This window comes from Pseudonocardia halophobica, assembly GCF_050948485.1.
GTDB classification, from domain to species: Bacteria; Actinomycetota; Actinomycetes; order Mycobacteriales; family Pseudonocardiaceae; genus Pseudonocardia; species Pseudonocardia halophobica.
Genome location: NZ_CP192046.1, coordinates 4,367,063 through 4,424,733, shown reverse-complemented (window position 1 = coordinate 4,424,733; position 57,671 = coordinate 4,367,063). Strand labels below are relative to the sequence as shown.

Annotated in this window: 43 protein-coding genes (2 of these 43 running past the window's edge); 27 read left to right on the top strand and 16 right to left on the bottom strand. The window is 74.2% G+C overall.

Annotated elements, in window-relative coordinates:
- The 9 genes from ACQP04_RS20970 to ACQP04_RS20930 all read right to left on the bottom strand — a co-directional run.
- Positions 1–1,001, bottom strand: partial view of an MFS transporter gene (locus ACQP04_RS20970; protein ID WP_433502255.1) — the 5' portion only. It extends 502 nt beyond the left edge of the window; only the first 1,001 of its 1,503 coding nucleotides appear in the window; its start codon is at positions 999–1,001; the stop codon falls past the left edge of the window.
- A gap of 408 nt (positions 1,002–1,409) precedes the next feature.
- Positions 1,410–1,898, bottom strand: a complete 489-nt coding sequence (locus ACQP04_RS20965) for an NUDIX domain-containing protein (protein WP_433508409.1) — start codon at positions 1,896–1,898, stop codon at positions 1,410–1,412.
- 85 nt (positions 1,899–1,983) lie between these two features.
- Positions 1,984–2,322, bottom strand: coding sequence for a UBP-type zinc finger domain-containing protein (locus tag ACQP04_RS20960; RefSeq protein ID WP_433502254.1), 339 nt, complete (start codon positions 2,320–2,322; stop codon positions 1,984–1,986).
- Positions 2,323–2,335: 13 nt separating this feature from the next.
- Entirely contained in the window at positions 2,336–3,766 is a 1,431-nt protein-coding gene (locus ACQP04_RS20955) for an ATP-binding protein (RefSeq protein ID WP_433502253.1), read from the bottom strand.
- Entirely contained in the window at positions 3,766–5,451 is a 1,686-nt protein-coding gene (locus ACQP04_RS20950) for an FAD-dependent oxidoreductase (RefSeq protein ID WP_433502252.1), read from the bottom strand. Before ACQP04_RS20950 ends, ACQP04_RS20955 begins: the two co-directional genes overlap by 1 nt.
- A gap of 90 nt (positions 5,452–5,541) precedes the next feature.
- The gene (gene recD / locus ACQP04_RS20945) at positions 5,542–7,506 is read right to left on the bottom strand and encodes an exodeoxyribonuclease V subunit alpha (protein ID WP_433502251.1); all 1,965 of its coding nucleotides are present in this window, start codon (positions 7,504–7,506) and stop codon (positions 5,542–5,544) included.
- Positions 7,503–11,300 (bottom strand): UvrD-helicase domain-containing protein, encoded by a 3,798-nt coding sequence (locus ACQP04_RS20940; protein WP_433502250.1) that lies wholly within the window; start codon positions 11,298–11,300, stop codon positions 7,503–7,505. Before ACQP04_RS20940 ends, recD begins: the two co-directional genes overlap by 4 nt.
- Positions 11,297–14,641, bottom strand: a complete 3,345-nt coding sequence (gene recC, locus ACQP04_RS20935; RefSeq protein WP_433502249.1) for an exodeoxyribonuclease V subunit gamma — start codon at positions 14,639–14,641, stop codon at positions 11,297–11,299. Before recC ends, ACQP04_RS20940 begins: the two co-directional genes overlap by 4 nt.
- A 131-nt stretch (positions 14,642–14,772) precedes the next feature.
- Positions 14,773–15,228 (bottom strand): DUF6319 family protein, encoded by a 456-nt coding sequence (locus ACQP04_RS20930; protein WP_433502248.1) that lies wholly within the window; start codon positions 15,226–15,228, stop codon positions 14,773–14,775.
- A gap of 125 nt (positions 15,229–15,353) precedes the next feature.
- Here ACQP04_RS20930 and ACQP04_RS20925 point away from each other — a divergent pair, with 125 nt between their 5' ends.
- The 7 genes from ACQP04_RS20925 to ACQP04_RS20895 all read left to right on the top strand — a co-directional run bounded on the left by ACQP04_RS20925 (position 15,354) and on the right by ACQP04_RS20895 (position 25,597).
- Complete coding sequence (locus tag ACQP04_RS20925) at positions 15,354–15,896, top strand: MarR family winged helix-turn-helix transcriptional regulator (RefSeq protein WP_433502247.1); 543 nt, start codon at positions 15,354–15,356, stop codon at positions 15,894–15,896.
- Positions 15,893–17,179 (top strand): MFS transporter, encoded by a 1,287-nt coding sequence (locus ACQP04_RS20920; RefSeq protein WP_433502246.1) that lies wholly within the window; start codon positions 15,893–15,895, stop codon positions 17,177–17,179. Before ACQP04_RS20925 ends, ACQP04_RS20920 begins: the two co-directional genes overlap by 4 nt.
- A complete protein-coding gene (locus tag ACQP04_RS20915) occupies positions 17,176–17,631 on the top strand; it encodes a universal stress protein (RefSeq protein ID WP_433502245.1) in 456 nt (151 codons plus the stop codon). Before ACQP04_RS20920 ends, ACQP04_RS20915 begins: the two co-directional genes overlap by 4 nt.
- A 1,475-nt stretch (positions 17,632–19,106) precedes the next feature.
- A complete protein-coding gene (locus ACQP04_RS20910) occupies positions 19,107–19,334 on the top strand; it encodes a mersacidin/lichenicidin family type 2 lantibiotic (RefSeq protein ID WP_433502244.1) in 228 nt (75 codons plus the stop codon).
- A 250-nt stretch (positions 19,335–19,584) separates the two neighbouring features.
- The gene (locus tag ACQP04_RS20905; protein ID WP_433502243.1) at positions 19,585–22,818 is read left to right on the top strand and encodes a type 2 lanthipeptide synthetase LanM family protein; all 3,234 of its coding nucleotides are present in this window, start codon (positions 19,585–19,587) and stop codon (positions 22,816–22,818) included.
- 32 nt (positions 22,819–22,850) lie between these two features.
- Positions 22,851–23,411, top strand: a complete 561-nt coding sequence (locus tag ACQP04_RS20900) for a hypothetical protein (RefSeq protein ID WP_433502242.1) — start codon at positions 22,851–22,853, stop codon at positions 23,409–23,411.
- Positions 23,412–23,446: 35 nt separating this feature from the next.
- A complete protein-coding gene (locus ACQP04_RS20895; protein ID WP_433502241.1) occupies positions 23,447–25,597 on the top strand; it encodes a peptidase domain-containing ABC transporter in 2,151 nt (716 codons plus the stop codon).
- Positions 25,598–25,714: 117 nt separating this feature from the next.
- On the opposite strand, the gene ACQP04_RS20890 is transcribed toward ACQP04_RS20895, so the two are convergent.
- Positions 25,715–27,391: an alpha/beta fold hydrolase gene (locus tag ACQP04_RS20890; RefSeq protein ID WP_433502240.1), complete on the bottom strand. Its 1,677-nt coding sequence runs from the start codon at positions 27,389–27,391 to the stop codon at positions 25,715–25,717.
- Between the two features lie 262 nt (positions 27,392–27,653).
- Here ACQP04_RS20890 and ACQP04_RS20885 point away from each other — a divergent pair, with 262 nt between their 5' ends.
- Positions 27,654–29,396: a DEAD/DEAH box helicase gene (locus tag ACQP04_RS20885; protein WP_433502239.1), complete on the top strand. Its 1,743-nt coding sequence runs from the start codon at positions 27,654–27,656 to the stop codon at positions 29,394–29,396.
- 114 nt (positions 29,397–29,510) lie between these two features.
- On the opposite strand, the gene ACQP04_RS20880 is transcribed toward ACQP04_RS20885, so the two are convergent.
- A complete protein-coding gene (locus ACQP04_RS20880) occupies positions 29,511–29,699 on the bottom strand; it encodes a DUF7455 domain-containing protein (RefSeq protein ID WP_037050289.1) in 189 nt (62 codons plus the stop codon).
- A gap of 313 nt (positions 29,700–30,012) precedes the next feature.
- Between ACQP04_RS20880 and ACQP04_RS20875 the strand changes: the two genes are divergently transcribed.
- From ACQP04_RS20875 to ACQP04_RS20850, 6 genes are all read left to right on the top strand, one after another.
- Positions 30,013–30,906, top strand: coding sequence for an EamA family transporter (locus ACQP04_RS20875; RefSeq protein WP_433508408.1), 894 nt, complete (start codon positions 30,013–30,015; stop codon positions 30,904–30,906).
- Between the two features lie 494 nt (positions 30,907–31,400).
- Complete coding sequence (locus ACQP04_RS20870) at positions 31,401–32,546, top strand: sugar ABC transporter substrate-binding protein (RefSeq protein WP_433502238.1); 1,146 nt, start codon at positions 31,401–31,403, stop codon at positions 32,544–32,546.
- Between the two features lie 64 nt (positions 32,547–32,610).
- Positions 32,611–33,387, top strand: coding sequence for an ATP-binding cassette domain-containing protein (locus tag ACQP04_RS20865; protein ID WP_037050370.1), 777 nt, complete (start codon positions 32,611–32,613; stop codon positions 33,385–33,387).
- Positions 33,384–34,826, top strand: a complete 1,443-nt coding sequence (locus tag ACQP04_RS20860) for a sugar ABC transporter permease (protein WP_433502237.1) — start codon at positions 33,384–33,386, stop codon at positions 34,824–34,826. The genes ACQP04_RS20865 and ACQP04_RS20860 overlap by 4 nt, the downstream gene beginning before the upstream one ends.
- Entirely contained in the window at positions 34,823–35,992 is a 1,170-nt protein-coding gene (locus ACQP04_RS20855) for an ROK family protein (protein WP_433502236.1), read from the top strand. The genes ACQP04_RS20860 and ACQP04_RS20855 overlap by 4 nt, the downstream gene beginning before the upstream one ends.
- 298 nt (positions 35,993–36,290) lie before the next feature.
- Entirely contained in the window at positions 36,291–37,121 is an 831-nt protein-coding gene (locus ACQP04_RS20850) for a hypothetical protein (RefSeq protein WP_433502235.1), read from the top strand.
- On the opposite strand, the gene ACQP04_RS20845 is transcribed toward ACQP04_RS20850, so the two are convergent.
- Complete coding sequence (locus ACQP04_RS20845; RefSeq protein ID WP_433502234.1) at positions 37,087–37,341, bottom strand: hypothetical protein; 255 nt, start codon at positions 37,339–37,341, stop codon at positions 37,087–37,089. The genes ACQP04_RS20850 and ACQP04_RS20845 overlap by 35 nt on opposite strands.
- A gap of 505 nt (positions 37,342–37,846) precedes the next feature.
- A complete protein-coding gene (locus ACQP04_RS20840) occupies positions 37,847–40,504 on the bottom strand; it encodes an Hsp70 family protein (RefSeq protein ID WP_433502233.1) in 2,658 nt (885 codons plus the stop codon).
- Positions 40,505–40,711: 207 nt separating this feature from the next.
- Between ACQP04_RS20840 and ACQP04_RS20835 the strand changes: the two genes are divergently transcribed.
- The 10 genes from ACQP04_RS20835 (at position 40,712) to ACQP04_RS20790 (ending at position 52,352) form a co-directional block, all read left to right on the top strand.
- Positions 40,712–41,368: a sensor histidine kinase gene (locus ACQP04_RS20835; protein ID WP_433502232.1), complete on the top strand. Its 657-nt coding sequence runs from the start codon at positions 40,712–40,714 to the stop codon at positions 41,366–41,368.
- Entirely contained in the window at positions 41,359–42,024 is a 666-nt protein-coding gene (locus tag ACQP04_RS20830) for a response regulator transcription factor (protein WP_081924539.1), read from the top strand. The genes ACQP04_RS20835 and ACQP04_RS20830 overlap by 10 nt, the downstream gene beginning before the upstream one ends.
- 9 nt (positions 42,025–42,033) lie before the next feature.
- Complete coding sequence (locus ACQP04_RS20825; RefSeq protein ID WP_433502231.1) at positions 42,034–43,356, top strand: sensor histidine kinase; 1,323 nt, start codon at positions 42,034–42,036, stop codon at positions 43,354–43,356.
- Positions 43,353–46,751, top strand: a complete 3,399-nt coding sequence (locus tag ACQP04_RS20820; RefSeq protein ID WP_433502230.1) for an ATP-binding protein — start codon at positions 43,353–43,355, stop codon at positions 46,749–46,751. Before ACQP04_RS20825 ends, ACQP04_RS20820 begins: the two co-directional genes overlap by 4 nt.
- A gap of 10 nt (positions 46,752–46,761) precedes the next feature.
- Positions 46,762–47,793 carry an Ldh family oxidoreductase gene (locus ACQP04_RS20815; protein WP_433502229.1) on the top strand — a complete coding sequence of 344 codons (1,032 nt, stop codon included), beginning with the start codon at positions 46,762–46,764 and terminating at the stop codon, positions 47,791–47,793.
- 138 nt (positions 47,794–47,931) lie between these two features.
- Entirely contained in the window at positions 47,932–49,254 is a 1,323-nt protein-coding gene (locus tag ACQP04_RS20810; RefSeq protein WP_433502228.1) for a GAF domain-containing protein, read from the top strand.
- 201 nt (positions 49,255–49,455) lie between these two features.
- Positions 49,456–50,499, top strand: coding sequence for an ABC transporter substrate-binding protein (locus tag ACQP04_RS20805; RefSeq protein WP_433502227.1), 1,044 nt, complete (start codon positions 49,456–49,458; stop codon positions 50,497–50,499).
- Positions 50,496–51,356, top strand: a complete 861-nt coding sequence (locus ACQP04_RS20800) for an ABC transporter permease (protein ID WP_433502226.1) — start codon at positions 50,496–50,498, stop codon at positions 51,354–51,356. The genes ACQP04_RS20805 and ACQP04_RS20800 overlap by 4 nt, the downstream gene beginning before the upstream one ends.
- Positions 51,353–52,096 (top strand): ABC transporter ATP-binding protein, encoded by a 744-nt coding sequence (locus ACQP04_RS20795; protein ID WP_433502225.1) that lies wholly within the window; start codon positions 51,353–51,355, stop codon positions 52,094–52,096. Before ACQP04_RS20800 ends, ACQP04_RS20795 begins: the two co-directional genes overlap by 4 nt.
- 10 nt (positions 52,097–52,106) lie before the next feature.
- The gene (locus ACQP04_RS20790) at positions 52,107–52,352 is read left to right on the top strand and encodes a hypothetical protein (RefSeq protein WP_433502224.1); all 246 of its coding nucleotides are present in this window, start codon (positions 52,107–52,109) and stop codon (positions 52,350–52,352) included.
- A gap of 93 nt (positions 52,353–52,445) precedes the next feature.
- On the opposite strand, the gene ACQP04_RS20785 is transcribed toward ACQP04_RS20790, so the two are convergent.
- Together ACQP04_RS20785 and ACQP04_RS20780 are read right to left on the bottom strand one after the other, a co-directional pair.
- On the bottom strand, positions 52,446–53,330 hold the full coding sequence (locus tag ACQP04_RS20785; protein ID WP_433502223.1) for an IniB N-terminal domain-containing protein: 885 nt from the start codon (positions 53,328–53,330) through the stop codon (positions 52,446–52,448).
- Positions 53,331–53,700: 370 nt separating this feature from the next.
- Positions 53,701–54,357 carry a haloacid dehalogenase type II gene (locus ACQP04_RS20780; RefSeq protein ID WP_433502222.1) on the bottom strand — a complete coding sequence of 219 codons (657 nt, stop codon included), beginning with the start codon at positions 54,355–54,357 and terminating at the stop codon, positions 53,701–53,703.
- A gap of 93 nt (positions 54,358–54,450) precedes the next feature.
- Here ACQP04_RS20780 and cbiE point away from each other — a divergent pair, with 93 nt between their 5' ends.
- Genes cbiE through ACQP04_RS20765 form a run of 3 tightly spaced genes read left to right on the top strand, consistent with a single transcriptional unit; the run spans position 54,451 to position 57,224 of the window.
- Complete coding sequence (gene cbiE, locus ACQP04_RS20775) at positions 54,451–55,677, top strand: precorrin-6y C5,15-methyltransferase (decarboxylating) subunit CbiE (RefSeq protein WP_433502221.1); 1,227 nt, start codon at positions 54,451–54,453, stop codon at positions 55,675–55,677.
- Complete coding sequence (gene cobM, locus ACQP04_RS20770; protein WP_433502220.1) at positions 55,674–56,417, top strand: precorrin-4 C(11)-methyltransferase; 744 nt, start codon at positions 55,674–55,676, stop codon at positions 56,415–56,417. The genes cbiE and cobM overlap by 4 nt, the downstream gene beginning before the upstream one ends.
- Positions 56,418–56,462: 45 nt before the next feature.
- The gene (locus ACQP04_RS20765) at positions 56,463–57,224 is read left to right on the top strand and encodes a cobalt-precorrin-6A reductase (RefSeq protein ID WP_433502219.1); all 762 of its coding nucleotides are present in this window, start codon (positions 56,463–56,465) and stop codon (positions 57,222–57,224) included.
- On the opposite strand, the gene ACQP04_RS20760 is transcribed toward ACQP04_RS20765, so the two are convergent.
- A protein-coding gene (locus ACQP04_RS20760; RefSeq protein WP_433502218.1) for a precorrin-2 C(20)-methyltransferase crosses the window boundary here: on the bottom strand, positions 57,212–57,671 show its 3' portion. It continues 1,076 nt past the right edge of the window; only the last 460 of its 1,536 coding nucleotides appear in the window; its start codon lies beyond the right edge, outside the window; its stop codon occupies positions 57,212–57,214. The two genes, ACQP04_RS20765 and ACQP04_RS20760, sit on opposite strands and share 13 nt — an antisense overlap.

Here is a 57,671-nt window from a genome sequence, read left to right as displayed (position 1 = left end):
CCGCCGAGCAGCCCGCTGTAGCCGACGGTCGACGCGAGGGCCACGCCGCGCGAGCCCGAGTGCGCCCCGGCGCGGGCGATCGTGACCGGGAAGAGGTTGGCCAGACCCAGCCCGACCAGCACGAACCCGGCCAGCGCCAGCTCGGGCGACGAGGTCACCAGCGCGGCGGTCATCCCGGCCGCGGCGAGCAGCGCACCACCGCCGAGCAGCCGGGTCTCGCCGAGCCGGCGCAGCAGCACACCACCGGTCAGCCGGCCGCAGGCCATCGCCAGCGAGAAGCAGGAGTAGCCGGCGGCGGCCAGCGCCGGCGTGGCGCCGAGGGTCTCGCGCAGGTGCAGGGCACCCCAGTCGGTGATCGCGCCCTCGCCGAAGGCGGTACAGCCGGCGATCAGGCCGAGCAGCACGACGAGGGCCCGGCCGCGCCGCGGTGGGTGCGCCTCCGCCGGACGGTCCGTGTCCGGCGCGGCCTCACCGTCGCGCAGCCCCGCCAGCGTCGACCGGGTCGCGGCGACGAGCACGAGACCGACGACACCGACGGCCGCGAGGTGCGGCAGCACCGGGCCGAGCGTGGAGGCGACCCCACCGGCGGCGGCGCCGGCGAGCCCGCCGAGGCTGAACGCGGCGTGCAGCGCGGGCAGCAGGGCCCGCCCGGGCCGCCGCGCCTCGACGGCGACGCCCGCGCTGTTGATGGCGACGTTGACCATGCCCGTCAGCGCGCCGAACAGCAGCAGGACGCCGGAGAGCTGCGGGATCGACGTCGCGAGCCCCGGCAGCGGGACCACCAGGGCGGCGCCCGCCGTGCCGGCGAGCGCGACCCGGCCGGCTCCGAAGCGGCCGGCGAGCAGACCGGTGAGCTGCATGCTGGCCAGGGCGCCGAGCGACACGCAGAGCAGCGCGACGCCCAGCGTGGCGTGGGTGGCGCCGACCTGGGCGGTGACGTCCGGGATCCGGGCGGCCCAGCTGCCGAACACCGCGCCGTCGAACGCGAAGAGCGCGGTCACGGCGGTGCGCAGCCGGCGGAAGGAGGCCGGCGCGCGGCCGGCAGGATCCGGCCCGGCCGGAAGTGTCGTACGGGGGAACGGGCGGAGATCACGGAGGCGTACGGGTGCACGCCGGCGCGACCCGACGGGGGTGACGGGCATGAACGTGGGTCCTCGGGCGGGCCGCGCGCTCCGGCGGCGTCCGGGTTGCCGGCTCGGAGGGGCCCACCGTGACGGTCGCGGTGCTCGGGGAGGGCGCGCGCGACGGGCGGTCGGGGTTCGGACGCACGACCGCGTGCGTCGACGTTTCACCGTGCCAGAACCTGGGCCGCGAGCGCCAATCCTTCGCAGGTGAGACGGCTCACGATCGATTCAGATCGGGGTCCGGTCGAGGTGCGGGGCGGGGATCCGCCGGGGTTCGGACGGGGCTCAGGCCGCGGCGAGGAGGGTCTCGAGCCGGTCGAGGAAGGGGAGCTGGCCCTTCACGAGCTTCACTCGCGCGGTCGCCAGGTCGAACCAGGCGGCGCGGTCGATCTCCGGGAAGCGCAGCCGGCGACCCGAGTTGCGCGGCCACTCGATCTCGATCCACGAGCCGTCGTCCGGCCGTTCGGCCACGGCGGCGACCTCCGCGTCGGGCACGTCGCCGCCCAGGGCGAAGCCCAGGACCGTCTTGCGCCGCCCGGACTGGACGACGAAGCCCAGCTCGTGCAGCTCCCCGTCCGGCGGCGGGAACCCGAGCTCCTCGGCGAACTCGCGGCGCGCGGCGGCCACCGGCTCCTCGCCCGCGTCGAGCTCGCCCTTCGGGATGGACCAGGCGGCGGCGTCCTTGCGGGACCAGAACGGCCCGCCCATGTGCCCGAGGAGCACCTCGACGATTCCGGCGCGGTCGCGGTGGAGCAGGATCCCGGCACTCGTCAGCACGGCGCGATTCTCCGCCCTGCCGCCGGGCCGGCGCCCGCCGGCCTCGGTGGAGCTGCTCGGTGGAGCTGCTCGGTGGAGCTGCTCAGTGGATCTTCGAGCGCCAGTCGGCGGGCACCCGGCCGGCCGGACCCGGGACGGGCTGGGTCTCCGGGCGTGCCGACGGCGGGGCCAGCGCCGGGCCGGAGAGTGCGACCTCGCGGTCGTAGTCCCAGAACCAGTCCTCGCCCGGCTCGAAGCTCTGCACCACCGTGTGCCCGGTGGAGCGGAAGTGCGCGGTCGCGTGCTGCTCGGGGGAGGTGTCGCAGCAGCCGACGTGCCCGCACGTCGCGCAGCGGCGCAGGTGCACCCACCAGCCGCCGGCGGCCTCGCACTCCGCGCACCCGGTGCCCGAGGGCGGCACCGACGGGTCGATGGTCGTCACGATTCCTCCACTGTCACGATTCGTCGATCAGGGCGTCGAAGGGCAGCAGGACCTGGAAGCGGGTGTTCCCCGGCTCGGAGAGCACGCGCAGGTCGCCGTGGTGCCGGTTGACCACGATCCGCCAGGAGATGTCCAGGCCGAGCCCGGTGCCCTCGCCGACGGCCTTCGTGGTGAAGAAGGGCTCGAAGATCCGCGACCGGATCTCCGCCGGGACCCCGGGGCCGGTGTCGCCGATCTCGACGAGCAGCCGGTCGCCCTCCCGCGCGGTGCGCACGGTCAGGGTGCCGTGCCCGTCCATCGCCTGGACGGCGTTGTCGATCAGGTTCGTCCACACCTGGTTCAGCTCGGCCGCGTAGACGGAGATCTTCGGCAGGCTGCGGTCGAAGTCCTTGACCAGCTGCACGCCGTTCCCGAACTTGCCGTGCAGCATGACGATCGTGGACTTGAGCAGCTCGTGCACGTCCACGGTCTGGTAGGGCGCCCGGTCCATCTGCGAGTACTGCTTGGCCGCGCCGACCAGCGTCGAGACCCGGGTCGTCGAGTCCGCGATCTCGTTCATCAGCAGCTCGGTCTCGACGGTGTAGTTCAGCCAGCGGACCGCGCTCTCCAGTATCGGCGCGGGCACGCTCGCCTTGACCTGCTGCAGCCAGTCGACGTCGATCCCGGCGGCCACGAAGTTCGGCGCGATGTCCCAGCCGCCGTCGATGCCCTGGTCGGAGATCCACTCGCCGACCTCGTCCTCGGCGTCGCCGGTCTCGAGGGGGCCGAGCTCGGGGGCCTTGCCGACGCGGTCGGCGGCGTCCTCCTGCAGGCGCATGAGGGTCTCGAGGTCGGCCCGCTCGTAGGGGCCGGCCGCGATCAGCCCGAGCTTGTGCCGCATCCCGGCGACGCGCTCGCGCAGGGTGGACGTGGCGCGCACCGCCGCGGCGGCCGGGTTGTTCAGCTCGTGGGTCAGCCCGGCCGACAGCGAGCCGAGGGCGAGGAGCCGTTCGCGCTGGCTGACGGCCTGCTGGGTGTTCTGGATGCCGAAGAACAGGCCTTCGAGCAGGTGCAGCGCCATCGGGAACCACTCGCGCATCAGCGTGGAGAGCTTCTCGGCGTCGAGCACGTAGAACCGCGAGCGCACCGTGACCCGCAGCGAGTTGTTGTAGACCTGCGGCACCCGATCGCCGAGGTAGGCGTGCCAGGCGCCCGCGTACACCCCGGGTTGGGACGTCCGCTCGACCTCGACGTCCTCCTCCCCGGACCGCCGGGCGAGCACCACCGTGCCCTCGACCAGCACGTAGAAGCACGTGGCCGGATCGCCCTCGCGGTAGACCTGGCCCGGCTCGAACGTCTCGATCCGGCCCTGCCGGCACAGCGCGTCGAGCTGGTCCGGCTGCAGCTTCTCGAACAGGAAGAGCCGGCGCAGCTCGTCCGGGTCGCAGGCGATCGGTGCGCTCATCAGGGCCTCTCCAGGTAGCGGTGGACGAGCGACACGGCCATCGCCCCGTCGCCCACGGCCGACGCGACCCGTTTCACGGAGTCCGCCCGTGCGTCGCCGGCGACGAAGACCCCCGGCAGGCTCGTCTCCAGGTGCAACGGATCCCGGTCCTCGGCCCATCCCGCGGGCCGCCTGCCCTCGACGACGAGGTCGGGGCCCGCCAGGACGAACCCGCCGGCGTCGCGCTCGACCAGCTCGCCGAGCCAGTCCGTGCGCGGGGTCGCGCCGATGAACACGAACAGGTAGCCGGCGTCGACCGTCTCGGTCTCCCCGGTGTTGCGGTCCCGGAGGGTGAGCTTCTCGAGGTGCTCGCCACCGGTGGCCTCGACGACCTCGGTGCACGTCCGGACGGTGATCTCCGGGATGCCCTCGATCTGCTCGATGAGGTACTGCGACATCGACGCCTGCAGGCCCGGCCCGCGCACCAGCATCGTGACGCTGCGGGCGTGCCGCGAGAAGTAGACCGCGGCCTGACCCGCGGAGTTGGCGCCGCCGACGATGTAGACGTCGGCGCCCGCGCAGCCCGCCGCCTCGGTCAGCGCGGAGCCGTAGAACACGCCGCGGCCGGCCAGGTCGGCCAGCCCCGGGGCGTCGAGCTCGCGGTAGCTCACCCCGGTGGCGAGCACGACGGCGTGCGCGTGGATGGCACTGCCGTCGGCGAACCGGACCGTGCGTGCCGGCCCGTTGGCCTCCAGCGCGACGACCTCGCGCGCGGTCAGCACCTCCGCGCCGAGCCGGACGGCCTGGCGCCGGGCGCGGTCGGTGAGCTGGGCGCCCGAGACGCCGTCGGGGAAGCCCAGGTAGTTCTCGATCCGGGAGCTCTGCCCGGCCTGGCCGCCGGTCGCGGTGCGCTCGACCAGGACCGTCCGCAGGCCCTCCGACGCGCCGTACACGCTCGCGCCGAGCCCGGCCGGGCCGCCGCCGATCACGATGAGGTCGTAGAAGTCCGTGAGCGGGACGGTCGCCAGCCCGACGCGCTCGGCGAGCTGCATCTCGTCCGGTGCGACCAGGCACTCCCCGGCGGGGGAGATCACCACGGGAAGGTGCGAGTCGTCGACGCCCGCGGCCTGCAGCAGCCGCGCAGCCTCGGGCTGGTCGACGGGGTACCAGCGGTAGGGGACCTGGTTGCGGGCGAGGAAGTCCCGGACCTCGTGGGAGCGGGCGGACCAGCGGTGGCCGATCACGCGCGTCTCGCAGACCTCCTTGCGCGGAGCGGCGCGCCAGGCGTCGATCATGGCGTCGACGACGGGGTAGAGCTTCTCCTCCGGGGGGTCCCAGGGCTTGAGCAGGTAGTGGTCGAGGTCGACGACGTTGATCGCGGTGATGGCGGCGTCGGTGTCGGCGTAGGCGGTCAGCAGGACCCGCCGGGCCGCGGGGTACAGGTCCATGGCCCGCTCGAGGAACTCCAGCCCGTTCATCCCGGGCATGCGGAAGTCGGCGAGCAGGACGGCGACGTCGTTGCCGCGCAGCGCCATCTCCTTGAGCGCGTCCAGGGCCTGCTGCCCGGACTCGGCGCGCACGACGCGGAAGGTCTCGCCGTACCGGCGCCGCAGATCGCGGGCCACGGCGCGGGAGACGCTGGGGTCGTCGTCGACGGTGACGAGGGCGGGCTTGGCGGGGACGAGCGAGGAGGCAGCCTCCGGCATGGGACCCATCCTGCCCTGCCCGGCCGCGCCGGGTCACCGGCATTCGTCCGCTGTGCGCGCGTGTTCGCCCACGGCTGTACGGGCGGTCGGTCAGCCCATCCGTTCCCGCAGGCCACTGGCCCGGCTGACGGGACGGGCGACGGCGGCGCGGACCGCCTCCTCGCCGCCGACGATCCGGACGGCGGTGCGGGCGCGGGTCACCGCGGTGTAGAGCAGCTCGCGGGTGAGCAGCGGGGAGTCCGGGGGCGGCAGCACCACGGTGACCCGGGCGAACTGGCTGCCCTGGCTGCGGTGGACGGTCATCGCGTGCACCGTCTGCACCCCGCCGAGCCGGGCGGGCGCGAACGACTGGGGTGCGTTCGGCCGGCCGAACACCGCCCGCAGCGCGCCGCACTGGCGTACGACCACGCCGGTGTCGCCGTTGTACAGGCCGAGGTCGTAGTCGTTGGCCGTGACGAGCAGCGGCCGGCCCGGGTACCACGGTCCGGGCCGACCCGGCGCCACCTCGTCGAACCCCGGTAGCGCCTGCGCGAGCCAGCGTTCGACCTCCAGGCTCCAGCGCGTGACGCCGTAGGGGCCGCGGCGGTGGGCGCAGAGCAGGCGGTGGCGTTCGAGGGCGTCGAGCGCCTCGCCGGTGCGGCCGGCGACCGCCGCGGAGATCAGCGCGCCGGACGCGTCGACCACGTCCGCCCGCAGACCCTCCAGGCCCGCCGGCTCCCGCACCTCCAGGTCGCTCTCCACGAACTGCAGGTCGGCGCGGCCCTCGCGGAGCAGGGCGACCGCGTCGTCCGCACGGCCCGCCTGGACCGCGCCGGCGAACTCGGCGATGCCGCCCTCGAAGCGCCAGGTGTGCCGGAGCGTGACCACCCCGTGGACGACCGGCGGGTCCTCCTCGGCGAGCGCCCCGACCTCTCTGAGCCGGCCCTCGAGCGCCGGTTCGGGGCGACCGCCCGCGCGGGCGAGATCGCCGAGCACCGCGCCCGCCTCGACGGACGCGAGCTGGTCCGGGTCGCCGACCAGCACGAGCCGGGCGTCGGGCCGGACCGCCTCGAGCAGCCGGGCCATGAGGGTGAGGGAGACCATGGAGGTCTCGTCGACGACCACGACGTCGTGCGGGAGGCGGTTGGCGCGGTCATGGCGGAAGCGGCTCGACGACCCGGGGCGCCGCCCGAGCAGCCGGTGGATCGTCGACGCCGCCGGGGACCCGACGCGCGCCCGGTCCTCCTCGGGCAGCTCGGCCGTGTGCTGGGCGACCGCCTCGCCGAGCCGCGCGGCCGCCTTACCGGTCGGGGCGACGAGCGCGACCCGCAGCGGCGACGGTGAGTCGAGCTCGTGCAGGTCGTGGAGCAGCGCGATCAGCCGGGCGACCGTGGTGGTCTTGCCGGTGCCCGGGCCGCCGGCGAGCACGGTGACCCGGCGCAGGGCGGCGACGGCCGCGGCGAGCCGCTGCAGGTCCGTGCCCTGCGGCGTGTCCGCCTCGTGGCCGGCCTCGGCCGGGTGGTCGAACAGCCGGGCGAGGGCGGCCCGGAGCCGGTCGGGGTCGACCTCTGGCTGCTCGGCGGCGGCGCGGTCCCGCAGCTCGCGGCGCACCAGCTCCTCCTCGGCCCAGTAGCGGTCGAGGTAGAGCAGGCCCCGTCCGCCCGCGACCGGGATCATCCGCAGCGGGCGCCCGGACGCGGCGTCGGCGCCGCTCGCGACCAGCGGGCTGTGCTCGACGGCCGCGCGCCAGGCCGCCGGCTCGGGCCACGGCAGGGCGGAGACGTCGACCGACTCCTCGCCCTCGCCCAGGACGGTGTGGGCGACCTCGGCCAGGTCGACGCACACCGAGCCGTTGCGGATGGCGCGGACGGTGAGGGCGACGGCGAGCAGCACCTCCTCGGGCTCACCGCGGGGATCGCCGCCGAGGCGCCCGAGCCGGGTCGCGACGTGCACGTCCGCAGCCGACAGCACCCCGGCCACGTTGAACTCGCCCAGCAGGCCCGTGGCGCTGCGGGCGGTGCGGAGGTCGTAGGGATCACGCTCCGCGGCGGCGGGCGCGGTCCGGGGAATGCTCACCGGCCGCCTCCGAGGTCACCGAGGTCGAACAGCCCGGGCTCCTCGGCCTCCACGTGCGCGGCCCTTCGCGGCCGTGAGGTCCGCTCCCGCGGATACGGAGCCTCCGTGGGCTCGGGCAGGTCGAGCGGCAACTCCACCCGCTCCTCGTCGCCGCCCACGATCGCCGTTTCTGTCGGCTCGACGCCACGGTCGGCGGGAAGCGGTCCAGGTTGGTGATCTTGGGTCGGTGGTGCGGCAGGGCTGGGAGCGGCGTCGGAGTTGATCGCCGCTTCGGACCCTTCGGCGTCATCCATGGCCGGGAGCGGCCCCGGGTGGTGATCCTGGGTGGGAGGTGTGGCGGGGCCCGGGTCGGCGGTGGGGGTGATCGTCGCTTCGGGCCGTCCGGCGCCACCTGCGGCCGCCGTCGGTCCGGGTTGGCGATCACGGCCGGTGGAGCGGGCGTCGAGGACGTCCGAGAGCTCGGCGATCAGGGCGGGGGGCGGTTGCCAGCCGAAGACGCCGCAGGGGGTGCCGTCGACCTGCGGGGTGTCCGGGCCGCACATCCCGCGGAGGAAGAGGTAGAGCGTGCCGCCCAGGTGCCGCTCGGGGGAGTAGCCCGCCAGCCGCCAGCGCAGGAAGCGGTGCAGCGCGACCGAGTACAGCAGCGCCTGCAGCGGGTAGTGCGCGGCCTGCATCGCGGCGGCGAGGACCGGCGGGGCGTAGTGCGCGGCGGTCAGCGGTTCGCGGCCGCCGGGACCGGACGGGCCGAGCCAGTTCGTCTTGTAGTCGACGACCAGGAAGCGGCCGTCCACCCGCAGGACGGCGTCGATCGACCCGGTCAGGTACCCGCGCAGGGGCTGCCCTGCCAGGCCGGGCGCGGCGATCAGCTCCGGGTAGCCGACGAGGGGATCTCCGGCGGGCAGGTGCCGGCGCAGCACCGGCGCCAGGTCGCCGAGCGTGACCTGCCCGGACGGGGTGTCGCCGCCGGCCAGCGGCATCTCGAAGTCCAGCTCCGCCAGCCGGTCGGCGGGCCGGATCCCCCGCAGCGCGCGCCCGCCCGCGAGGGCCCCCAGCGGCGTCTCGACGACGGGCCGCAGCGCCGCCGCGAGCGCCTGCGGGTCGATCTCGGCGGGCTGCCGGGCCAGCTCCTCGTCGACCCGGGCCCGCAGCTCGGCGGTCAGGTCGGCCGCGGTGGTGTCGAGGTGCTCGAAGACGGCGTGGACCAGCGTGCCGAACCCGGTGCCCAGCGGCAGGTCGGCCATCGGCGAGGGCAGGTCCGCCCCGAGCTCGGACGTGACGTCGAGCAGCTCGAGCTCGGCCTCGTCGTCCTTGCCCGGCGCCTCGGGCTCCGACCCGACGCCCGGCGTGGGCGGCTCCGGCGTCTCCACCGCCGCGTGGTGGCCGTGGGCGTCGGCGGTCAGGGCGCTGTAGGAGGTGCGCCGCCACGCCGCGTCGAGCCGGCGGGCGAACCGGGCCACGCCCAGCTGAGGCGGGTCGCCGTCGCGGTCCGGGGCGGGGACGGGGGTGCGGTCGGAGAGCGTCTCGACGGCCACGCCCGGCAGCGAACGCAGGAGCTCCAGTGCCGACGCATCGGAGGGGACCCGGTAGCCGGCCTCGGGCACGGTCCCGGCGGCGGGCCGCCCGACCAGCAGCCGGTGCAGGGCCGAGCACTCCGTGGTGGTGGTCGGCGCCCACCACGCCACCACCTGGCAGCGCGCCCGGGTGAGCGCGACGTACATCAGCCGCAGGTCCTCGCCGGCCTCCTCCTCGAGGTGCCGCTGCAGCCGCTCGGAGCGGTGCGGCCCGACGGCCCCGCCCACGTCGAGGACGCGGCCGCCGGCGTCGTCGTGGACGAGCAGGACCTCGGCCTTGTCGTTGACCCACCGGTCCCAGCCGAACGGGACGTAGACCACCGGGAACTCGAGGCCCTTGCTGCGGTGGACCGTGACGATCTGCACGGCGTCGGCGTCGGACTCCAGGCGCCGGCTCCGCTCGGTGGTGGTGTCCCGCGCGGCGTCGGCCATGCGGTGGCGCAGCCATTCGACCAGCGCCGACGGGCCGAGGTGCCGCTCCAGCGACGCCCCGTGCAGCACCTGCCCGATGTGCCGGACGTCCGTGAGCCGCCGGTCGCCCTCGCGCAGCCCGAGCAGCCGCGACGGCAGCCGGGTGCGGCTGGTGACCGCTTCCAACAGCGCTGCGACGCCGCGCTCGGCCAGCACCGCGTGCCACGCCCGCAGGTCCGTGCCCAGCTCGTCGATCAGCTCCTCGGCCCGCTCGCCGCACAGCTCCTCGACCGTGTGCCCGACGAAGCAGGTCAGCGCGGCGGCGCGCAGCCGGGTGGCGCGCTGCGGCTGCTCGACGGCCTCGAGCAGGGTCAACCACTCGGCCGCGGCCTCGGTGGTGAACACGCTGGTGGTGCCGGTCAGGACCGCCGGCACACCGGCCGCGGTACACGCGTCCCGCACCTGGACGCCCTGGGCGTTGGTGCGGACCAGGACCGCGACGTCGCCGGCGCGGAGCGGCCGGTCCTCGACGGTGGCGGGGGAGGCGAGCAGGGCGGCGATGTCGGCGGCGACGTCCTCCGCCACCACCTCCCGCGCCTTCTGCGCCCGCCCCAGCCGGCGCCCGGTGAGCGGCTCCAGCCGGTCCCGGTCGACCACCCGCAGCCGGAACGGCTCGTCCGACGGCGCTCCCGCGAGCCGCCGCGCGGTGTGGTGCGCCTCCACCGCGCGGACGACGATCTGGTCCGACCCGAGCGCGACCTCGCCGAACACCCCGTCGAGCGCCTCGAGCAGCGCCTCGTCCGTGCGGTAGTTGGTGCCCAGGGTCCGCAGCTCCCCGGCCTCCTTCGCCGCCTCAAGGTAGGAGACCACGTCGGCCCCGCGGAAGGCGTAGATCGCCTGCTTCGGGTCGCCGATCAGGACGAGCGTGACGTGCCCGTGGAAAGCCCGCTGCAGGATCTCCCACTGCACCGGGTCGGTGTCCTGGAACTCGTCGACCAGCACCACGTCGTACCGGGCCTGCAGCCGCTCACGGGCCGCGGCGCCGCGCACCGGGTCCCGCAGGGCACCGGCGAGACGGGTCAGCATGTCGTCGTACGAGAACAGCCGCCGCGCGCGCTTGCGCCGGTCGACCTCCCCACGGACGGCCTTGGCGAAGTTGTACCGGACCCCGGCGACCGAGCCGGGTGACGCGTCCGCGGGTTCGAGCCGGGCCTGCGGGTCGCCGACGGCCTGCCGGGCGAGCGTGAGCGCCTCGTCCCGGGAGAAGTCCGGCCGGCCGGCACCGGGGGCGGCGTACTTGCGGACGTAGAAGTCGTCGACCACCTCGGTGACCAGGTCGTCGACGTGCTCGACGAACTCCGCGTCGGGGTCGCTGTCCCCGGCCACCCCGAGCCCGGCCAGCATCTGCTGGCAGAACTGGTGCGTGGTGGCGATCGTGGCCGCGTCGAACTCCGCGAGCGCCGCCCGCAGCCGGGCCCGCCGCGCCGCGACCTCTCGCGGGCTGCCCTGCTGCAGCAGCCGGGTCACCGGGTCCGCCGAGGGCACCCCGGCGGCGAGCCCGCGCTCGGTGGCGCCGAGCCGCTCGCGGACGCGTTCGCGCAGCTCCTGGGTTGCCTCGCGGCCGAAGGTCACCAGCATCAGCCGGGGCAGCGCGGCGATGCCCTCGGCGACGTACCGGGTGGCCAGCGCGGCGATCGTGAAGGTCTTGCCGGTGCCCGCGCTGGCCTCCAGCACGGTGGTGCCGGTGGGCAGCGGGCCGTCGACCTCGAACTGCGGGTGGGCGAGGAGCACCTGCGCCCCGGTGGTGGTCACAGCAACTCCACGTGTTCCGCGTCGAGCAGGGGCCGCCAGATCCGCTCGGCCAGCTCGCCGAACCGGGTCTCCACCACCCCCCGCTGCTCCAGCAGCCGCTCGAACTCCGGGTCGGCGCCCAGCACCGCGACGATCGCCTCGTCCTCCTTCTCGAACGTCCACTCCTTGGCCGCGGCCAGCTCGGCGTCCCGCGCGGCCGCGCCGGCCCGGCGGGCCTTCGCGTAGGCGGCGGTGCAGGGGGTGGAGACGGGCAGCGGCTCGCACAGCCCCTCGCGGTGCAGCGCCACCAGGTCCGCCAGGGCCGCCCCGGCCTCGTCGGCGCCGAGCGGCCGGATCGTGGCGCGCATGGCCCCGCCGCCGCGTCCGCGGCCGAGCGTGACGGCCCGCCACTGGGTGTCCGGGCGGGTCACGGTGAGCGCGAGCAGCCGGGCCCAGGCCCGCAGCCGGTGCTTCGGCCCGAGCCGCGAGTACTCGACCGTGACCAGCGTGGACCCGTAGAGGCCGGCGACCGTGCCGACGACCCGCAGCCCGCCCAGGTCCGCCGCCACGTCCCGGGACACCGGCTCGCCGGTCCGCAGCTGCGCACTCGCCTCGACCAGCGGCTCGACCGCGCTGTTGACCTTCTCCAGCACCGCACCGCCGAGCGTGCCGGGTGGGAGCTCGCCGCGCCGCCACTCGGCCTGCACGCACTGCTCGGCCGGGGCGCCGGCGAGCCGGTCCCGCAGCATCCGGTTCCCGACCGCCCACTCGTCCAGCCCGCCGAGGCTGACGGGCAGCGCGTCGGCCGGCTCCTCGTCCTCGGAGCGCGGCACCATGCCGACCCGCTGCCGCAGGAAGGCCTTGATCGGGTGCTCGAGGAAGCGCACCAGGTCGTCGAGCTCCACGGTGTCGCCGGACTCCGCCGCTGCGAGCGGCGCGGCGAGGAAGGGGGGCACGGGGCGGCGCTCGCCCTGCAGCGCCCGGGCACCGGCCAGGGCGTTGCGGTCGAAGCTGAACGGCGTGGTCCCCGCGGTGAGCTCGGGAGTGAAGTTCCGCGGGTCGAAGGGCTGCAACGGGTGCCGGACCGTGATCGCCTCGCTGGCCCGCCCGTCCTCGACCCGCACGGTCGCGTCGACCGCGTCGAGCAGCTCGCCGAGCGGGACGGCGGGCGGCCGGTCCGCCCCGGTCCGCTCGTTCATGCCCGAGTGCACCACGACCAGGTGCTCGGTGGCGGCCGTGATCGCGTCGAGCAGCAGCTGGCGGTCCTCGCTGCGCGGGTCCCGCTCGCCGACGCGCGGGTCGCGGGCCAGCACGTCGTCCCCGTCGGGGGCGCCGGTGCGGGGGAACACCCCGTCGTCCACCCCGAGGAGGCAGACGACCCGGTGCGGCACCGACCGCATCGGCACCAGTGTGGCGACGGTCAGCGTGCCGGTGCGGAAGTTCGCCCGGCTCGGGCGGCCGCGCAGCCGGTCGGCCAGCAGGCCCCGCACGTCCGACAGCGTGAGCGGGACGGTGCCGCCCTGCGGGCCGGCGGAGCGCACCACCTCGGCGAGCTCGGCCCGCGCCTGCGCGTCCTGCCACGCCTCGGACGCGGTGGTGGCGGTGAGGGCGGACAGCCCGTCGAGCAGGGCCGCGATCCAGACGGTGAGCGGCTGCGGTCCGGCGAGCGCCGCGAGGGTGGTGTGCAACCGGTCGACGAGCTCGGCGAGCGAGCCGACGAGGTCGACGTCCGACGAGTCGACGTCGTCGAGCGGGAGGGCGGTGCCCAGCCAGCCCTGCTCGCCGGGCCGCTCGGCCATCGCGACCCCGAGCAGCATCCGGTCCAGCCCGGCCGCCCAGGTGTTCTGCGGGAACCCGTCGAGCCTGAAGGGGCGGCGGTGCTCGCCGTCGAGCCCCCAGCGCACCCCGGCCCGGACGACGAGCTCGCCGATCCGGTCCAGTGCGTCGTCGTCGAGGCGGAAGCGGCGGCGCACCGGCGCGGAGCCGACCAGGTCGAGCACCTGCGAGGCGGCGACCCGGGAGCCGGCCAGCTCGAGCAGCGCCGACACGGTGCCCAGCAGGGGGTTGGCCTGCCGGAGCGCCCGGTCGGCGAGCCGGACGCGCAGCCGGTGCCCGGGGTGCGTGTCCTCCGGGTCGGTGCCCGCCGCGCCCGCGTCGGGCAGGGCGGCGGCCAGCCCGAACGACGCCGAGATCAGCGGCGCGAACGCCTCGATGTCCGGGCACATGACGATGACGTCCCGCGGCTCGAGGGTCTCGTCGGCCGCGAGCAGGCCGAGGACGATCTCGCGCAGCACCTCCACCTGTCGGTCCGGCCCGTGGCAGGCGTGCACCTGCACGCTGCGGTCGGCGGGATCGAGCAGCGGCAGCTCACCGGCGGGCAGCCGGTCCTCGCGCAGGTTCTCCTGCAGGCGCCCGAGCAGGGTGGCCGGCGCCGGGGCGGCCGGGTGATGCACGTCCGCGACCCCGGCGGGCAGCCGCAGCTGCAGCTCCCGCACGTCCCGCCCCAGGGACCGGAGCAGTGGGTTGACCACCTCGCCGGCCGACCCGTCCTCCTGACGCGGGACGGCGGCGCCCTGCGCCGGCGACAGCTTCTCCCACAGTGCGGGGGAGGGGTGCGGCAGCCAGAGGTGCACCTCGCGGTGCTCGGCCAGCGCGGACAGCACGGCGAGGTGCTCGGCGGCCAGCCGGGTGGGACCGAACACCGACAGCCGGTCCGGCAGCCCGACCAGACCGGGATCGGCGCGCAGTGCCCGGTCGGCCTGCTCCAGGCGCTCGGCCGGGCCGGGTACGCCGATCCGGGCGCGCAGCCGCCGCCACAGCTCCACCTGCCAGCGCAGGTCCTCCGGCACGCCCTCCGGCGACCCCGCCCACCAGGCGCGCAGCATGTCCGGGCGATGGACGGCGTAGCCGGCGAAGAGGTCGGCGAGGCGGCGGGCGACGGCGTAGGTCCGGCTGCCGCCGCTCTGCGAGAGGTGTGCGGCGAGCGCCGCGAAGGTCTCGCCCGGCGCCTCGACGGCCGCGACGACCTCCTCCAGAAGCGGCCACACCGCCCGCGCCGGGTGCCACGGGTCGGTCTCCGGGTCGGTCCCGGTGGCGGCGTCGACCGCCTCGGCGAGGACCTGCCCGGGCGCCGGGAAGAGGACGTTGGCGCACACCCCGTCCGCCCCCGTGACGGTGCCCAGCCGGTGCGCGAGGCGCTGCCCGAGCCACCGCTCGACTCCGCGCTCGGGCACCGCGACGATCTCGGGCACGAACGGATCGGCCGCCGGCCCGCCGATCACCTCGGCGAGCGCGTCGGCCAGCCGGTCGGCCCGCTCGGCCCGGTGCACCACCCACACGTGGGCCAAGTTAGCGACGCCCACCGACGGTTCCGGCGAGGCCCCCGCGGCGTGTCCACAGGCCCGGCGCCGACCGGTCGGCGGGCGGCGGCGAGGGACCCGCGCAGGGCCGGCGCAGGGCCGGCGCCGGATCGGCGCGGGATCGGCGCGGCGGGTCAGTCGAGCTCGGCGAGTGCCTTCCTGGCCTGCTCCAACTGGGCCTCGAGCTCGGCGACCTTGGCCTCGCGGGTGGCCCGCGCCTCGCCGATGACCTCCTCGATCGGGCCGGCGATCTCCGCGTGCAGTTCGGCCGCGGCCTTCTGCACGGCGCCCGCCGACACCGGCAGCGCCCGGGCGAGCCACGTGGTGCCGCGCTTGAGCTCGGCCTGCCACTCGCCGTCGGCCGTGCCGCTCACGGTGAGGGTCAGCTCGACCACCCGGGTCGTGCGGGCCGTCGAGCCCTTCGGCCGGCCCCGCTTGCGCTTCTCCGGCTCGGCCGCCGTCGCCTCGGCGGGGGCCGCGCCGCCCTCCGGCGTCGCAGCGGCGGAAGCAGCGGTGTCGGGTGCGGAACCCCCGGTCGGGGCGGTGTCGGTCGAGGCGGTCGTCGAGGTGCTCTCGGTCTCGGCGGTCACGTGCTCCCTCTCCTCACGGCGGAACGTCCAGGGTGACCGTAGAACAGGCGTTCGACCGCTCCGGGATCCGGGTGTGAGGCACGGTGCATCGACCACTTATATAGTTGCGTGATGTAATGGTGCGCGTGACTCCCACGGCATCCGTGCGCCCGGCGCGCGACGACGCGCAGGTGGCCGAGCTCGCCCAGGTCCTCGAACGCACCGCGAGCTGGCTGCGCCGCACGCTGCGGGCCGAGGAGTGGAACACCGTCGCCCTCGCCGTGCTCGACGACCTCGACCGGCGCGGGCCGCGCCGGGTCACCGAGCTGGCCGCCCAGGAGCGGACCTCGCAGCCCGGGATGACCGGCATCGTCGGGCGGCTGGAGGCCGCCGGGATGGTCGAGCGCGCCCCCGACCCGTCGGACGGCCGCGCCACGCTCGTCTCGGCCACCGCCGCGGGCCGCGCCTACATCGCGGGCCGGCACGCCCGGCGCACGGAGTTCCTCGCCGAGCGGATCACCACCCTGTCGGCCGACGACCGGCGCGCGCTGCTCGGCGCGACGCACGCCCTGGCCGCCCTGACCGACACCCCGTACCCGACGACCCCGACCGGCCCCACCGGGCCGGGCGGCGAGGCCGCCGGCACCCCGACCACCCGCGAGACCCGTACCGAGGGGGAGCCGTCGTGAGTTCTCACGGCACGTCCGCAAGTCCGCTCCGGCAACCGAAGGCCGTCTGGGCCGTCGCCTTCGCCTGTGTCATCTCGTTCATGGGCATCGGCCTCGTCGACCCGATCCTGCCCGCGCTCGCGACGCAGCTGCACGCCAGCCACACCCAGGTGGAGCTGCTCTTCACCAGCTACCTCGTGGTCACCGCCGTGGCCATGCTCGGCACCGGCTGGGTGTCCAGCCGGATCGGCGCCAAGCGCACCCTGGTCATCGGGCTGGCGCTGATCGTCGTGTTCGCCGCGGCGGCCGCGCTGGCGGGCGGCATCGGCGGGATCGTCGGCTTCCGGGCCGGCTGGGGCCTCGGCAACGCCCTGTTCATCGCCACGAGTCTCGCCGTGATCGTCGGCTCGGCGAGCGGCGGGTTCGGCGGGGCGATCGTGCTCTACGAGACCGCGCTGGGCGTCGGCATCGCGTCCGGGCCGCTGCTCGGCGGCCTGCTCGGCAACATCTCCTGGCGCGGCCCCTTCTTCGGCGTCTCGGCGCTGATGCTGATCGCGCTGGTCGCGACCGTCGTGTTCGTCGACACGACCCCGAAGCCCGCCGAGCCGTCGAGGCTCTCCGAGCCGCTGACCGCGCTGCGGCACCGCAGCCTGCGCACCACGAGCCTGGTCGGCCTGCTCTACAACTGGGGCTTCTTCACCCTGCTCGGCTACGCGCCGTTCCTCATGAACCTCTCCGCGCTGCGGCTGGGCGCCGTCTTCTTCGCGTGGGGCGTGCTCGTCGCGCTCTTCGCGGTGTTCGGCGCCACGTGGCTCAAGGACCGCTTCGGCACCGCGCGGACGCTCTACGGGAGCCTGGTCTGCGTCGCCGTGATCCTCGCGGTGATCGGCACCTTCTCCGGCTCGGTGCCCACCGTGATCGTCGCGGTGGTCCTCTCGGGCGCCTTCGTCGGCCTGAACAACACCCTGGTCACGACCGCGGTCATGAGCATCTCGCCGGTGCCGCGCAACGTCGCCAGCGCCACCTACGGCTTCGTCCGGTTCATCGGCGGCGGGCTCGCCCCGTTCGCCGCAGGGCTGCTGGCCGAGGGCCTGAACGTGCACGTCCCGTTCTGGATCGCCGCGGTCGTCGTCCTCGCCGGGGCGCTGCTGCTGAGCACGGTGCACCGCGCGCTGGAGGACGCCGACGAGGACGCCGCGGCCGAGGACGCGGCCGCCGAGGAGGCCGTCACCGGGGTGCCCGCGGTCGAGGAGGAGGCGATCCTCGCCGAGCAGGCGCTGGAGCGCGAGGGCGGGCGACGGTGAGCGGCGGCTTCGAGTACGGCTGCGACGGCCCGCGGGCCGTCGTGGTCGGCATCGACGGGTCGGAGACGGGCTGGCGGGCGCTGCACTACGCAGTCGGCCAGGCCCGCCGGCAGGGCGGCCGGGTCGTGGCGGTGTACGCCGACCGGATCCCGTCCGTCGCCTTCGCCACGGCGGTGCCCCTGGCGGCCGCGGCCGTGACCGACCCGCAGGAGGACTCGCTGCTGCAGGAGCTGCGGTCCGGGGTCGAGGAGCTCGGGCCGCAGTACGGCGTCGAGGTGGCGTTCGAGGTGGTCGTCGGCGACCCGGTGCTGGCGCTGACCCGGGTCGCCGAGCGCGAGCGGGCCGACGCGATCCTCGTCGGGGCCAGCATGCAGGCCGGGCACAAGCTCTTCGGCTCGGTGGCCGTGCGCGTGGTGCGTGCCGGGCGCTGGCCCGTGACCGTGGTGCCGTAGGACCACGCTCGGCCAGGTAGGCGTCGAGAGTTCACGGGAGACGTGCTCTCTTGTCGGCGATGATCATGAGGTCGGGGCATTGCCGGGTGAGGGCCGGGTCGTCGTCGAACACGGCCATCAGGAGGCGCACTTCGCCGTCTTCGGCTGGCGTACCCGGCGCTGCGGCCGCTCGGCGACAACGTTCTCGCCGAGGACGTCTGCCTGACCGCGGACGCCTGGGCGAGATGTTGATACGGGCGAGAAGATCGCCGCCTGCACCATTGGTTCATCGCCAACTACGCGAACGTCGACACGGCGATCAGCCCCCTGCTGCTCACACCGTGGGGCACCACGGAACACCACGTCGGGCTTCTGAAGCTCGACGGTATGCGTCGCGAGCTCGGCCCGACAGACGTGGCAACGGCCGCGCAAGGTGAGCCAAGCCCTCAATCCGCTCGACATCCTCGACCTGGGCAGATCGGCGGGTGATTGCGCCTTCAGGCAGTCGAGCGCCTCACCTCAGAGGTCCGGCCGAGGGCCGGCTTCTGAGTCAGCGCACCGCCGGCAGAGGCCGCTCGGTGCGACCCACACCGTGTCGGTCGCTGCCACGACCGACCAATTGAACATGATCGCTCAACCCCGGCTTGGGGACCCTGACGGGGACAACCTGACCGATCCCGCCCGCGTCCTCACCCGTTTTCAGGCTTCGCCGGTAACGAGCGATAACGCTCTTGGTGATCGAGGCGACTGCGAGCATGAGGCACTCACCTCAAGGACAGTCGAGGGGTTCGATCATCAGGAAGGACGAAGCCGACAAACGGGGCTAAGAAGACGGTCTGGTGCCGTTCACACCCGTCGCGGCTGAACGGGTTCGGTCAGAGTTGTCCGATTCCGGGTTCGTGCGCTTATGTCACGACAGCGAGTGCCTGGCTTCAGTAGCCTTGTGTTGCAAAAATCGTTGGAAATCCTACTTGCCCCGATGTCACCCGATCTGCCTATTGAGATGGTCATTGGCCGCGAGGATGGTTTTTGCTGCCTCAAGGAATGGCGTCAAGCAGCCGGCGCTCGGAGGCTTTGCGGGCCACCGACGCCCGACGCACATCGCAGCATGGCAACAACTGAGGACGGCAGCATGACCTCCTTTGTGCCGGCTGACGAGCCGGCCCGTTCGTGCGAATCTTGACCGCTGGTCAACCGCGCATCGCGATGTCATGGCGGGCCGCAGTCTGAGCGCGTAGCGCTGAGCGTCGGGCGGACGTTTTGTCGCGTCGCCGAGCGAGCCTCCTGGCTGGGCAGGAGGGCAGCCCTGCGTTCATCTCATGCGGGATGGCCAGCGGATGCGCCTCGGCTGCCTTCTGCTCAATGGCGTCGGAAGGCCATCGACATAGAGGAGGTGATGCTTATGAAAGTTGGCTCATCTGATCGAGTGCTGGCCGAAAAATGATGTCCGGCCGGTAACGTGACAACCATGATCGGACAAGCAAAGGAGAAAGCAGATGAGCACTCGCAAGACCATCCGCGCGTGGGAGGACCCGGAGTATCGCAGCACTCTCAGCGAGGCTGAGCTGGCCTCGATGCCCAGCCCGGTGGGTGGCATCGAGCTGACGGACGCCGAACTGGGCCAGGTCACCGGCGGCGCCCAGAGCGGCGCGAGCGTCGGCTGCAACACCAAGACCTGTGTCGCCACCCGCGGCAACTCGAACAACCCCTGCGGCAACTGCTGATCGGTACGTGCGAACGCCGGAGCTGAGGACTCCGGGGTAGCCCGTGAAGGGCACGGTGGGGGCTGCTGGACCCTGTCCAGCAGCCCTTCGTCGGCGCCCCACACTCGTTTCGAGCCCGTGGACCTGCAGACCTGAGCAAGTCTCCCGCGGGCTGTTTCCGTCTTCCGCTAGCAGGGGTGAATGCCCGGATGGAGGCCCGTCTGTCGTGAGGTGTGATGAGCTGTGGTCGGGGCCGCACTGGTACCGGGCGTTGTCCCTGACGGAGCGACTGGGGGCGGGGACCACGACCGCTCCTCCTCGCATCGGGGACGGCGACGTCGAGAAAGCCCAGCGACGGTTGCGGGCGTGGAAGACGCAGAAGCCGTTCGCCAAGGCGCCGCTCTTCGCGCAGAGACTGGCTGCCGACTATCTCTCGGAGCAGGACTTTCTTGCTCTCCTCGGGGAGTCTGACGACAGTTTGCAGGCTCGGACGCCGCGAACTCCTCCCTGGATGGCAGCGCTGAGGGACGCCCTCAGGCATCCCCGGCCCACCGCGGCGCTGGTACCGGTTCTCGGTGAGGTCGAGACCGATCACCCGCTTGCCGGCTGTCTGCCGGCGCTCGGCCCTCTCCTGGAGCGAGCCGTCGCCACCGTCGAGGGTCGCGTTCGCGCCCTGACGGAAGAACATGACGCAGTTCCCGTCGACCGGAACCGGCTGTCGCGGATGGTGGTGACCAACATCGCTCCCACGCTCCTCTTTCAGGTCAGCAAACCGCTCATTCTCGAGCTTCACATCGCTCGGCTCGAGGGACGACTGGAGGGCGATACGCCGCAGGCGCGTTTCGCGGATTTTCTGCGGTGGCTCGACCAGGAGGAGGGCCTTGTTTCGCTCCTGGCCAAGTACCCTGTGCTCGCCCGTCAGATTGTCACGTCTGAGCAGCAATGGGCCGACTACTTGTGCGAGGTATTCGCCAACCTCTGCGCTGACTGGAACGACATCCGTACCGTGTTCGCCGACGGCGGAGATCCGGGACTGCTCGTCGAGGTGGACGCGGGAAAGGGGGACCGGCACCGGGAGGGTCGCAGCGTTCTGCTGCTGAAGTTCAGTTCTGGCCTACGATTGCTCTACAAGCCCAAGCCACTCGCCGCTGACGTGCATTTTCAGGAATTGTTGTCCTGGCTGAACGACAACGGAGCCGAGCCTCGTCTGCGGCCGTTGGTGCTGCTGGACAAGGGTGACTACGGTTGGTCGGAATTCGTTCCCACGTCCTCCTGTGGGTCGCGCGACGAGGTTGCTCGTTTCTACCAGCGGCAGGGAGGCTACCTGGCCCTGTTGTACGCGTTGGACGCTGCCGATCTGCACAACGAGAACCTGATCGCGGCCGGGGAGCATCCGATGCTCGTCGACCTGGAGGCGCTCTTCCACCCTCGCGTTCACGGAAAGGACCCGACTCTGGAGAACCTGGCCGCGAGCGCCCTGGATCAGTCGGTCTGGCAGGTCGGGCTCTTGCCGCGACGGGTGTGGTCGGACGAGAACTCGGTCGGGGTCGACATGAGCGGCCTGGGCGGGAACGAAGGCCAGATGAACCCTCATCAACTCGTCGGCTGGGACCAGCCGGGGACCGACGAGATGCGGTTGGTCCGGCGGAACGTCGAGCTGCCGGTGAGCGAGAACCGGCCGCGGCTCCGCGGGCGGGAGGTCGACGTCCTGGACTACAAGGACGACATCGTCGCGGGCTTCACGAGGATGTACCGGCTGCTGTGCGGGCAGAAGGACGCCCTGCTCGCCGAACGGCTCCCGCGGTTCGCCCACGACGAGATACGCGTCGTGGTCCGCAACACCAACGTGTACGGCCTGCTGTGGTACGAGAGCTTCCACCCGGATCTGCTGCGCGACGCGCTCGAGCGTGAGCGGTTCTTCGACCGGCTGTGGCAAGAAGTGCCGCAGCACCCCTACCTGAAGAGGATCATCGCCGCGGAGCGACAAGACCTGCTGCGCGGCGACATCCCGCTCTTCCGGGGTTTCCCGGACAGCACGACGATCCTCACCTCCGAGGGAGAGCCCCTCGTCGACTTTCTCGATGCCCCGAGCCTGGACTCGGCCCGCCGGCGTGTGGAACAGCTTGGTGAGGCCGATCTAACCAAGCAGACGTGGGTCGTGGAGGCGTCGCTGGCGACCCTGCTGATGGACCGGGAGAACACGATCGCCCGACCGGCCCGGCTCCCTCGCGGGACCGGGCACGTCCCCCGGGCAAGGCTCGTGGCCCTGGCGGACGGGTTCGGGAAGCGTCTGGGAGAGTTGGCGCTGCAGGACGACTCAGGAGCGTACTGGCTGGGCGTGGGCCCGCTCGACGACACCACCTGGGGCGTCTACCCCTCCGGCCACGACCTGTACGCCGGGACCGGTGGCATCGCGCTGTTCCTCGGCTATCTGGGCGCCATCACGGGGGAGTCCTCGCACACCCTGCTGGCCCGCCGGGGAGTTGCGGCACTGCGCGCCCAGCTGCAGGCGTGGCGGGAGGCGGGCATCAAGGAGGACGGCGACGCCTACCTGCCCACGGTCGGAGGATACGAAGGCCTCGGCTCGCTCGTGTATGTCCTGTCGAGCCTGGGGGCCCTCTGGCAGGAGCAGAGCCTCCTGGATGACGCGGAGGACCTGGTGGAGGTTCTGCCGGCGCTCATCTCGGCCGACACCTCGCTCGACATCGTCTACGGGTCGGCGGGATGCCTGCTGTCCCTGCTGAGCCTGCACGCCCTGCGGCCCTCACGGCGCACCTCGGACCTGGCGATCCACTGCGGAGAGCGCCTGCTGGCCACGGCACAGCCCACGAGTCCGGGAACGGCCTGGACCACGCTCAAGGACCAACCCCTGTTGGGCGGGTTCTCGCACGGAACTGCGGGCATTGCGCTGAGCCTGCTGCGGCTCACCGCCACCACCGGTGAGGACCGCTTCCGCAAGTGCGCGCTCCAAGCCCTCGACTTCGACCGCAGCCTCTATGTCCCCGAGCTGCACAACTGGGCCGACCTGCGGGTCTTTCCATCGCGCAGACCGGAGCCCGAGACGGCCGACGCGGCGACCGCTTCCCGACGCCAGTTCATGGTGGCCTGGTGCCACGGTGCGCCGGGAATAGGGCTGGGACGATTAGCAGCCCTGGACGAGTTGGACGACGAAGCGGTACGCGGCGAGATCGACTCCGCCCTCGCTGCCACCCTTGAATACGGATTCGCGATGAACCACTCGTTGTGCCACGGTGCCCTGGGGAACCTCGAACTCCTCCTCAGCGTGGTCCAGCGGCTGGGCCGCCCCCAGGACCAGGAGGCTCTGGATCGCGCGACGGCGGTGGTCGTGGACAGCATCGAGACCAACGGTCCCGCGACCGGGGTGCCCCTCGGGGTGGAGACCCCGGGCTTCATGACCGGGCTGGCCGGGATCGGCTACCAGCTGCTCCGCCTCGCCGAGCCCGACACGGTGCCCTCCGCGCTCCTTCTGGCCCCTCCCCGGTGACGAGGACGAATTCGCGGGAAGGGGGCGAGCACGTGGCCGGCCGGACCCTCTTCCGCGAGGGCGCGCTCGAGGCCTACCGGCGGGCAACCGGCCGCGACGTCCTGCCTCGCGTCACCTCGTGGCCGGTTGTCCTGTGCTCCTGGCTTCTGCTGGCGGGGCTGCTGGCCGCCGTCGTCCTCGCCTGGTCGGTGCGGGTTCCGACCTACGCCGCCGGCCCCGGACTCGTGCCGGACCAGCAGCGAGGCGACCAGTCCGTTGTCGTCCTGTTCCTCCCCCCGGACCAGTCCGCCCAAGTGCGGCCGGGACAGATCGCGCAGGGGCGGATCGGCGCTTCCGGCCCCTCCGTCCGAGGCGAAGTCACGACGATCGAGCGCGACCTGATCGGCCCGGCCCACGCACGGGACCGCTTCCACCTCGACAACAGCTCCGACCTCGTCACGGAGCCCTCGATGGTGGTGATCGTGCGTCTGGAGGAGAACCTGCCCACAAACGCCTACGCCGGCAGCCATGTGACCGCTCAGGTACAGACCGGCTCGCAGCCGCTTCTGGCGTCCCTTCCGGCTCTGGGCGGACTATTCGGAGGCGGCGAATGAACACCTGGAGGAAGCGGGTGCGGGAAGTCCGGCAGATGAGTGAGGTGGAATGCGGGCTCGCCTGCCTGACCATGATCCTCAACTACCACGGTTGCGGGATCTCGCTCTCCGAGCTGCGAACCCGCTCCGGCGTCGGGCGAGACGGACTGTCCGCACTCGACATCGTCCGGACCGCGCGCTCGAACGGGTTGCGCGTGAGGGCCGTGTCACTGCCCCACAGCGACTTCCGCTACGTGCCGCTGCCCGCCATCGTCCACTGGGAGTTCGACCACTTCCTGGTCGTGGAACGCTGGTCCGCCCGACGCGTCGACGTGGTGGATCCCGCCAGGGGCCGATGGCGGCTGACCCCGGACGAGTTCGACCGCGGGTTCACGGGAGTGGCTCTCCTCCTCGAGCCCGGCACGGCCTTCGCCCGGCGACCGGCGCCCTCCCGGACCGCGTTCCGGACCTACGTCCTGCAGTACATCCGGCAGTCGCCGGGGACGTTCCTGCAGATCCTCGCTCTCTCGCTGCTCCTGCTCGTCGCGGGGTTGGCCCTGCCGGCCCTCACCAAAGTGGTCGTGGACCAGGTCCTGCCCTTCCGGATGCAGGACCTGCTGCCCGTCCTGGCGATCGGCATCGTCGCGCTCGCCCTGTCCCAGATCGTCACCACCCTGCTCAGGGAATGGCTACTCGTCTACCTGCGGGCACGCATCGACATCCAGATGACGCTCGGCTTCGTCGAGCATCTCCTCGGCCTGCCCTACCGCTACTTCCAACAACGCTCCACCGGCGACCTGCTCGCGAGGGTGGGCAGCAACGCCGTCCTGCGCGAGCTGCTCAGCAACCAGCTCCTGTCCACCGTCATGGACAGCAGTCTCGTCGCGTTCTACCTCATCATCCTGATCACCCAGTCACCACCGTTCGGCCTGCTCACCCTCGCCATCGGCCTGCTCGAGGTACTGATCCTCATCCTCAGCAACGGCGCCGTGCGCCGGCTGGCGAGCCGAGAACTGGCGGCGTTCGGCAAGTCGCAAGGGGCCCTGGCCGAGTCACTGGTCGGCATCGCGACCCTCAAGGCCTCCGGCGCCGAACAGCGAGCCCTGGAGCGCTGGTCGAACACCTTCTTCGACCACCTCAACATCTCGCTGCGCTACGGCTACGTCTCCGGGACACTCGCGGCGGTACTCACGACGCTCCCGTCGTTCGGGCAGCTGGCCCTGCTCTGGGTCGGCGCCACCCAGGTACTGAACGGGTCCCTCACCGTGGGCACCATGGTCGCGTTCCTCGCGCTCGCCGCAGCCTTCTTCGCGCCGCTGACCTCCCTCGTACGCAGCGGACAGCAGTTCCAGCTGGTCGGCGCCAACCTCGATCGCATCAGCGACGTCACCAAGGCCGAGCCGGAACAGCACGGACAGGCCCTGGAGCCGGCACCGCCGCTGTCCGGGAACATCCGGATCCACGGTGTCAGCTTCCGGTACGCCCAGACCGCTCCCGACGTACTTCGCGAGCTGGATCTGTCCGTCGACCCCGGACAGCGGATCGCGATCGTGGGGCCCTCAGGGTCCGGCAAGAGCACCCTCGGCAAGCTCCTGCTCGGGCTCTACCTCCCCACCGAGGGACGCATCTGCTACGACGGCCTCGACCTGGACCAGCTGAACTGGCAGGAGCTGAGACGCCGATTCGGCGTCGTCCTGCAGGAGAGCGTCCTGTTCAGCGGTTCCGTCCTGTCCAACATCCTGCTCAGCGATCCCCTCATGGGCAGGGAACGCGCGATGGAGGCCGCCCGGATCGCCGCCATCCACGACGACATCATGGCCATGCCGATGCGATACGACACCTTCGTGTCGGAGGGCGGAAGCGCCCTGTCCGGCGGACAACGCCAGCGACTCGCCATCGCCCGCGCCGTCGCCCACCAGCCCAAGATCCTGCTCCTGGACGAGGCGACCAGCCACCTCGACGTCGAGACCGAGCAACAGGTCACCAGGAACCTGCACGCGTTGGCCTGCACCCAGATTATCATCGCGCACCGCTTGAGCACCGTCCGCGACGCCGACACCATTCTCGTGCTCGATCAAGGGAAGATCGTCGAGCGCGGCGGACACGCCGAACTCCTCCGCTCGGATGGGCACTACGCCACGCTGGTGCGCCGACAACTGGACCCGGGCGACCATGTCGCCTCGGCGCATGCCCAGGCGGGAGACTAGCTCGAGAAGCGAAGGTGGTGACGGCGCGCGCCGGCCGCACGAAGCCTGACAGCAACGGCAACCCGACTCGTCGTCTGACCGTCGACGTGGTCCCGAGGCACTACACCTGGAGACGCCTCAGAGGTACGTGCCGGGGGCCGGGTGGATCGGGTGCAGCCCGCGTCCGCCCAGCTCCGGCGGTGCGTCGACCACCGTGCCCGACCGCTCGCCCAGCCAGGTGACCAGGTCCTCCCACCACGAGCCCTGCTCGACGTGCGAGGCCGCCCGCCACCGCTCGGCGTCGGCCGGGTTGCCCGCCGACACCGCACCCGCGGCGACCCGGTGCGCGTTCGTGCCGTACCCCACCGCGGCCGCCGTGCTGCCGGGGACGGCCACGAACCGGCACTTGCCGCCCAGCACCTGCGAGGTCCGGTAGACGGCCTGCCAGCTCCCCACCCGGTCGGCGACGCCCGCGAGCAGGTAGACGTCCCGGTCGACCGCGGTGAGGTCGACGGGGCCGCCGAGGACGTGCGCGGCCCCGGGCCGGGTCAGCGCGCCCGAGAGGGCCAGCCCGGCGAGGTCGCGGAACAGCGCGGCGGGCACGTGCAGTGCGTCGAGGTTCCAGGCGCGCAGCGGGTCGGGCCGGATGTCGCCCTCGTCGGCGCCGGCAAGGTAGCGGCGCTCCCAGGCCGGCCAGACCAGCGCCTCCGGGCAGAGCAGGGCGTGGATCTCGGCGAGCCGGCGCCCGTCGAGCAGGCCCGCCCGGCCGATCGAAGTGATGGCGGCGCGCACCTCGGCGTCGTCGACCGGCGCGGCGGAGGGGCCGGTGCGCGAGCGCTCGCGGTCGAGCGTCGTGCCGGCCAGCACGAGCGCCGCGACCCGTTCCTGGCGCTCCAGGCGCGCGGTGACGGCCGCGGCCAGCAACCCCCCGGTGGAGACGCCGAACAGGGTGGTCCGGTCCACCCGGCAGATCCGCTCGCACGCCGCCAGGGCCTCGACGACGGCCTCGGCGTAGGCGTCGAGCCCCAGCCCTGCGTCCTCCGGGCCGGGATCGCGCCAGGACAGCGCGAACACCTGCTGACCGGCCGCGACGAGCCGGCGCACCAGGCTGCGGTCCGGGGCGAGGTCGACGAGGTGGAAGCGGTTCACCACGCCCGGCACGACCAGGACCGGCACCTCGGCGACCTGCTCGGTGGCGGGCAGGTAGTGGATCAGCTCGAAGAGCGGGGTGCGCAGCACGACGGCGCCGGGCGCGGTCGCGGTCTCGGTGCCGGGTTCGAGGCGGGCGCCGCCCTCGGGCAGCCGCGGCGGGGCCGCGAGGTCGGCCGCGAGGGCGCGCACCGCCCGGACGGCGCTCGAGCCGCCGGAACGGACGGCGTCGCGCAGCCAGCGCGGGTGCAGCAGCGGGTTGGTGCCGGGGGCGACGAGGTCGGCGAGCCGGGCGACGGCGACCCGGAGGCGATCGGCGTCGGCGGCGTCGGCGGCGAGGTCCTCGACGAGCTCCAGCGCGGAGGAGCGGGCGGCCCGGTGCGCCTGGAGCAGCCGGGACAGCAGCGGGTCGTCCGCCCAGGCGGGGTCGGCGTGCCGCGGGTCGTCCGTGCGGCCCGCGGCCGGGCGCGCACCCAGCCCGATGCGGCCGAGCTCGGCGAGCAGTCCCGCCGCCCGGCCGGCGGTGGCGCCCGGGGAGCGCAGCGCGGCGGCGGCGAGCCGCGCGGCCGGGCCGACGGGCAGCAACCGCGCCAGCGGGCCGCGGGCGGCCTCGGTGAGCAGGGCGTCGAGCGGCAGCGCGGCGTCGTCGGCCTCCGGCCGGGTCATCGCCCGCACCTGCCGCGACGTGTCATCGTGTGCGCCCCTTCCCGCCGGTTCGTCCCCCGGTGCCCGTCCGGCCGATCCTCCCAGCCGGCCCGCCGTGCCCGCAGGTGTACCCCGGACCGGGCGCCCCGGGCCAGCCCGCGGCGCGTGACGTGCGCGTTCGCGCCCGGGTCGGGGCACGGCGTCGCCCGCGGTGACCGCCGGATACGCTGATCGGCGGCCCCAGCACCCCCTCCGGGGGGAGGTCGGCAGGACAGGGAGACGTGTGTCGCAAACGGAATCCGTACCGATTCAGGGACTCTCCTCGGTGTCGGCTCCGGGCTCGCGCCCGCTGCGTGCCTGGCAGCGCTCGGCGCTCGCCCGGTACCTGGCCGCCCGGCCCCAGGACTTCCTGACGGTCGCGACGCCGGGCGCGGGCAAGACGGCCTTCGCGCTGCGGGTGGCGAGCGAGCTGCTGGCGGACCGCACGATCGAGGCGGTCACCGTCGTCACCCCGACGGAGCACCTCAAGTACCAGTGGGCGCAGTCGGCGGCGGCGGTGGGGATCGCGCTGGACCCCGAGTTCCGGGCGTCGGCCGGCACCTCGCGGGACTACCACGGCATCGCGATCACCTACGCCGGTGTGGCCGTGCACCCCAACACGCACCGGGCCCGCACGGAGAACCGGCGCACGCTGGTGATCCTCGACGAGATCCACCACGCGGGCGACGCCAAGTCCTGGGGCGAGGGCGTCCAGCTGGCCTTCGAGCCGGCCGAGCGGCGGCTGGCGCTGACCGGGACGCCCTTCCGGTCGGACGACAACCCCATCCCGTTCGTCGAGTACGTCCGGGACGGCGAGGGCGCGCTGCGCAGCCGCGCCGACCACTCCTACGGCTACTCCGACGCGCTGGCGGACAACGTCGTCCGGCCGGTGGTGTTCCTGGCCTACTCCGGCACGTCGAGCTGGCGGACGAGCGCGGGCGAGGAGATCACCGCCCGGCTCGGCGAGCCGCTCACCAAGGAACAGACAGCGATGGCCTGGCGCACCGCGCTGGACCCCGGCGGCGAGTGGATGCCCGCGGTGCTCGCGGCCGCCGACAAGCGGCTCGACGCCCACCGCAACAGTGGGATGCCCGACGCCGGCGGCCTCGTCATCGCCACCGACCAGACCAACGCGCGCGCCTACGCCGCCCTGTTGCAGCAGGTCACCGGCAGGCCACCCGCGCTGATCCTGTCGGACGAGGCGGGCTCGTCGGAGCGGATCGAGTCCTTCTCGACGTCCGACGAGCGGTGGATGGTCGCCGTCCGGATGGTGTCCGAGGGCGTCGACGTGCCGCGGCTCGCGGTGGGCGTCTACGCGACCTCGGCCTCGACCCCGCTGTACTTCGCGCAGGCCATCGGCCGGTTCGTGCGGTCGCGGCGGCCGGGCGAGACGGCGTCGGTGTTCGTGCCGTCCGTCCCGGTGCTGCTGGGCCTGGCGAGCGAGCTGGAGGCGCAGCGCGACCACGTCCTCGGCAAGCCGCACCGGCCCAAGGAGGAGTGGAACGACGAGGAGCTCGCCCTCGCGAACCGGCAGCAGGACGAGCCGGGGGAGGACGAGAAGTCCTTCACCGCGCTGCACGCCGACGCGGAGCTCGACCAGCTGATCTTCGACGGCGCCTCGTTCAGCGCCGACGAGGAGGAGTACATCGGGTTGCCCGGGCTGCTCGACGCCGACCAGGTACGCACGCTGCTGCAGCAGCGGCAGCAGGACTGGGTGGACCGGGGCTCGCCGCGCTCCGGCGCCGCGGCCCGCGCCACCCCGCCGCCGCCCGTGCCGGAGCCGCCGCGGCAGATGTCGGTGCGGGAGCAGATCCAGAAGCTCCGCAAGGAGCTGAACACGCTGGTCGCGCTGCACAACCACCGCACGAAGAAGCCGCACGGCGTGATCCACAACGAGCTGCGCCGGGCCTGCGGCGGTCCGCCGACCGCGATGGCGACGATCGAGCAGCTCGAGGAGCGCATCGCCACGATCCGGTCGTGGCGGTGACCGCCGTCACCCGTCCCCGGACACACGAGAGGGCCGGCACCCGCGGGTGCCGGCCCTCTCGACGACGCTCACATTGACCGGCGAGGGGAGTCGCCGATCGCCCATCACTCGTGCCTACTCAGCACCCTGCTGGACGTCCACCTCGAGCTCGCGCAGCTTGTCGGCGTGCGCACGCGCGTGGTGTCCGCAGAACAGGAGCTCGCCGCCGGACGGCAGCACGGCACGAACCTTTGCGGCCGCTCCGCAGCGGTCACAGCGGTCGGCGAGGGTCAACTCGGGCCGGGTCAGGGTTCCAGGCTGCATAGCGGTCTCCCTCCGTCTCGACACCGGTCTCCCGATGTCGCTTGCTGTGACGACCGCTCGCGCGGTGCGCCCACTCTTGCAGACGTTAAATACCCCTGCATGTGTTCCCGTCCCGTGTCGCGACGACAATCACAGATCGACCTTTCGGGGTCGGGCGACCGTCGACGCGGTGGCGGTCCGATGACGAACACGGATTCAGTTGACTACGAGTGAATGATGCGGTGCATGGTGTGACACCGCAAGGTGTGGGATGTAAACAGTCGGGTCCCGGCGACTACGGAGCGCAGTCGGGGGGCCGGTCGTGACGCCGAGCATGATCCGCCGGGTCCCGGCGCCCGTGCTCTTCGTCGTCGGGGGTGCCTCGATGTACGTCGGGGCGGCCCTCGCGGTCGGGCTGTTCGACCGGTTGTCGCCCGCGGCCGTCGCGATGTTACGGATCTTGGGTGCGGGCCTGGTGCTGCTCGCGTGGCGGCGGCCCCGCCGGGCGGCGTGGCGGGCCCCGCGGCTGCGGCGGTCGGTCCCGTTCGGGCTGGCCACGGCGCTCATGAACGCGGCCTTCTACGAGGCCATCGCGCGGCTGCCGCTCGGCACCGCGGTGGCGCTGGAGTTCTGCGGGCCGGTCGCGGTGGCGGCGGCGCTCTCCCGCCGCCCGCGGGACGTCGGGGCCGTGGTGCTGGCCGCGGGCGGAGTGGCCCTCATCGCGGATGTGCGCTGGTCAGGGAGCCCGTCGGGGGTGCTGTGGTCGCTCGCGGCGGCCGTCATGTGGGCGGCGTACATCCTCCTCGGCAAGCGGGTCGCGACGGCCGGGAACGGGGTCGACGACATGGCCGTCGGCTTCACCGTGGCCGCCGTCCTGTGCTCCCCGGTCCTGTTCCTCGGCGGGACCGCGGGCCTCGCGCCGCTCGCCGACCCGGTGGTGGTGCTGCTCGCCGTCGGCGTCGGGGTGCTGTCCAGCGTGATCCCCTACGGCCTCGACCAGGTGGTGCTGCGGCGGGTCGGGCAGGGGCGGTTCGCGGTCCTCCTGGCCCTCCTCCCGGCGACCGCCACGGTGATCGGCTTCCTGGTGCTCGGGCAGCTCCCGGGTGTCGCCGAGGGGGTCGGGATCGCGGCCGTGATCGCCGCGGTGGCGCTGCGGTCACGGGACGGGGACGGCGTGCCGGAGGTGCTCGAGCCACCCCGGGAGACCCCTCGTCGTCACGTGGAGTGACCGCATCGCTCGGTCACGCAGCGTCAGCGGTGTAGGAGCACCCGAGTGAAGATCGCCCGGTCCGGTGGCTCCGGCTCCCGCCGTGCCGACCACCCCGGCCCCCGTCGTGCCGCCGCCCGGGGAGACACGGAGCGTGAACCGGCCCGGACGGAGCACGCCGGACGGTGAGGGCCCAGGGCCGGCTCCGCGGGGCCGTTCGGGACGGCACCTCACTCCGCCGGCTCGCGCCCGGGCGGCGCAACGTCGTTCGTGTCGTGCCGGACGGTGCGGGGTGGCTCCTACCGGTCGCGAAGTGGAGCAACTCGGCTACGCGGCGCGACCGGAAACGGGACCGCGACAACAAACGCCGCTCGACGAGACCGAATCGTGACGATCCGGCGGAACCTTGACCGATTCAGCATGCTTTGCATCACAGACTTCGGCCGCATACGTTGTCGCCCACAACATTCACCCGATGTCCTAGGACACCGGGTCCACAGTGAGGTGGAGGGCGGATGCGGGTAGGCAGGTCGGCGCTGCGAGGCGCGCCGAAGATGATCGCGGCGCTGGGTCTGGGGCTGGTCCTCACCCTCACCGCGTGCGGGGCGAACAGCTCCGGTGGGTCCTCGGGCGGCACCGCTCCCTCGGCGGCGCCGGCGGGCGGGGGCGTCAAGGTCGGCGTCATCCTCCCGGAGACGGACACGTCCGCGCGCTGGGAGGGCTTCGACAAGCCCATGCTCGACAAGGCCATGCGCGCCGCCGGGCTCGACCCGGACATCCAGAACGCGCAGGGCGACGAGCAGAAGTTCTCGACCCTGGCCGACGGGATGATCTCCAGCGGCGTGAAGGTGCTGGTCATCGCGTCGATCAGCTCGGACGGCGGCTCGGCCGTCGCGGCCAAGGCCAAGGCGCAGGGCATCCCGGTCATCGACTACGACCGGCTGAACCTCGGCGGCACCAGCGACTACTACGTCTCCTTCGACAACGAGAAGGTCGGCGCGCTGCAGGGCCAGGGCCTCGCCCAGGCACTGCAGGGCAAGCAGGGCGCGCAGGTCATCCAGATCGAGGGCGCGCCCACCGACAACAACGCGACGCTGTTCTACAACGGCCAGCAGACGGTGCTGAAGCCGATGTACGACGACGGCCGGCTCAAGCTCGTGGCCAACCAGGCCATCGACAAGTGGGACAACCAGGTCGGCGGTCAGACCTTCGAGCAGCTGCTCACCGGCAACGGCGGCAAGGTCGACGGCGTGGTCGCGGCGAACGACGGCCTGGCGGGCGCGATCGTCACCGTGCTGACCAAGTACGGGCTCAACGGCCAGGTGGCCGTGACCGGCCAGGACGCCACCGCGGACGGCCTGCAGGCCATCCTGCGCGGCGACCAGTACATGACGGTGTTCAAGCCGATCCAGGAGGAGGCCGACGCGACCGCCAAGCTCGCCGCGGCCCTCGCCAAGGGCGACACCGCCACCGCGGACCGGACGGCGACCCAGACGGTGAACGACCCGAAGGGCAACCGCGAGGTCAAGTCCGTGCTGCTCACCCCGCAGCTGATCACCAAGGACAACGTCAAGACGGTGACGGACGCGGGCTACGTCAAGGCGAGCGAGATCTGCGTGCAGGCCACGCAGGCCGCCTGCGACGCGGCCGGCATCAAGTAACCGAGCCGGGCGCGCGGCCGCGGAGGGGACCCTCTCGGCCGCGCGCCCTCGCATGGAGGTCCGCATGTCCGAACCCATCCTGCAGCTGCGGTCCGTGTCGAAGAGCTTCGGCGCGGTGCAGGTGCTCCACGACGTCGACCTGACGGTGCGCGCCGGCGAGGTGACCGCGCTCGTCGGCGACAACGGCGCCGGCAAGTCGACGTTGGTCAAGTGCGTCGCCGGGATCCACCCGATCGACGGCGGCGAGATCCTCTTCGACGGCGATCCCGTCGCGCTGCACAGCCCCTCCGACGCGTCGAAGCTCGGGATCGAGGTCGTCTACCAGGACCTCGCGCTCGCCGACAACCTCGACATCGTCCAGAACATGTTCCTCGGCCGGGAGCGCGGCAGGCCCTGGCTGCTCGACGAGTCCGACATGGAACAGGCGGCGCGGCGCACCCTCGCCTCGCTGTCGGTCCGCACCGTCACCAGCGTGCGGACGCCCGTGGCGTCGCTCTCCGGCGGGCAGCGGCAGACCGTCGCCATCGCCAAGGCCGTCCTCTGGGACTCCCGCGTCGTGCTGCTCGACGAGCCCACCGCCGCGCTCGGCGTCGCGCAGACCCGGCAGGTCCTCGACCTCGTCCGCCGGCTCGCCGAGCAGGGCATCGGGGTCGTCCTGATCAGCCACAACATGGCCGACGTCTTCGAGGTCGCCGACCGCATCGCCACCCTCTACCTCGGCCGCATGGTGGCCGAGGTGCCCACGCGCGACGTCACCCACGGGCAGGTCGTCGAGCTCATCACCGCAGGCAGGTCCGGGGACCTCGGGCTGGCCCGACCGGAAGGGGTGGTCGGGCAGTGACCGCACCCGAGAAGCAGCAGAAGTCGGCGGCCGAGAAGGCCGACCCCGGGAACCGGGCGGCCGACTTCGGCATCGACACCACCGCCCGGACCACGGGCGAGGCGATCCGCGGCTACCTGCAGGGCCTGCGCAACGGCGAGCTCGGCTCGCTGCCCGCGCTGCTCGGTCTCGCCGCGCTGTTCGTGCTGTTCACGATCCTCGACTCCGGCGGCACCTTCCCCAGCCTGCTGAACCTCGCGAACCTCCTCCAGCAGGGTGCCGGCCGGACCATCATCGCGATGGGCCTGGTGTTCGTGCTGCTCACCGGCGAGATCGACCTCGCCGCGGGCACGGCGTCGGGCCTCGCGGCGGCGCTGATGGCGCTGCACCTCGTGAGCGGCGGGAACATGCTCGGCGCGATGGGCGGGTTCGTCTTCGCGGTGCTGATCGTCGCGATGCTCGTCGCGGCGGCGCTGGCGATCTGGGTCCGGGTGTGGGCCGGGGCCGTGGTGAGCGTCCTGACGGCGGTGATCCTGCTGATCGGCGTCCCGGCCAACCCGTGGATCGAGATGCTGCTCGCCGTGGGCGTCGGCGTGGTCGTCGGGTGCCTGACCGGCTTCCTCGTCGCCCGCATCGGGATGCCGAGCTTCGTCGTCACCCTCGCCCTGTTCATCACCTGGCAGGGCGTGATCCTGCAGCTCATCGGCGACGGCGGCACCCTCGGCCTGCGGGACCCGGTGATCAACGCGGTGGCCAACGGCAACCTGTCGACCCTCGGCTCGTGGGTGCTGTTCGTCGTAGCGGCCGGCGGCTACGCGGCGGTCATGCTCCTGCAGCAGCGCAACCGGCTGCACAAGGGCCTGGTGGCGAAGCCGACCGGCCTGGTCCTGATCAAGGTCGGGGCCGTCGTCGTCCTCGGGGCCCTGGCCACCTTCCTGCTCACCCGGGACCGGTCGCCGGGTGTCATCGCCATCTCCGGTATCCCTTATGTCGTGCCGATCGTCCTGGTCCTCCTGGTTCTGGGGACCTACGTGCTCGACCGCACGCGGTTCGGCCGGCACGTCTACGCCGTCGGCGGCAACCGGGAGGCGGCCCGCCGGGCGGGCATCGACGTCGTCCGGATCCGGGCGGCGGTGTTCGTGATCAGCTCGGCCTTCGCGGCGATCGGCGCGATCGTCTACTCGTCGAAGGTCGGGTCCGTCTCGCCGGCAGCCGGTGGCGGCAACACGCTGCTGTTCGCGGTCGGCGCGGCCGTCATCGGCGGGACGTCGCTGTTCGGCGGGCGGGGGCGGGTCTCCAACGCCGTCATCGGCGGCGCGGTGCTGGCGACCGTCGAGAACGGGCTGGGCCTGCTCAAGCAGCCGGCCGCGGTGGTCTTCATCATCACCGGCCTGGTGCTGCTGCTCGCGGCGGGCGTCGACGTCCTGTCCCGGCGGAAGTCGGCGGCCGCCGGAAGGTGACCGTCCCGACCTCCGGCACCCGTCCCGACGACGCCCGCCGGCACAACCGGACCGCGCTGCTGCGCCGCCTGCACGTCGAGGGGCCCTGCACGCGCGCGACGCTGGCGAGCGAGCTCGGGCTCAACCGCAGCACGATCAAGGCGGTGGTCGACGGGCTGGCGGAGGCGGGCGTCGTCACGGAGGCCGTCCCGGCGCAGCGCACCGGCGCCGGGCGGCCCTCGCTCCTGGTCCTGCCCGAGGCGCAGGCGGCGGTCGTCCTGGCCGTCGACGTCCGCGTCGACCAGGTCGCCATGGCGATGGTCGGGATCGGCGGGCAGATCCTCGGCCGGCACAGCTGGAACCTGCACCGCACCACCCGGCTGCCCGGCGAGGTCATCACGCACATCGCCGAATCGGCCCAGCTGCTGCGCGACGAGCTGGGCGTGCGGGAGCAGGGGGTCGGCGTCTCGGTCCCCGGCGTCGTCCGGCGGGCGGACGGCCTGGTGCACGAGGCGCCCAACCTCGGCTGGAGGGAGGTCGCGCTGGGCAGCCGGCTCGGCGCGGTGCTCGGGTCGCCCACGACCGTCGGCAACGACGGCGACCTCGGCGCCCTCGCCGAGCACGTCCGCGGGGCGGCGCGGGACGCCAACGACCTGCTGTACCTGTCCGCCGACGTCGGCGTGGGGGGCGGGGTCATCGTCGGCGGGGTGCCGCTGCGGGGCTCCGGCGGGTACGTCGGCGAGATCGGGCACATGATCGTCCGGCCCGGTGGGCGGGCGTGCTTCTGCGGCGAGCAGGGCTGCTGGGAGACCGAGGTCGGCGAGCCGGCGCTGTGCCGAGCGCTCGGGCTGCCTGAGGACACGCCCCGCGGGGTGCTGGTGGCGGAGCTGCGGGACCTCGAGGCCCGTCCCGGTCGGCTCGACCTGCTGTCCGAGGTGGGGGAGTGGCTGGTCACGGGGCTGGTCACGGCGGTGAACATGCTCGCGCCGGAGCTCGTGGTGCTGGGTGACCTCTTCGCCGCCCTCCCCACCCGGCTCGTCGACCGCATCCGCGACGAGCTGCACCGCCGCAGCCTCGTCAGCCGCGCCGCGGGCCGCACCCGCATCGCCGTCTCGCCGCTGGGGCGGGACGGGAAGCTGGTCGGCGCCGCCGAACTCGCCTTCGAACCCGTCCTCGGCGCGGTGTAGCAGCACATCCCGCGAGTCGGGACTCCAGCACCGCGAGTCGGGACTCCAGCACCGCGAGTCGGGAGTTCCGGCAGCGCGAGTCGCGAGTTCCGGCAGCGCGAGTCGGCGGTTTCGGGCGACCGAGTTGCCCGTGTCCGTCGTCTCCCGGGATGTGGGTTCGGTCACCGTGAAGTGCCGACTCGCGGGAGGTTGACCGGGGCGTGCGGAACCTTCACCGTCGGTCCCGACGTGCGAGGCGCGGTAACGCCCAACGATCTGGGTCGAGTTCCCGGTCGGGAGCGGGCGCGAGGAGGCGGGCATGCGCGGGTTCGGCAGAGCCGCCGTCCCGGTCCGGTGCGCCCTGCTGATGCTCCTGACGCTCGTCGGGCTCGGCACGGTCTTCGCCGGTGCCGCGGCCGCGGACGTCACGCTCTCGCCCGACCACACCGAGGCCGGCGCGCGGGACGTCGCCGTGACGTTCCGGGTGACCAACGACGATCCGGCCGACCCCGTCCTCGCGCTCCGGGTGGATCTGCCGACCGGGCGCCCGCTCGTGGACCCGCAGCCGTCGTCGCCGGTGGGGTGGCAGGGCACGACCACCGCGACCGGGATCGAGTGGACGGGCGGGCCGGTCGGGTCCGAGCCCGTGGACCTGGTGCTGCGGGTGGGCCGGATGCCCGACGGCGCCGGGCCCGTGCGGTTCCGGGCGACCCAGACGAGCCGGTCCGGTGCCGTCGTCGAATGGTCGGACCTGGTGGTGCCCGGCCGGCCTGCGCCGTCGCACACGGCCCTCGAGCTGCCGTACGGGGCGCCGCGGCCGGCGGTTCCGGTCGGCGGGCACCACGACCACGATCAGGCGGCGCGGGACGTCGCGGCCGGTCTGCCCGCGACGCCGTCGCCGGGAGCGAACGCCGCGTGGACGGTCGGGGTCGGGGTCGCGCTGGCCGCGCTGGTGGCGCTGGGGATCCGCGAGCTGGGGAAGTGGCAGGCCGCCAGGTTCGCCGCGCATCGGGAGAGCGGGGGCGGGACGGCGGAGGAACGGCCGGCGCCGGACGTTCCGGTCTCCTCGGGAGCGACACACCCGGCTCCGTCCGGGGCCGGGGGTGCGCGGGAGGTCACGCCACGAGGAGAGCGCGACCGGAGTCGGTGAGGGCGACGGATCCGTCGGCGTCGGCGATCAGGCCGGCGTCGGTGAGCCGCGGGGCGGCGAGCGGGTCGGCGAGGAACATCCCGTCGACGACGAGGGCGGACCCACCGGACAGTCGGACGCGGCCGGCCTCGACGGCGCGCAGGACGGCGCGGTCGCGGTGGGTGAGCGCCGGGATGCCGGTGCCGGTGACGAGGGTGAGCTGAGCGGTCTGTGCGGACATCGTGCTTCTCCTTCCGTCCTGGCGCCGGGGCCCTCCCGGTGTCGGTGTCGAACGAGAAGAAGCATCCCGCCGGGCCGGACCCAGGACGATGACGCTGGCCCCACTCCTACCGGGGCCGACCCGCCGACCGGGGTGGGGTTGACCCCCGAGCACCAGATCCGGTGCAGCGGTACCCGCAGCCCGGCCGAACACGGATCAGCGCATCTGTTCGGCGAAACCGTCCGACCAGCGGTACCGCATTCCTCCGGCATGTCCGAGCGGGAGTGGGGCGGCGACTCGGGGGAGGGCGGAGCACGGCTCGCGGGAGTCGACGGACCGGGTAACTCGGTGCCCCGAAACTGCCGACTCGCGGTGCTGAAGTCCCGACTCGCGGTGCTGGAAGTCCCGACTCGCGGTGCCGGAAGTCCCGACTCGCGGTGCTGGAAGCCCCAACTCGCGGTGCGTGAACTCCCGACTCGCGGGAGTGTGCGAGTCGGGAGTCGGCGTGGTGCGCGGACCGGCGGGCTCAGCCGGTGAGGTTGACCTCGGTGAGGGTGCCGCTGTTGAGGTTGGTGACGTACGCCTTCTTCCCGTCCGGCGTGACGGCCAGGCTGGTCGGGGCGTCGCCCGTGGGCAGGGTGGCGGTGACCGTCCAGGTCGCGGTGTTGATCACCGTGAGGTTGTCGCCCTCCACCGCGGTGACGTAGACGAACCGGCCGTCCGGCGCCCACGCGATGTCCTGCGGCTTCTTGCCCACCGGCACCGTCGCGACGACCTGGTCGGTGTTGGTGTCGATGGCCGTGACCGAGTCGCTGTCGTAGTTGACGTTGGCGACCACGGAGTTGTCCGGCGCGACCTCGAGGCTGTGCGGGCTGACCTGCACCTTGACCTCGCCGAGCACCGTGTCGTCGGCCGTGTTGATGATCGACACGACGCCGGACTCGTGGTTGGCCGTGTACGCCTTGGTGCCGTCGGGCGAGAAGGCGACCCAGTGCGGGTTCGGCGCGACCTTGATGTCGTGCACGAGCGTGCTGGTCGCCGTGTCGATCACGCTGACCGTGCCCGAGTCGTGGTTGGGCACGTAGAGCTTCGACCCGTCGGGCGTGACGGCGAGGGCGAACGGCCGGGTGCCGACCGGGATCGTCGAGGTGATCGAGTTGCTGGTCGTGTCGAGCACGCCGACGACGTTGACCGTCTTCTGGTCGTTGAAGATCGAGACGTAGACGCGCTTGCCGTCGGGCGCGAAGGCCAGGTACTGCGGCGGGCCGGCCTGCACCGGGATCGTCGCGATGACCTTGTCGACCGAGGTGTCCATGACCGTGACGACGCCGGCGTTGCGGTTGGCGATGTAGGCCAGCCGGCCGTTGGGCGACAGCGCGATGTAGCCGGGGGTCTTGCCGACCGGGATCGCGGAGCCCAGCGACGGGATCGGCACGCTGGTGGCGATCTCGGGCTGGGTCTGGTCCGCGGCCGGCGGGATCTCCTCGTTCGACCCGCCGCCGGCGACCGACGTGCCGGTGTTGCTGGTGCCGCCCCCGAGCAGCCCGAACTGGTTCGCGGCGAACCAGCCCACACCACCCACGGCGGCCAGCAGGAGCACGACGACGAGCCCGACGATCAGGGCCTTGCGTCCGCCGCCGGACGGCTCCGAGGGTTCGGGCGGGCCGGGGGGCGGTGCGCCGCCACCGGGGGTCCCGCCCCCGAAGCCGCCACCACCGCCGCCGCTGCCCCCGCCGCCACCCGGGCCGCCGGGACCACCCGGACCGCCGGGTCCACCGGGGCCGCCGCCGTACGGCAACGGGCCGGACGGCTGCGGCGCGGGCGGGGCGACCCGCTGCGTCGGCGGGGGCGGGGCCGGAGGTGCAGCGGCCGCGACGGGAGGTGCCGCCATGGCGGCCGGGGCCGGGGTCGGGGTCGGAGGGCCGGAGGGCGTGCCCGTCGGCGGGCCGAAGCTCGGCAGCCCGGTGCCCGACGGCAGGGAGAACGGCGCCGGGGTCTCGGGCACGGACGCCACGGCCGCACCGGCAGCGGCGCCACCCGCCGCACCCAGCGCGACGGCCGGGAAGGCCGTGGTGGGCGGCGGGGCGGCCGGCGCCGCGGGCCCGTCCGAGCCCGCGACCGCACCGGGTCCACCGGCGAGCGCGGCCGCGCCGAGCGCGACCGCGTACTTGGGGTGGGCGTCGACGACCGTGGGGCGGCCGAGCTCCTCGGACACCATCCGCGCGACCAGCGGGATCCGCGAGGACCCGCCGACCAGCAGCACCGCGCTGAGCTCGTCCGGGGTGACCTCCGCCGAGCGCAGGGTGCGGTTGAGCGCCCCGATCGTCGACTCGATCGGTGCCCGGATCATGTCCTCGAACTCGGCGCGGGTCAGCCGCACGTCGAAGTGCCGGTGGGGCAGGAACACCGGGATGGTGGTCTCGGTGTCGATCGACAGCGCCTCCTTGGCCAGCACGCAGTCCTGGCGCAGCCGGGCCAGCGCGACCGTGGTCTGCGGGTCGCTCATGTCCAGCTCGGACAGCGCCCCACCCGCGGCGTAGTTGACATGCGCCAGGATCGCCTCGTCGAAGTCGACCCCGCCGAGGCGTTCGATGCCCTCCGGCGAGCCGAGGATCTCGATGCCCTCGGAGCGCTTGCGCAGCACGGTGGCGTCGAAGGTGCCGCCGCCGAGGTCGTAGACCGCGACGATCTCGCCGTTCTCCAGCCGGCGCGAGGCCGCGTAGTGCGCCGCGGCCGCCTCGGGCTCGGTCACCATCCGCGGCATGGCCACCCCGGCCAGCTGCGGGACCTCGTCGAACAGCTCGCGCCGGAACGGGCCCCAGTTGGCCGGGTGGGTCAGCACCATCGAGTCCGGGGCGGTGCCCTGGGTCGCCGAGACCCGGGCCACGACGTCGGACAACAGGCTCGCGAGCAGGGCGGTGACCGCGTGCGGGGCCCCGCCGAGCATCACCGGCGTGGGGTCGCCGAGGCGGCGCTTGAACTCCCGGCCGACCCGGTCGGGGTTGCTCACCGCCCGCCGCCCGGCCGCGTCGCCGGTGACGACCGTGCCGTCCTCCCGCAGGTAGACGACGGCCGGTGTCACCACACTGCGGTCGCCGAGGGTGAACATCTCCACCCGGGAGGCGTTCGCGACCGCCGCGGCCACGAACGTCGTCCCCAGGTCCACACCCAGGCTGTAGGACACTCCGCCACCTTCCGGAGGCGCGGGACCGCCGGACCCGCGCACTAGCATTGCCGACCGTACGAGCGCACGTTGCCCTCAGGTGATACTCGTCCCAGGTCACGCTGTCATTACCGTCACACCTCAAAGTGCGTGAGCGGGGGGCAGTCCCTACCCCGTCGGGGGGCCGACCCCCTTCCGGTGACCCCCCGGCGGCGGGACGATGCAGCGATGAGGCTGGAGCCCGCGCCGACGGGGGACGTGCCGGCCGCCCCGACGGCCGTCCCGAGCGCGTCCGCCGTCGCGGAGGCGCGTCGCAGGCGCGAGCGCGACCAGTGGCAGGGCCGGCGCCGGCTGGAGCGCCAGCTGCACGACGGGGCCGCCCTGCGGGCGTCCGCCCTGGTCCTGCAGCTGGGTTTGTTCCGGCACCGCGTCCCGGAGGCCGAGCACGAGCTGCGCGCCGCCATCGGCACCCTGCAGGACGAGCTGCACGCGGTGCTGCAGGAACTGCGGGACGTCGCCGGCCAGATCTACCCGCCGCTGCTCGACGAGGCGGGCCTCGGCCCGGCGCTGCGCGAGCTCGCCGAACGGCTCGACGCGCCGCTGCGGGTGCGCGACGACGGCCGGCGGTTCGGCCCGGCCGCCGAGGGCGCCGTCTACTTCGCCCTGGCCGACGCGCTGGCCGCCGATCCGGTGTCGCACCGCGAGGTCACGATCGCGGGCTCGGCGGCGGAGCTCGTGGTCACGGTGACCGGCGGGTGGCCGGGGCTGGGGGAGCTGCTGCTGGACCGCGCCCGCCCGCTCGGGGGTGCGGTGTGTGACGTTTCCACCCCGCCGGACGAGACCGTCGGTACCGGCACGATCGTTGCGAGGATCCCATGCGAGTAGCACTGGCCGAGGACGGCGCCCTGTTCCGCGAGGGGCTGCTGATGCTCCTGCAGGCCGCGGGCCACGAGGTCGTGGCCGTGGCCGCGGGCGGCGACGAGCTGCTGGCCCTCCTGGCCGGCACCCCGTGCGACGTCGCCGTCCTCGACATCCGGATGCCCCCGGAGCCCGACGGCGGGCTGGTCACCGCGGAGCGGATCCGCGAGAAGTGGCCGAACATGGGGCTGCTGTTCCTCTCGCACTACGCCGAGTCGCACTACCTGATGAAGATCCTCGACATCGGGACGGACGCGATCGGCTACCGGCTCAAGGAGAAGGTCGGCAGCGTCGAGGTGCTCACCGACACCCTGACCCGCATCGCCGACGGTGAGATCGTGATCGAGCCCGTGCTGGCGAAGCGGCTGGTCGAGCGGCCTCGCGGGGAGAAGAAGAACGAGGTCGCGTCGCTGTCGGAGCGCGAGCTCGACGTGCTCAAGCTGATGGCCGAGGGGCGGTCGAACGGCGGCATCGCGGGCCAGCTGTACGTCACGCCGAAGGCCGTGGAGAAGCACATCGCCAGCATCTTCGCCAAGCTCGGCCTGCACACCGACGAGACCGAGAGCCATCGCCGGGTCCTCGCGGTGCTCACCTACCTCCGCTCGCAGCGGGACGGCGACTGACGGCCGGATATGGAGAGGTGGGCCGCGCTGGGGCTGCGCGCCGCGTTGGTCGGCGGCGCGGTCCTCGTCGTGTTCGCGGTCCTCGTCGTGGTCCCGCCGGTGCTGCTCGGCACCGGCCTCGGCCAGATCGGCGTGCTGCTGCCGTTCGTCGCGGCACTCGTCTGCGCGATCGGCGCGGCGCGGCTGCGCCCGGTGGTGGACCGGATCGTCGAGCGCGTGACCCACACCCGGGGCACGACTCCGTACTCCGCGCTGGCCGAGGCGGCCGCGCGGATCCGGAGCGGAACCCCGGACTCGGCCCTGCCGGGGTTGGCGGAGGTGCTGGCGGAGGGCACCGCGGCGCGCGAGGCGCGGGTCTGGCTCGCCGTCTCCGACCGGTTGGTGACGGCCGCGGTCCACCCGCCGCGCGCGGTCACCGGGGAGACCGTGCCGAACCTCGCCGTGCTGCTCGGCGGGGAGGACCCGGAGCGGCGGGCCGACCACGTCGTCCCGATCGTCGAGGGACAGACGCTGCGGGCGGTGCTCGCCATCCGCAAGCCGACCGCGATCACCCCTGCCGACCAGCGGCTCATGCGGGACCTCGCGGGCGGGGCGGGGCTGCTGCTGCGCGGCGTCGCGATGAACACCGAGCTGCGCGACCGCGTCCGGCGGGCCGCGGAGCTGGCCGCCGAGCTCGAGCGGTCCCGGGAGCGGCTCGCCACGGCCCGGGACGTCGAGCGGCGCCGGCTGGTCGGCGAGCTCTCGCAGGCCACCACCGACCGGCTCGCCACCCTGCGGATCGTGCTGGACGGGGCCCGGCAGGACCTGGGCGGGAGCACGCCGGACCCGGCCCGGGCCGGGTCCGCGATCCGCCGCGCCGGCACCCAGCTCGACGAGCTGCTCGACCGTTTCCGGCTCATCGCCCGCGGGGTCTACCCGCAGGTCCTGCGCGATCAGGGCCCGGTCGGCGCGCTCGAGGAGGTGGCCGCTGACCTGGACCGGCCGGTCCGGCTCGCCGGCGCGCCCGAGGACCGGCTGCCGTGGGAGGTCGAGTCCGGCGTCTACTACGTCGCCGCCTCGGCGCTGCAGTGGCTGGCCGCTTCTCAGGGGCCCGAGCTGGAGGTCGAGCTGACCCACGCCGACGGGCGGCTGGCCGTCAGCGTCGTCGACCCGCGGCCCGGGTTCGCCCCGGGGGAGCTGCGCGCCGCGCTGGCCGGTGACCTCGAGCGGCTGGCGGCGCTCGGCGGCGAGGCCAGCCTGACCACGGACGAGGACGGTCGGCTGGTGCTCACCGCGAGCCTGCCGGAGCGGCTGGAGCCCGCCGTCGAGGTCGCCCGGGAGGTGCGGGTGTGAGCGCGACCGCGATCCGGCCGGCCCGCGCACCTGCGGGCGCGAGCGGGCTGCACCGGCTCGCCGTCACGGTCTACGTCGTGGTCCTCGTCGTCTGTTCGGTGGTCGCGATCGGGTGGCTGGCGGTCGGCGCGTACGTCGCGGTGGCCTGGTACGTGCCCGGGTTCGGGGCTGGCGACTCGGTGTGGGCCCGGGCGGTCGCCGCCGCGGCGCCCGCGACCGAGCCGCTGGACCAGCTCGTCGTCGACTACGCGCTGAGCCTGGCCGCGGTCGCGATCGCGGTGGTGCTGCTGGTCCGCGGCGGCTCGGGCTGGCCGACCCGGCTGCTCGCGCTGGCCATGGTCGGCTCCGGCGGCGCCTTCAACCTGCAGGCGCACGCGGCCGCGACCGCCGTCGACACCGCGACCGGGATCGCGGCCGGGCCCGTCCACCAGATCGTGCTGCACGGCGTGGCCTGCGCGGCCTACGTCCTCGCGCTGCTGGTCTTCCCGACGCCGCAGGGTGCATGGCCGTCGCGCTGGGGCCGCTCGGGCCGGGTGACGCTGGCGGTGTTCGGCGTGCTCGTGCTCGGGATCGTCGGGTTCGGGACGGCGCTGCTGCGGCACACCACCAGCTGCGTGCTGTTCTTCGGCTTCCTGGTGCCGCTGGTCGGGGTGGCGGTGCTGCCCGGGCGCATCCGCCGCGGCGAGACCGCGGCCCTGCGCACCCAGGCCCGGCTGGTGTTCAGCCTGCTCGTGGCCGCGTTCGCGGCGATCGTCGTGCTGGGGATCAGCACGATCGTGCTCTGGCTGCTCGGCGTCCCCGGCCTGGAGCTCTACGACCCGACGGCCCACGACTCGACGACGACGGGTGCGGCCGCCGGCCAGCCGGTCGCGCTGCTGTTCTGGGCCTCGCGGGTCGGGTCGGCGGCGATCGCGGTCGCGGTGCTGGTCGCGGTGCGCGCGGAGCGGCTGTGGTCGGCGGAGGCGCGGTTCAGCCGGGTCCTGGCGGCCGTGCTGGCGGTGGCCCTCGTCGGCGGCGGGGTCGTCGTGTTCGAGGCGGCCGGGTGGCTGATCGGGTTCGGGCCGCTGTGGTCCTCGCTCGGCGCGTCGCTGCTCGCCGCCGTCGCCTTCCTGCCCGTGTACCGGGCGGTGGAGGGGCTCACCGACCGGCTGCTCTACGGCCGCAGGCCCACCCCGTACAGCGCGCTCGCCGAGGTCGCGGCGCTGTCCCGGACCGCGGCGTCCGACGCACCCGATCTCGCCCGCGTCGCCGAGGCGGTCGGGCGGGCCCTCGGCTCGTCGCGCTGCCGGCTCACCGTGGTGCGGCCCGGGCTCCGGGACCGCACCTACGAATGGGCGTCGCGGCGGGCGACCCGGCGGGACGACGGCACGGGGCTGGTCGGCGTCCCGGTCCGCGGCGGCGCGCAGCACCTCGGCACCCTGGAGGTGGACCGGGCCGCCGTCGCCGGGCTGCACGCCGACCGTCGGCACCTGCTGGAGGACATCGCGGACAGCCTGGGCGTGGTCGTCACCGCCAGCCGGCTGGGCGTGGAGCTGGAGCGCCAGCTGCGGGCGGCGCTCGCGCACGCGGCCGAGATCGCGGTGTCCCGGCGCGAGGCGGTGTCGGAGATGGATGCCGAGCGCCGGCGGATCGAGCGGGACCTGCACGACGGCGCCCAGCACCAGCTCGTCTCGCTGCGGCTGGTGCTCGGGCTCGTGCAGCACGAGGTGGAGAACGGGCGGATCGAGCAGGCCCGCGAGCGGCTCGGGGTGCTGGCCGGGCAGCTCGACACGGCGGAGTCCGTGCTCGCCGAGACCGCCAGCGGGGTCCGGTCCATCGCGCTCGCCGAGCGCGGCCTGGTCGCGGCGCTGGAGGTCGAGCTGGCCGGGCCGCCGCCGGTGCGGGTGGAGTCGGCGCTCCCGGCCGGGCGGCGTTACCCGCCGGAGCTCGAGGCCGCGGTGTACTTCTGCTGCCTGGAGTCGGTGAACAACGCGCACAAGCACGCCCCCGGCGCGGACGTCGTCATCCGGTTCGACGAGGAGCACGGACGGCTGCACTTCACCGTCCGCGACAGCGGGCCCGGGTTCGTGGTGCCGGAACCGGCGGTGGTCGGGCCGGCGGCGGCGACGGCCGGGCGCGGCCTGCGCAACGTCGCCGCGCGGATCGTCGCGGCCGGCGGGCGGGTGGACCTGAGGTCGGCGCCGGGGGAGGGCACGACCGTCGAGGGCTCGGTCCCGGTGCCCGAGGCGGAGACGCAGGACACCGGGCCGGCGCCGGCCCCCGCGCTCGACGTCGAGGCGGACACCACCGCGCTCGACGTCGCCGGGCTGGTGGTCGAGACCCGTCCCGTGCCGACGCTCCCGCCGGAGCACCACGACCGCGGCGCGGACACGTCCCTGCCCGGCCAGGTCCGGCGCGTGCTGGCCGCGGCCGCCGCGTCGGCCGACGCGGGCCTGCGCGAGCGGTTGCACGCGCTGGAGGCCGACCTCGACCGCCCGCTGCGGGTCGCGGTCTCGGGGCCGCCGAGGTCGGGGGTGTCCACGCTGGTCGCGGCCCTGGCGGCGACCCCGGGCGAGGTCGACCTGGAGATCGTCGAGGGCACGGCCGGGGACGTTCCGCTGCTCGTGCTGCCCGCCGACGACGGGGTGCCGCCCGACGGGCCACCCGCGATCGGCGTCCTCGCCCGGGCGGACGAGCTCGCGGGCGACCCGTGGAGCGAGGCCCGCCGGCGTGCCGCGGAGCCCGAGGTGCGACGGCGCTGCTGGACCGTGATCCCCGTCGCGGCCGGGCTGACCTGGGGGAAGACGGGCTCGGCCCTCGTCTCCGAGCTGGCCGCCAACGGCGCGAGGCCGGACGAGGTGGCCGCCGAGCTGACCCGGCGCAGCGGCGTGCCGCGGCTGCGCGAGCTGCTCGAACGCGGGCTCGCCGACCGGGCGGACGCGCTGCGCGCCCGCGCCGTGCTCCGCGAGCTGGACGGGATCGTCGCCGCGCGGCCCGGGGGGGACGACGGCGACCTGCGCTACCTGCTCGAACGCCTCCGCACGACCGCGCACGAGCTCGCCGAGCTCGACCTCGTCGACGCGCTACGCGCCGGCACCCCCGCCCTCTCCACCGACGAGCGCACCGCGGCCGAGCTGCTGCTGGGCGCGGAGGGCACCGCCGTCCACCGCCGGCTGGGCCTCGCGCCCGACGCCGGCCCCGACGAGATCCGGCTCGCCGCGGCGGCGCAGCTCAGCCGCTGGCAGCGGCGGGCCGAGCACCCGGTGTCGACGCGGGACCAGCGCGCCGCCGCAGCGGTGCTGGTCCTGACCTGCGAGCGGATGCTGGCCGAGACGCCCACCTCGCCCGTCGCCCTCACCCCGGTCGGGGCCGGACCGGTCCCGACGCCGCCCGCCGGGGTCGGCGCCGGCCGGTAGGGTCGCCGCCATGATCGACGCCGACGGTGTGCACCGCGTCTCCGTCGACGAGCACCTGGGGCTCAGCACCGAGGTCCTCACCGGCCTCGGTGCACCGGAACGCGCGGCGCGCGAGCAGGCCGGGATGCTGCTCGAGGGCGACCTGCGCGGACACGCCTCGCACGGCATCCGGCGGCTGCCGGTGCTGGCCGGCCGGATCGGCAACGGGGTGCTGGACCCCGCGGCGGAGCCCGAGCTGCGCTGGACCACCGACTCGGTGCTGACCATCGACGGCCGGACCGGGCTCGGCCCGCCCGTCGCCCACCGGGCCGTCGAGGCGCTGGTCGAACGGGTGCCGCGCACCGGGGTCGCCGTCGCGGCGATCCGCCGGGCGGGGCACCTCGGGATGCTCGCGCCGTACGTGGAGCGGCTGGCCGAGGCCGGGCTCGCCGGTCTCGCGACGACCACCAGCGAGGCCCTCGTCCACCCCTGGGGCGCCGCTCCCGCGATGCTGGGCACCAACCCGATTGCGGCGGCCATCCCGACGGGCGGCCGACCCGTCGTGCTCGACATGGCGACGGGGCAGATCTCCCGCGGCAAGGTGCTCGACCACGCGGCCCGCGGCGAGCCGCTGCCCGAGGGCGCGGCCGTCGACGCCGAGGGCGCGCCGACCACGGACGCGACCGCCGCCCTCGACGGCGCCATCACCCCGGTGGGCGGCCCGAAGGGTTACGCGCTGTCGCTGGTCCTCGAGCTGCTGGTCGCCTCCCTGACCGGCACCGCGCTCGGCCGGGAGGTCCGGGGCACGCTCGACACCACGGACCCGGTGACCAAGGGGGACCTGCTGATCGCCTTCGCGCCGGGCCTGTTCGGCGTCGGCCGGACGCAGCCGGCGATCGCCGCCTTCCTCGACGAGCTGCGGACCCTCCCGCCCGCGCCCGGGCACACCCGGGTGCAGGTGCCCGGCGACCGCGCCCACGACGTGCGGGCCCGCAACCGGTTCCGCGGCGTGCCCGTCGACGAGACCACCTGGGCGCAGGTGCAGGAGCTCCGCCGGCGCTGATCCGTTCGGCCCAGCCCATGATCGTCCGTGCCGTTCCACGGACGGCTGATGGTTGACTACGCGCGGTAGCACTCGTACTGCGAGACGTCCGAGGGGGCTGGGGCGATGCATCCGGACGATCCCGGGATCATGGGGCTGATGCTGCAGGTGGGGCGCACGGCGGTGGCCGGCGCCGATGTCGGCACGCTGCTCTCCTCGGTCTGCACCGCCCTGCCCGCGACGCTCGGCGTCTCGGGCGCGGCGATCGTGCTGGTCGAGGTCCCGGACCGGCTCCCGGGGCTCGCGGGGGTGTCCGCGTCGGACACGGCGGCCGGACGGCTCGGGGAGATGGAGCTGCGGGCGGGCACCGGCCCGGTGCAGGGCGCCGTCCGCTCCGGACGCCCGATGGTCACCCCGGACCTCACCCGCATCGGCCCGCCGGAGCTGGCGGCCGCGGCCGCGGACACCGGGCTGACGTGCTCGGTCGTCGTCCCGCTGGTCGTCGACGGGGAACCGGTCGGCGGGCTGCAGCTGTTCGGGCACCCGGGCCGGCCCGTGGGGGACGGGCACGTCGACGCCGTCGCCGGGCTCGCCGACGTCCTGTCCGCGCGGCTCACGGACGTCTGCGCGCTGCGCCGGCTCACCGCCACCGTCGCGCGGCTGACCGCGGAGCACGAGACCGCGCTGCCGGTCGCGCACGCCACCGGAATGCTCGCCGAGCGGTACCGCACGGATGTCGAGGAGGCCGGGCGCTACCTGGCCAGCGGGGCGCGCAAGACCGGCGTCGAGCCGGCGGAGGCCGCGCGGGCCGTGCTGGACCGCACCGACGCGCCGCCCGCGGCGGGGGAGGACACGCCGACCCAGGTGTTCGGGGTGGTGACGCCCGGGCGGGTTCCCGCGCCCGGCGCCCCGCAGGCCGCGCGCGGGCAGGAGCGGCCGCAGCCCACACCCGAGCGGTCCCGCGGCTCCCGGTCGGAGCCCCGCGGCGGGCAGGTCGCCGACCCGCGCCCGCGGGCGCGGCCGGAACCCACCGAGCAGCGCGCGGCCCGGGGCCCGGTCCCGCCCGGCGCCCTGCCGCCCGTCCCGCAGCCGCGGCACGGCGGCGCGCCGTCGCCGACCCGGCGGGCCGGGTCCGGCGAGCAGCGCCCGGCCGCCGCACCCCCGTCGGGCGGCGGCAAGCGGCGCCTCCGCGAGCCCGCGGACCGGCCGCCGGCCGGCGAGGTCCTGCCCGGTCGCGACCCCTGGGACCTCGACCAGGCCGCGCTCCCCGGGCCGGGGACGCCGGAGCGGTCCGGCGGCCGTCGACGCGCCGAGGACCGGCCCGACGCCCCGCGGGTCCCGCAGCAGCGCCGGGAGGACCGGCCGACCGGCGACGAGCGCTCCGCGTCCGGCCGCCGCGCCGCACCGCCCGCCCCTGAGGGGCCGCACGTCCCGGGCTCGGGCGCACCGCGCGCCCGGCACCGCCGCGCCGACATCACCTGACCCGCGCGACGCCTCCCCGTCACGCGGACGTCACACCGCGGGGGCGGGGGAGACGGTGGCACGGGCGCGCGGGGGGACGTAGGGTCTGCTTCCGAACCCGCGGGAGCACTCACGATCCGAGGCTGAGAGGGCGGCAGGACCGGCCGTCGACCGTTCGCACCTGACCCGGTTAGCACCGGCGTAGGGAGGACCGTGTCGCGCATGTCCCCGTCCCGTGTCGTTCTCCGGCTGGCGGCCCTCGTCGTCGGGCTGGCGCTGCTCCTCACCGGCTGCGGCGGCGCCGCCGACCAGCAGCAGGGTTCGCCGGAGCCGGTCCGGATCGCCCTGGACTGGACCCCGAACACCAACCACAGCGGCCTGTACGTCGCGCAGCAGGAGGGCTGGTTCCGCGACGCGGGGCTCGACGTCCAGTTCCTGCCCTACAGCGACACCTCGCCGGACACCCTGGTCGGCAACGGCGCCGCCGAGTTCGGGATCAGCTTCCAGGACTCGTTCACCTTCTCGAAGGCCGCCGGCGCCGACATCACCTCGGTCATGGCGGTCCTGCAGCACTGGGCCACCGAGGTGGCGGTGAAGGCCGACCGCGCCGACATCACCTCGCCCAAGGACCTCGACGGCAAGACCTACGGCGGGTTCGGCGGACCCGGCGAGGAGCCGAAGATGCGCCAGGTCATCCGCGACGCCGGCGGGAAGGGCGAGTTCCAGACCGTCACCCTCGGGACCAGTGCGTACGAGGCGCTGTACGCCGGGCAGGTCGACTTCACCGAGCCGTTCGTCGCGTGGGAGGGCATCGAGGCCCAGCTGCGCAACGAGCCGTTGAAGACCTTCAAGTACACCGACTACGGCTTCCCCGACGCCTACAACGTCCTGCTGATCGGCAACTCCACCTGGCTCAAGGACCACCCGGACCAGGCCGCCAGGTTCGTGCAGGCCGCCCAGCGCGGCTACCAGCTCGCCGCCGACGACCCGGCCCGCGCGGCCAAGGACCTGCAGGACGCGAACCCCGGTGCCTTCACCGAGCCCGAGCTCGTGACCCGCAGCCAGGACATGCTCGCGCAGGACTACCTGAAGGACCCGGCGGGCAAGGTCGGCACGCAGACCCTGGACCGCTGGCAGGGCTTCTCCGGCTTCCTGATCGACTCGGGCGCGGTCACCGACGCGTCCGGCAAGCCCGTCACCACCCGTCCGGACTTCTCGAGCTGGTTCACGAACGACTACCTGGCCCCGGGCGGGGCCACGTCGTGACCCGCGCTGACCGGGTCCTCGCGGAGCCCGGGCCACCCCCGCCCGCCCTCACCGGGCGGGCGGGCCGCTCGCCCGCGCGGCGGCCGGCCCGGGGCCGCTCGTCGCTGCTGCGCCGGGTGGCCCCGCCGGTGCTCGTGGTGCTGCTCCTGCTCGCGGTGTGGCAGTGGGCCGTCACGGCGCTCGCGGTCCGCCCGCAGGTCCTGCCCTCGCCGCTGCGCGTGGTCGAGCAGGGCTGGGCCTTCCGGGAGGTGCTGTGGGCCAACACCCTCCCGACATTGCAGGTCACCGCGGTCGGGTTCGCGGTGTCGCTGGCGGTCGGCTGGGTGCTGGCGGTCGTCGTCGACTTCTCGCCGTGGCTCCGGCGGGCGCTGGTGCCGCTGCTGGTCGCCTCGCAGACCCTGCCGATCATCGCCATCGCCCCGCTCATGATCATCTGGTTCGGCTTCGGGTTGCTGCCGAAGGTGCTGGTGATCGCGCTGGTGACCTTCTTCCCGATCGCCGTCGGGCTCATCGAGGGCTTCTCCCGCGCCGATCCCGAGGCGTCGAACCTGTTGCGCAGCATGGGCGGCGGGCGCTGGGCGGAGTTCCGGTACGTCCGGCTGCCGGGGGCGCTGCCGTCGTTCTTCACCGCCCTGCGCATCGCGATCACCTACGCGGTCACGGGCGCGATCTTCGCCGAGTACGTCGGCGCCCGGGCCGGGCTGGGCATCTACATGGCCCAGCAGAAGAACTCCTTCCGCACGGACCTCGTCCTCGCCGCCGTGGGGGTGACGGCGCTGGTCAGCGTCGCGCTGTTCGGCCTGACGTACCTCGTCGAGCGGGTCGTGGCGCCGTGGATCCGGGGGGCCCGCCGGTGAAGATCACCGTGGAGGGGCTCGAGCTCGCGTTCGGCGACCTGCCCGTGCTCGACGGGGTGTCGTTCGACGTCGCGCCGGGCGAGTTCGTCTCGATCCTCGGGCCGAGCGGGTGCGGCAAGAGCACGCTGTTCGGCGTGCTGGCCGGGCTCGTCGAGCCGGACCGCGGCCGGGTGCTGGTCGACGGCGCGCCGGCGGGCCGGGAGACCTTCGGGTACATGCCGCAGAAGGACCTGCTCTTCCCGTGGCGCACGGTGCTGGACAACACGACGTTGGGGCTCGAGGTCGCCGGGATGCGCCGGCGGGAGGCCCGGGACCGCGCGCGGGACCTGTTCGGCCCCTTCGGGCTGGCGGGATTCGAGCGGTCCCGGCCGGCCGAGCTGTCGGGCGGGATGCGGCAGCGGGCGGCGCTGCTGCGCACGGTGGTGCAGGACCGCGAGGTGCTGCTGCTCGACGAGCCCTTCGGCGCCCTCGACTCGCTCACCCGCACCGCGATGCAGGAGTGGCTGGAGGAGGTCCGCGGGCGCTTCGGCTGGACGGTCCTGCTGATCACCCACGACATCCGGGAGGCGGTGTTCCTCTCGGACCGGGTCCTGGTGCTCTCGCCCCGCCCGGCGCACGTCGCCCGCGAGGTGCGGATCGACCTGCCCCGGCCGCGCGAGGTGGGCGTGCTCACCGATCCCGCCTTCGCCGCCGCCGAGGCCGAGCTGCTCGACACCCTGCGCGGCGGGACCCGGCTCTAGGCTGGTCCGCGTGGACATCACGCCCGGGGCGCTCAAGCACGGCATCCCGGCCGACGCCATCCGGGCCGTCGTGGCCGCGCCGCTGTGGCGGGTGCCGCAGGAGCCCGGCCGGACGCTGTGCATCGGCCCGGACCAGAACCGCAACCTGTTGGAGGTCGTGGTCGAGCGCGGGCCGGCGGGGGAGCGGGTGGTGCACGCGATGCGGCTGCGGCCCAAGCACTACGCCCACCTGGACCACTCCTACGCCGCGGGCTGACGCCACGCTCGCCGCGGCCGGGCAGTCGTTCCCGCAGCTCACCGGGGGTCGTGAGTGCCGACTGCCGCTGGTGGGGCAGTCGGCACTCACGGCTCAGGCGTGCAGGTCGAAGGAGTGGTCGATCGAGTGGTCGTCGGTCGCGTGGCTGTCGACCGCGTGGCTGTCGTCGACCGTGTGGTCGTCGGTGAACGAGTGGTCGTCGGACACGTGGGTGTCGGTGTCGTTGTGCCCGCTGTCGACGTGGCTGTCGTTGTGCGAGTCGTTGTGGCTGTCCGTCGAGTTGTGCGCGTCGGACTGGGTGGCGTCGCCGCCCTTGTCCGCGAGCGACCCGGAGCCGAAGTTCGCCAGGTGGTCGTTGCTGTCGGTGAAGTTCCCGGTGGCGCCGCCGGTGCCGGAGAGCGCGCCGCCGTGGTCGGCGGTGGCACCGGACTGGTTGACCGCCGAGCCGGACCCGAAGGAGGCGGCATTGTCCTCGCCGTTCACGACCTCGTTGCCCCACCCGGCGACGGCGTGGTCGCCGGTCGCGACGGGGGCGCGGTTGTCGCCGCCGACCGCCACGGACCCGTCGCCCGTGGCGTTGGCCTGGTGCAGGTCGATGCGCTGGTCGACGTCGCCGCCGTGGGTGTCGATGTCCTGGTGGAAGGACTGGTCGATGAAGGTCTTCCGGTCGTCGACGAAGGTGTTGGTGATGTACGTCTTGAGGTAGTCGGCGGCCTCGGTGTGCGGGTCGTGGTGGCCGGAGTCGTCGTGGTGGTGGTGCACGGGCGGGGCCGGCGGCAGCTCGTGGTGGCCGTGGCCGTCCCAGTCGTGGTGCGGGCTGTCGGCCGCCAGGGTCACCGCGTCCTTGATGTCCTCCGGGGACAGGTCGGCGAGCCCGCACTCCTGGAGGTAGCCGGCCGGGTCGGCGAGGAACGCCTGCTGCTCGGCGGGGTTCTGCAGCAGGTTCATCAGCAGGTCGAGCAGGGTCGTGGTGGCCACGGTGGTCTCCCGGGTGTCGTCGCGGAATTGCCCTCGGCGGGCGGTTCGGCGACGACGTTAGGAACGGGGGCCGCGGAACGGATCGGGCATGATCCCCCGTTCCCGCGGCCGCCGTGCGGGGACGGTGCGGCAATTCCGACAACGGGGCGGCGGAACGCTGCATCCGCCCAGGTGAGCTGCGGCGACTCCCTTTCTCGGCAGGAATCGGACGGCCGGTCACCAAGGCGGCGAGGGCGCCGGGAAGCGCTTTTCGGCGGACCGTTTTACGACCGCATGACGAAACCCGGATCGGCGGCGGAGAGAATGCGACGAGCCCTTGACCCCGGCTTGCCCGGAACCCCCGTTCCGCGCCCCGATCGGGTGCGGGGGCTCAACCCGGGAGCTCGGCCAGCGCCCCGACCGTCGGCACCCGGTGGTCCGGCGCCTGGACGTGCCCGGGGTAGCGCCGGCCGTCCCGGTCGATCCACGCCGTCCGCATCCCGGCCCGCGCGGCCCCGTGCAGGTCCCACGGGTGCACGGCGACCATCAGCAGCTCGCCGGGCTCCCTCCGGCACACCCGGGCGGCGAACTCGTACGCGCCCGGGGCCGGCTTCCAGATCCCGGCGTCGTCGACCGAGAGGACGTACTCGAACTCGTCGCGGATCCCCGCCTCGCCGAGCAGCCGCTCCGCGACCGAGGTCGAGCCGTTGGACAGCGTGACGAGCCGCGAGCCGGCCGCCCGCAGCCGGCGGACCCCCTCGACGACGTCCGGGTGCAGCGGCAGCCCGAGGAACCCCCTGATCACATGGTCGGGTGCGTCCTCGTCGGAGGTGTAGGGCGCCAGGAGGTCCTGCGCGGTCTCCCGGGCCACCTCCGCGAAGGGCCGGTAGTCGCCCGCGGCGGCCAGCGCGATCCCCTCCCGCAGGGTGCTCGCGAACCACAGGGTCGAGAGGTGCTCGGGGGCGCCGAGCTCGGTGAACCGCTCGGCCAGCGGGCGCAGGTCGGAGAGGGTCTCGTTGACGTCGAAGACCACCGTCTCGGGAGCCATGCCGGCGATCGTCGCACCGGCGGGCCCGCGCCGCCGTGCTTCCGCCCACGACGCCGACCGCGATCACCGGGCCGCCACGTATGGTCTGCAGCCGTGGACACGGGTGCGCACGAGGGGCCGGCGGTCACCGTCGTCGGGATCGGGGCGGACGGCTGGTCCGGGCTCGCCGGCACGGCCCAGGAGACCCTCGCGGCGGCCGAGGTGATCCTCGGTGGGCCGCGGCAGCTGGACCTGGTGGCGGGCAAGGTCGAGGCCGAACTGGTGGCGTGGCCGTCGCCGCTGGTTCCGGCGCTGCCGGGGTTGCTGGCGAAGTACGCCGGGCAGCGGCTCTGCGCGCTGGCCTCCGGCGATCCGATGTTCTTCGGCCTCGGTGCGACCCTGGCCCGGACCGTCGGCGCCGAGCAGATGCACGTGATCCCGCACCCGTCGTCGGTCACCCTGGCCTGTGCGCGGCTGGGCTGGCCGAGCGAGGACGTCGAGGTGGTCAGCGTCGTCGGGCGCCCGGTCGAACGGCTGCGTCGCTCGGTGAGCCCCGGCCGGCGGATCCTCGTCCTCAGCGCCGGCGCCGCCTCGCCCGCGCTGATCGCCGCCCAGCTCACCGCGGACGGGTTCGGCCCGAGCAGGCTCACCGTGCTCGAGCAGCTCGGCGGCCCGGGGGAGCGGCTGTACTCGGGCACCGCGCGGGACTGGCTGCACCCGGAGGGCGACGCGCTCAACGTCGTCGCCGTGGAGTGCGCCGCCGCGCCGGGCGCGCGGGTGCTCGGCGAGGTCCCCGGCCTGCCGGACGACGCCTACGCCCACGACGGGCAGCTCACCAAGCGCGAGGTCCGGGCGGTCACCCTCGCCCACCTCGCCCCGCGCCCCGGCCGGACACTCTGGGACGTCGGCGCCGGCGCCGGCAGCATCGCGATCGAGTGGATGCGCGCCCACCGCTCCTGCTGGGCGGTCGCCGTCGAGTCGCATCCCGAACGCGCGCAACGCATCCGGCACAACGCCGCGACACTCGGCGTGCCCGCGCTGCAGGTCGTGACCGGGCGCGCCCCCGCGGCCCTCGCCGACCTGCCCCCGCCCGACGCCGTGTTCATCGGCGGCGGCCTCACCCGCGACGGCGTCCTCGAGGCGTGCGTGGAGGCCCTGCCCGCGGGCGGCCGGCTGGTGGCCAACGGCGTGACCGTGGAGTCCGAGGCCGCGCTGGCCGCCGCCCGCGAACGGTTCGGCGGAACCCTGGTGCGACTGCAGGTCGCGCGCGCCGAGCCCGTCGGCGGGTTCCTCGGCTGGAAACCCGCGATGCCCGTCACGATCTGGAGCTGCGACGTATGACCGTGCACTTCATCGGCGCCGGCCCCGGCGCCGTCGACCTGCTGACCCTCCGCGCCCGCGACCTGATCGCGGCCTCGCCGGTGTGCCTCTACGCGGGCTCGCTGGTCCCGCCGGAGATGCTGGAGCTCTGCCCGCCCGACGCCCGCACCGTCGACACCGCGCTGATGACGCTGGCCGAGATCGTCGACGAGATGGTGCGGGCGCACGAGCACGGGCTCGACGTCGCGCGGCTGGCCTCCGGCGACCCGTCGGTCTTCTCCGCGATGGCCGAGCAGATGCGGCGGCTCGACGCGGCGGGCGTGCCCTACGACGTCACGCCCGGGGTGCCGGCCTACGCCGCGGCGGCGGCCTCGCTCAAGCGCGAGCTCACGGTCCCGACGGTCGCCCAGACCGTCACGCTGACCCGCATCGCGGCCCGGGCCACGCCGATGCCCGAGGGGGAGTCCCTGGAGGCGCTGGGCACCGCCGGCGGCACGCTGGTGCTGCACCTGGCCGTGCACCGCATCGACGAGGTCGTGAAGGAGCTGGCGCCGTCCTACGGCGCCGACTGCCCGGCCGCCGTGGTGGCCTACGCCAGCCGGGAGCACGAGATGGTGCTGCGCGGGCGGCTCGACGACATCGCCCACGCCGTGCACGAGGCCGGCATCCAGCGCACCGCGGTGATCATCGTCGGCCCGGCCCTCGCGGCCGAGCAGTTCCCGGACAGCCACCTGTACTCGGACACCCGCTGCCGTGCGTGACAACTGCCCCTAGAGCGGCACTCGCCACTCACGACCCCTCCTGACGTGCGGATACTCATCCTGGGCGGGACGTCCGACGGCCGGGCGCTCGCGGAACTCCTGCAGCCCGCCGGGCCGCGGTCCGCGTCGACCGACCGGGCGCTCTCGGTCGTCTCCTCGCTGGCCGGCCGGGTCCGCTCCCCCCGGCTGCCGCCCGGCGAGGTGCGGATCGGCGGGTTCGGCGGGGTCGCCGGGCTGGTCGCGTACCTGCGGGCCGAGGCGGTCACGCACGTCGTCGACGCCACGCACCCCTTCGCCGCCGGGATGACGGCGAACGCCGCGGCCGCGTGCGCAGGGGCCGGCGTGCCGCTCACGATCCTGCGCCGTCCGGGCTGGACCGCGCAGCCGGGGGACCGGTGGCACCGCGTGGCGTCCCTGGCCGAGGCGGCAGAGGTGCTGCCGGGGCTGGGCGAGCGCGTGTTCCTGACGACCGGACGGCAGGACCTGGCGGCGTTCGCCGACCTGGACCTCTGGTTCCTCGTCCGGTCGGTCGACCCGCCCGATCCGCCCGTGCCGCGGCGGACGCGGTCGATCCTGGCGCGCGGCCCGTTCACCGTCGACGGCGAGACGGCGCTCCTGCGCGAGCACGCCGTGGACGTGCTGGTGACCAAGGACTCGGGCGGCTCGGACACCGCGGCCAAGCTCACGGCCGCCCGCGCCCTGGGCGTGCCCGTGGTGATGGTCGACCGCCCGGCGCTCCCGCCGGGCGTGCCGGTGGTGGCCACGCCCGCGGAGGCCGCTGCCCGCCTCGCGGGTCAGGCGCCGTAGTGGCGGGGCGTGAACACCGTCGGACGCCCGTTGCGCACCACAACCCGGGTGGTGGACGAGCCGATGATCACCAACGTCCGCATGTCGACCTGCTCGGGGTCGAGCTCGCCGAGCGTGGTGATCGTCAGGCGCTCGCCGGAGCCGCCGACGTCCCGCCCGAGGACGACCGGGGTCTCCGGGGAGCGGTGCTCCAGCAGGGCGTCCCGGGCGGCGCCGACCTGCCACGGCCGCGCCTTCGACCGCGGGTTGTAGATCGCGATCGCCAGGTCGGCCTGCGCGGCGTGGACGAGCCGGTCGACGACCGTCTCCCACGGCTTGAGCCGGTCGGAGAGCGAGATCATCGCGTAGTCGTGGCCGAGCGGGGCACCGACCGCGGCGGCGACGGCCTGCGCGGCGGTCAGCCCGGGCAGCACGCGGACCGGGACGTCGAGGTACTTCGGCTCCGAC

Coding starts and splice junctions, on each gene's coding strand:
- ACQP04_RS20815 (WP_433502229.1), top strand. CDS start 46,762: ATGATCGACGCCGACGGTGTGCACCGCGTCTCCGTCGACGAGCACCTG.
- ACQP04_RS20880 (WP_037050289.1), bottom strand. CDS start 29,699: ATGCAGCCTGGAACCCTGACCCGGCCCGAGTTGACCCTCGCCGACCGC.
- ACQP04_RS20805 (WP_433502227.1), top strand. CDS start 49,456: ATGTCCCCGTCCCGTGTCGTTCTCCGGCTGGCGGCCCTCGTCGTCGGG.
- ACQP04_RS20865 (WP_037050370.1), top strand. CDS start 32,611: ATGTCCGAACCCATCCTGCAGCTGCGGTCCGTGTCGAAGAGCTTCGGC.
- ACQP04_RS20850 (WP_433502235.1), top strand. CDS start 36,291: ATGCGCGGGTTCGGCAGAGCCGCCGTCCCGGTCCGGTGCGCCCTGCTG.
- ACQP04_RS20870 (WP_433502238.1), top strand. CDS start 31,401: ATGCGGGTAGGCAGGTCGGCGCTGCGAGGCGCGCCGAAGATGATCGCG.
- cobM (WP_433502220.1), top strand. CDS start 55,674: ATGACCGTGCACTTCATCGGCGCCGGCCCCGGCGCCGTCGACCTGCTG.
- ACQP04_RS20780 (WP_433502222.1), bottom strand. CDS start 54,357: ATGGCTCCCGAGACGGTGGTCTTCGACGTCAACGAGACCCTCTCCGAC.
- ACQP04_RS20830 (WP_081924539.1), top strand. CDS start 41,359: ATGCGAGTAGCACTGGCCGAGGACGGCGCCCTGTTCCGCGAGGGGCTG.
- ACQP04_RS20825 (WP_433502231.1), top strand. CDS start 42,034: ATGGAGAGGTGGGCCGCGCTGGGGCTGCGCGCCGCGTTGGTCGGCGGC.
- ACQP04_RS20845 (WP_433502234.1), bottom strand. CDS start 37,341: ATGTCCGCACAGACCGCTCAGCTCACCCTCGTCACCGGCACCGGCATC.
- ACQP04_RS20810 (WP_433502228.1), top strand. CDS start 47,932: ATGCTGCAGGTGGGGCGCACGGCGGTGGCCGGCGCCGATGTCGGCACG.
- ACQP04_RS20895 (WP_433502241.1), top strand. CDS start 23,447: ATGAGTGAGGTGGAATGCGGGCTCGCCTGCCTGACCATGATCCTCAAC.
- ACQP04_RS20955 (WP_433502253.1), bottom strand. CDS start 3,766: ATGAGCGCACCGATCGCCTGCGACCCGGACGAGCTGCGCCGGCTCTTC.
- ACQP04_RS20890 (WP_433502240.1), bottom strand. CDS start 27,391: ATGACCCGGCCGGAGGCCGACGACGCCGCGCTGCCGCTCGACGCCCTG.
- ACQP04_RS20875 (WP_433508408.1), top strand. CDS start 30,013: ATGATCCGCCGGGTCCCGGCGCCCGTGCTCTTCGTCGTCGGGGGTGCC.
- ACQP04_RS20835 (WP_433502232.1), top strand. CDS start 40,712: ATGAGGCTGGAGCCCGCGCCGACGGGGGACGTGCCGGCCGCCCCGACG.
- ACQP04_RS20910 (WP_433502244.1), top strand. CDS start 19,107: ATGAGCACTCGCAAGACCATCCGCGCGTGGGAGGACCCGGAGTATCGC.
- ACQP04_RS20950 (WP_433502252.1), bottom strand. CDS start 5,451: ATGCCGGAGGCTGCCTCCTCGCTCGTCCCCGCCAAGCCCGCCCTCGTC.